This window comes from Rhodococcus sp. MPR-R1B (assembly GCF_058793255.1).
On sequence record NZ_JBXAFO010000001.1, the window covers coordinates 114,832 to 170,842 of the forward strand.

General features: G+C 62.4%; 56 protein-coding genes (2 of these 56 running past the window's edge). 21 read left to right on the forward strand and 35 right to left on the reverse strand.

The features are described from left to right. Positions 1 to 900 carry the 5' portion of an MFS transporter gene (locus AC1Q61_RS00545; protein ID WP_003940393.1) on the reverse strand. 372 nt of this gene lie to the left of the window's left edge, so 900 of the gene's 1,272 nt are visible here — the first part of the coding sequence; it begins with the start codon at positions 898 to 900; its stop codon lies beyond the left edge, outside the window. 45 nt (positions 901 to 945) lie between these two features. Beyond that, positions 946 to 1,941: an aldo/keto reductase gene (locus AC1Q61_RS00550; RefSeq protein ID WP_050656831.1), complete on the reverse strand. Its 996-nt coding sequence runs from the start codon at positions 1,939 to 1,941 to the stop codon at positions 946 to 948. 101 nt (positions 1,942 to 2,042) lie between these two features. Between AC1Q61_RS00550 and AC1Q61_RS00555 the strand changes: the two genes are divergently transcribed. Then, positions 2,043 to 2,600, forward strand: coding sequence for a TIGR03086 family metal-binding protein (locus tag AC1Q61_RS00555; RefSeq protein ID WP_020970773.1), 558 nt, complete (start codon positions 2,043 to 2,045; stop codon positions 2,598 to 2,600). On the opposite strand, the gene AC1Q61_RS00560 is transcribed toward AC1Q61_RS00555, so the two are convergent. The 3 genes from AC1Q61_RS00560 to AC1Q61_RS00570 form a co-directional block, all read right to left on the reverse strand. After that, the gene (locus AC1Q61_RS00560; protein ID WP_054187442.1) at positions 2,597 to 3,871 is read right to left on the reverse strand and encodes an alkaline phosphatase family protein; all 1,275 of its coding nucleotides are present in this window, start codon (positions 3,869 to 3,871) and stop codon (positions 2,597 to 2,599) included. The two genes, AC1Q61_RS00555 and AC1Q61_RS00560, sit on opposite strands and share 4 nt — an antisense overlap. Beyond that, the gene (locus tag AC1Q61_RS00565) at positions 3,868 to 5,556 is read right to left on the reverse strand and encodes an alkaline phosphatase D family protein (RefSeq protein ID WP_003939836.1); all 1,689 of its coding nucleotides are present in this window, start codon (positions 5,554 to 5,556) and stop codon (positions 3,868 to 3,870) included. The genes AC1Q61_RS00560 and AC1Q61_RS00565 overlap by 4 nt, the downstream gene beginning before the upstream one ends. 103 nt (positions 5,557 to 5,659) lie before the next feature. After that, the gene (locus AC1Q61_RS00570; protein WP_003940142.1) at positions 5,660 to 6,001 is read right to left on the reverse strand and encodes a hypothetical protein; all 342 of its coding nucleotides are present in this window, start codon (positions 5,999 to 6,001) and stop codon (positions 5,660 to 5,662) included. Positions 6,002 to 6,143: 142 nt separating this feature from the next. Here AC1Q61_RS00570 and ilvD point away from each other — a divergent pair, with 142 nt between their 5' ends. After that, positions 6,144 to 7,838, forward strand: a complete 1,695-nt coding sequence (gene ilvD, locus AC1Q61_RS00575) for a dihydroxy-acid dehydratase (RefSeq protein WP_003940201.1) — start codon at positions 6,144 to 6,146, stop codon at positions 7,836 to 7,838. A 13-nt stretch (positions 7,839 to 7,851) separates the two neighbouring features. Here the strand turns inward: ilvD and AC1Q61_RS00580 are convergent, their stop codons facing one another. Then, positions 7,852 to 8,508: a S1 family peptidase gene (locus AC1Q61_RS00580; RefSeq protein ID WP_007732621.1), complete on the reverse strand. Its 657-nt coding sequence runs from the start codon at positions 8,506 to 8,508 to the stop codon at positions 7,852 to 7,854. Between the two features lie 74 nt (positions 8,509 to 8,582). Next, positions 8,583 to 9,302 (reverse strand): DUF6319 family protein, encoded by a 720-nt coding sequence (locus AC1Q61_RS00585; protein ID WP_030537011.1) that lies wholly within the window; start codon positions 9,300 to 9,302, stop codon positions 8,583 to 8,585. Between the two features lie 206 nt (positions 9,303 to 9,508). Here AC1Q61_RS00585 and AC1Q61_RS00590 point away from each other — a divergent pair, with 206 nt between their 5' ends. Then, positions 9,509 to 10,609 (forward strand): adenylate/guanylate cyclase domain-containing protein, encoded by a 1,101-nt coding sequence (locus AC1Q61_RS00590; RefSeq protein ID WP_007732623.1) that lies wholly within the window; start codon positions 9,509 to 9,511, stop codon positions 10,607 to 10,609. A gap of 4 nt (positions 10,610 to 10,613) precedes the next feature. Here AC1Q61_RS00590 and AC1Q61_RS00595 read toward each other — a convergent pair whose 3' ends face one another. After that, positions 10,614 to 11,264, reverse strand: coding sequence for a TetR/AcrR family transcriptional regulator (locus tag AC1Q61_RS00595; RefSeq protein ID WP_030537009.1), 651 nt, complete (start codon positions 11,262 to 11,264; stop codon positions 10,614 to 10,616). Between the two features lie 56 nt (positions 11,265 to 11,320). Between AC1Q61_RS00595 and AC1Q61_RS00600 the strand changes: the two genes are divergently transcribed. Next, positions 11,321 to 12,865 (forward strand): MFS transporter, encoded by a 1,545-nt coding sequence (locus AC1Q61_RS00600; protein WP_492650760.1) that lies wholly within the window; start codon positions 11,321 to 11,323, stop codon positions 12,863 to 12,865. Here AC1Q61_RS00600 and AC1Q61_RS00605 read toward each other — a convergent pair. Next, positions 12,853 to 13,365 carry an Lrp/AsnC family transcriptional regulator gene (locus tag AC1Q61_RS00605; RefSeq protein ID WP_007732629.1) on the reverse strand — a complete coding sequence of 171 codons (513 nt, stop codon included), beginning with the start codon at positions 13,363 to 13,365 and terminating at the stop codon, positions 12,853 to 12,855. The genes AC1Q61_RS00600 and AC1Q61_RS00605 overlap by 13 nt on opposite strands. A gap of 195 nt (positions 13,366 to 13,560) precedes the next feature. On the opposite strand from AC1Q61_RS00605, the gene hppD reads away from it, so the two are divergent. Next, the gene (hppD, locus tag AC1Q61_RS00610) at positions 13,561 to 14,766 is read left to right on the forward strand and encodes a 4-hydroxyphenylpyruvate dioxygenase (protein WP_007732631.1); all 1,206 of its coding nucleotides are present in this window, start codon (positions 13,561 to 13,563) and stop codon (positions 14,764 to 14,766) included. 6 nt (positions 14,767 to 14,772) lie between these two features. Here the strand turns inward: hppD and AC1Q61_RS00615 are convergent, their stop codons facing one another. The 5 genes from AC1Q61_RS00615 to AC1Q61_RS00635 all read right to left on the reverse strand — a co-directional run bounded on the left by AC1Q61_RS00615 (position 14,773) and on the right by AC1Q61_RS00635 (position 19,726). Beyond that, positions 14,773 to 15,423 (reverse strand): NUDIX hydrolase, encoded by a 651-nt coding sequence (locus AC1Q61_RS00615; RefSeq protein ID WP_020909123.1) that lies wholly within the window; start codon positions 15,421 to 15,423, stop codon positions 14,773 to 14,775. Further along, a complete protein-coding gene (locus AC1Q61_RS00620) occupies positions 15,420 to 16,709 on the reverse strand; it encodes an adenylosuccinate synthetase (RefSeq protein ID WP_371698827.1) in 1,290 nt (429 codons plus the stop codon). The genes AC1Q61_RS00615 and AC1Q61_RS00620 overlap by 4 nt, the downstream gene beginning before the upstream one ends. 9 nt (positions 16,710 to 16,718) lie before the next feature. Beyond that, on the reverse strand, positions 16,719 to 17,705 hold the full coding sequence (locus tag AC1Q61_RS00625) for a hypothetical protein (protein WP_136470823.1): 987 nt from the start codon (positions 17,703 to 17,705) through the stop codon (positions 16,719 to 16,721). Between the two features lie 5 nt (positions 17,706 to 17,710). Continuing rightward, positions 17,711 to 18,742 (reverse strand): hypothetical protein, encoded by a 1,032-nt coding sequence (locus AC1Q61_RS00630; RefSeq protein ID WP_003939712.1) that lies wholly within the window; start codon positions 18,740 to 18,742, stop codon positions 17,711 to 17,713. Positions 18,743 to 18,826: 84 nt separating this feature from the next. Further along, entirely contained in the window at positions 18,827 to 19,726 is a 900-nt protein-coding gene (locus AC1Q61_RS00635) for a LysR family transcriptional regulator (RefSeq protein ID WP_064687711.1), read from the reverse strand. Between the two features lie 188 nt (positions 19,727 to 19,914). On the opposite strand from AC1Q61_RS00635, the gene AC1Q61_RS00640 reads away from it, so the two are divergent. Together AC1Q61_RS00640 and AC1Q61_RS00645 are read left to right on the forward strand one after the other, a co-directional pair. Continuing rightward, complete coding sequence (locus AC1Q61_RS00640; RefSeq protein WP_007732640.1) at positions 19,915 to 20,553, forward strand: hypothetical protein; 639 nt, start codon at positions 19,915 to 19,917, stop codon at positions 20,551 to 20,553. After that, a complete protein-coding gene (locus AC1Q61_RS00645; RefSeq protein WP_042448376.1) occupies positions 20,550 to 21,326 on the forward strand; it encodes an SDR family NAD(P)-dependent oxidoreductase in 777 nt (258 codons plus the stop codon). The genes AC1Q61_RS00640 and AC1Q61_RS00645 overlap by 4 nt, the downstream gene beginning before the upstream one ends. Before the next feature lie 15 nt (positions 21,327 to 21,341). Here AC1Q61_RS00645 and AC1Q61_RS00650 read toward each other — a convergent pair whose 3' ends face one another. Continuing rightward, positions 21,342 to 22,103 carry an SDR family NAD(P)-dependent oxidoreductase gene (locus AC1Q61_RS00650; RefSeq protein ID WP_058226566.1) on the reverse strand — a complete coding sequence of 254 codons (762 nt, stop codon included), beginning with the start codon at positions 22,101 to 22,103 and terminating at the stop codon, positions 21,342 to 21,344. A gap of 199 nt (positions 22,104 to 22,302) precedes the next feature. On the opposite strand from AC1Q61_RS00650, the gene AC1Q61_RS00655 reads away from it, so the two are divergent. Then, positions 22,303 to 23,079: an SDR family oxidoreductase gene (locus AC1Q61_RS00655; RefSeq protein WP_003940546.1), complete on the forward strand. Its 777-nt coding sequence runs from the start codon at positions 22,303 to 22,305 to the stop codon at positions 23,077 to 23,079. Between the two features lie 110 nt (positions 23,080 to 23,189). On the opposite strand, the gene AC1Q61_RS00660 is transcribed toward AC1Q61_RS00655, so the two are convergent. Genes AC1Q61_RS00660 through AC1Q61_RS00685 form a run of 6 tightly spaced genes read right to left on the reverse strand, consistent with a single transcriptional unit; the run spans position 23,190 to position 28,854 of the window. Beyond that, positions 23,190 to 24,011 (reverse strand): MaoC/PaaZ C-terminal domain-containing protein, encoded by an 822-nt coding sequence (locus tag AC1Q61_RS00660; RefSeq protein WP_058226567.1) that lies wholly within the window; start codon positions 24,009 to 24,011, stop codon positions 23,190 to 23,192. Between the two features lie 14 nt (positions 24,012 to 24,025). Next, a complete protein-coding gene (locus tag AC1Q61_RS00665; protein ID WP_118606652.1) occupies positions 24,026 to 25,204 on the reverse strand; it encodes a lipid-transfer protein in 1,179 nt (392 codons plus the stop codon). Then, positions 25,204 to 25,632 (reverse strand): MaoC family dehydratase, encoded by a 429-nt coding sequence (locus AC1Q61_RS00670; protein WP_003940399.1) that lies wholly within the window; start codon positions 25,630 to 25,632, stop codon positions 25,204 to 25,206. The genes AC1Q61_RS00665 and AC1Q61_RS00670 overlap by 1 nt, the downstream gene beginning before the upstream one ends. Beyond that, complete coding sequence (locus tag AC1Q61_RS00675) at positions 25,629 to 26,744, reverse strand: acyl-CoA dehydrogenase family protein (protein ID WP_030537002.1); 1,116 nt, start codon at positions 26,742 to 26,744, stop codon at positions 25,629 to 25,631. Before AC1Q61_RS00675 ends, AC1Q61_RS00670 begins: the two co-directional genes overlap by 4 nt. Then, positions 26,744 to 27,691: a bifunctional MaoC family dehydratase N-terminal/OB-fold nucleic acid binding domain-containing protein gene (locus AC1Q61_RS00680; RefSeq protein ID WP_118606655.1), complete on the reverse strand. Its 948-nt coding sequence runs from the start codon at positions 27,689 to 27,691 to the stop codon at positions 26,744 to 26,746. Before AC1Q61_RS00680 ends, AC1Q61_RS00675 begins: the two co-directional genes overlap by 1 nt. Beyond that, on the reverse strand, positions 27,688 to 28,854 hold the full coding sequence (locus AC1Q61_RS00685; RefSeq protein ID WP_003940442.1) for an acyl-CoA dehydrogenase family protein: 1,167 nt from the start codon (positions 28,852 to 28,854) through the stop codon (positions 27,688 to 27,690). Before AC1Q61_RS00685 ends, AC1Q61_RS00680 begins: the two co-directional genes overlap by 4 nt. Positions 28,855 to 28,984: 130 nt before the next feature. Between AC1Q61_RS00685 and AC1Q61_RS00690 the strand changes: the two genes are divergently transcribed. From AC1Q61_RS00690 to AC1Q61_RS00705, 4 genes are all read left to right on the forward strand, one after another. Beyond that, positions 28,985 to 29,443 carry a nuclear transport factor 2 family protein gene (locus tag AC1Q61_RS00690; RefSeq protein ID WP_030537000.1) on the forward strand — a complete coding sequence of 153 codons (459 nt, stop codon included), beginning with the start codon at positions 28,985 to 28,987 and terminating at the stop codon, positions 29,441 to 29,443. A gap of 114 nt (positions 29,444 to 29,557) precedes the next feature. Then, the gene (locus AC1Q61_RS00695; RefSeq protein WP_003940478.1) at positions 29,558 to 30,415 is read left to right on the forward strand and encodes a MetQ/NlpA family ABC transporter substrate-binding protein; all 858 of its coding nucleotides are present in this window, start codon (positions 29,558 to 29,560) and stop codon (positions 30,413 to 30,415) included. Positions 30,416 to 30,427: 12 nt separating this feature from the next. Continuing rightward, entirely contained in the window at positions 30,428 to 31,429 is a 1,002-nt protein-coding gene (locus tag AC1Q61_RS00700) for a methionine ABC transporter ATP-binding protein (RefSeq protein WP_007732648.1), read from the forward strand. Beyond that, positions 31,426 to 32,094: a methionine ABC transporter permease gene (locus AC1Q61_RS00705; RefSeq protein WP_007732650.1), complete on the forward strand. Its 669-nt coding sequence runs from the start codon at positions 31,426 to 31,428 to the stop codon at positions 32,092 to 32,094. The genes AC1Q61_RS00700 and AC1Q61_RS00705 overlap by 4 nt, the downstream gene beginning before the upstream one ends. A 4-nt stretch (positions 32,095 to 32,098) precedes the next feature. Here the strand turns inward: AC1Q61_RS00705 and AC1Q61_RS00710 are convergent, their stop codons facing one another. After that, on the reverse strand, positions 32,099 to 33,319 hold the full coding sequence (locus tag AC1Q61_RS00710; RefSeq protein ID WP_007732653.1) for a fatty acid desaturase family protein: 1,221 nt from the start codon (positions 33,317 to 33,319) through the stop codon (positions 32,099 to 32,101). Between the two features lie 133 nt (positions 33,320 to 33,452). Here AC1Q61_RS00710 and AC1Q61_RS00715 point away from each other — a divergent pair, with 133 nt between their 5' ends. Further along, positions 33,453 to 34,658: an enhanced intracellular survival protein Eis gene (locus AC1Q61_RS00715; RefSeq protein ID WP_042924862.1), complete on the forward strand. Its 1,206-nt coding sequence runs from the start codon at positions 33,453 to 33,455 to the stop codon at positions 34,656 to 34,658. Between the two features lie 65 nt (positions 34,659 to 34,723). Beyond that, on the forward strand, positions 34,724 to 35,287 hold the full coding sequence (locus tag AC1Q61_RS00720) for a GtrA family protein (protein ID WP_003939753.1): 564 nt from the start codon (positions 34,724 to 34,726) through the stop codon (positions 35,285 to 35,287). Between the two features lie 36 nt (positions 35,288 to 35,323). Here the strand turns inward: AC1Q61_RS00720 and AC1Q61_RS00725 are convergent, their stop codons facing one another. Next, positions 35,324 to 35,563 carry a LuxR C-terminal-related transcriptional regulator gene (locus tag AC1Q61_RS00725; RefSeq protein ID WP_037128651.1) on the reverse strand — a complete coding sequence of 80 codons (240 nt, stop codon included), beginning with the start codon at positions 35,561 to 35,563 and terminating at the stop codon, positions 35,324 to 35,326. A gap of 212 nt (positions 35,564 to 35,775) precedes the next feature. On the opposite strand from AC1Q61_RS00725, the gene AC1Q61_RS00730 reads away from it, so the two are divergent. After that, the gene (locus tag AC1Q61_RS00730) at positions 35,776 to 37,038 is read left to right on the forward strand and encodes a TetR/AcrR family transcriptional regulator (protein WP_042924864.1); all 1,263 of its coding nucleotides are present in this window, start codon (positions 35,776 to 35,778) and stop codon (positions 37,036 to 37,038) included. 12 nt (positions 37,039 to 37,050) lie between these two features. Here AC1Q61_RS00730 and AC1Q61_RS00735 read toward each other — a convergent pair whose 3' ends face one another. From AC1Q61_RS00735 to casI, 3 genes are read right to left on the reverse strand one after another with little or no spacing between them, the layout of a single operon-like run. Then, positions 37,051 to 37,932, reverse strand: a complete 882-nt coding sequence (locus tag AC1Q61_RS00735) for an LLM class F420-dependent oxidoreductase (protein ID WP_042924814.1) — start codon at positions 37,930 to 37,932, stop codon at positions 37,051 to 37,053. After that, positions 37,929 to 38,759, reverse strand: coding sequence for an SDR family NAD(P)-dependent oxidoreductase (locus AC1Q61_RS00740; RefSeq protein WP_042924818.1), 831 nt, complete (start codon positions 38,757 to 38,759; stop codon positions 37,929 to 37,931). Before AC1Q61_RS00740 ends, AC1Q61_RS00735 begins: the two co-directional genes overlap by 4 nt. Beyond that, the gene (gene casI / locus AC1Q61_RS00745; protein ID WP_037128859.1) at positions 38,756 to 40,387 is read right to left on the reverse strand and encodes a steroid-22-oyl-CoA synthetase; all 1,632 of its coding nucleotides are present in this window, start codon (positions 40,385 to 40,387) and stop codon (positions 38,756 to 38,758) included. Before casI ends, AC1Q61_RS00740 begins: the two co-directional genes overlap by 4 nt. Before the next feature lie 254 nt (positions 40,388 to 40,641). Between casI and casG the strand changes: the two genes are divergently transcribed. The 4 genes from casG to AC1Q61_RS00765 are packed head-to-tail and all read left to right on the forward strand — an operon-like array spanning position 40,642 to position 44,191. Continuing rightward, complete coding sequence (gene casG / locus AC1Q61_RS00750) at positions 40,642 to 42,303, forward strand: steroid-24-oyl-CoA synthetase (RefSeq protein WP_073512541.1); 1,662 nt, start codon at positions 40,642 to 40,644, stop codon at positions 42,301 to 42,303. Next, positions 42,300 to 42,770 carry a nuclear transport factor 2 family protein gene (locus AC1Q61_RS00755; protein WP_042448401.1) on the forward strand — a complete coding sequence of 157 codons (471 nt, stop codon included), beginning with the start codon at positions 42,300 to 42,302 and terminating at the stop codon, positions 42,768 to 42,770. Before casG ends, AC1Q61_RS00755 begins: the two co-directional genes overlap by 4 nt. 13 nt (positions 42,771 to 42,783) lie before the next feature. Next, on the forward strand, positions 42,784 to 43,680 hold the full coding sequence (locus AC1Q61_RS00760) for a TIGR03619 family F420-dependent LLM class oxidoreductase (protein ID WP_042924820.1): 897 nt from the start codon (positions 42,784 to 42,786) through the stop codon (positions 43,678 to 43,680). A gap of 1 nt (position 43,681) precedes the next feature. Then, entirely contained in the window at positions 43,682 to 44,191 is a 510-nt protein-coding gene (locus AC1Q61_RS00765; RefSeq protein ID WP_042924821.1) for a nuclear transport factor 2 family protein, read from the forward strand. Positions 44,192 to 44,199: 8 nt separating this feature from the next. On the opposite strand, the gene AC1Q61_RS00770 is transcribed toward AC1Q61_RS00765, so the two are convergent. Further along, positions 44,200 to 44,715 carry a hypothetical protein gene (locus AC1Q61_RS00770; protein ID WP_232329918.1) on the reverse strand — a complete coding sequence of 172 codons (516 nt, stop codon included), beginning with the start codon at positions 44,713 to 44,715 and terminating at the stop codon, positions 44,200 to 44,202. Positions 44,716 to 45,547: 832 nt separating this feature from the next. Here AC1Q61_RS00770 and AC1Q61_RS00775 point away from each other — a divergent pair. After that, positions 45,548 to 47,044, forward strand: a complete 1,497-nt coding sequence (locus AC1Q61_RS00775; protein ID WP_215516085.1) for a DUF222 domain-containing protein — start codon at positions 45,548 to 45,550, stop codon at positions 47,042 to 47,044. A 40-nt stretch (positions 47,045 to 47,084) separates the two neighbouring features. Here AC1Q61_RS00775 and AC1Q61_RS00780 read toward each other — a convergent pair whose 3' ends face one another. Continuing rightward, positions 47,085 to 47,240 carry a hypothetical protein gene (locus AC1Q61_RS00780; protein WP_003940615.1) on the reverse strand — a complete coding sequence of 52 codons (156 nt, stop codon included), beginning with the start codon at positions 47,238 to 47,240 and terminating at the stop codon, positions 47,085 to 47,087. Between the two features lie 135 nt (positions 47,241 to 47,375). Between AC1Q61_RS00780 and AC1Q61_RS00785 the strand changes: the two genes are divergently transcribed. After that, on the forward strand, positions 47,376 to 48,200 hold the full coding sequence (locus AC1Q61_RS00785) for a mycofactocin-coupled SDR family oxidoreductase (RefSeq protein WP_042924826.1): 825 nt from the start codon (positions 47,376 to 47,378) through the stop codon (positions 48,198 to 48,200). A gap of 31 nt (positions 48,201 to 48,231) precedes the next feature. Here AC1Q61_RS00785 and AC1Q61_RS00790 read toward each other — a convergent pair whose 3' ends face one another. From AC1Q61_RS00790 to AC1Q61_RS00820, 7 genes are all read right to left on the reverse strand, one after another. Next, complete coding sequence (locus AC1Q61_RS00790) at positions 48,232 to 49,020, reverse strand: SDR family NAD(P)-dependent oxidoreductase (protein WP_042924829.1); 789 nt, start codon at positions 49,018 to 49,020, stop codon at positions 48,232 to 48,234. A 78-nt stretch (positions 49,021 to 49,098) separates the two neighbouring features. Continuing rightward, positions 49,099 to 49,749 (reverse strand): PaaI family thioesterase, encoded by a 651-nt coding sequence (locus tag AC1Q61_RS00795; protein WP_003940283.1) that lies wholly within the window; start codon positions 49,747 to 49,749, stop codon positions 49,099 to 49,101. Further along, positions 49,749 to 50,618 carry a MaoC/PaaZ C-terminal domain-containing protein gene (locus AC1Q61_RS00800; RefSeq protein ID WP_118606676.1) on the reverse strand — a complete coding sequence of 290 codons (870 nt, stop codon included), beginning with the start codon at positions 50,616 to 50,618 and terminating at the stop codon, positions 49,749 to 49,751. Before AC1Q61_RS00800 ends, AC1Q61_RS00795 begins: the two co-directional genes overlap by 1 nt. Then, on the reverse strand, positions 50,618 to 51,820 hold the full coding sequence (locus tag AC1Q61_RS00805) for a lipid-transfer protein (RefSeq protein WP_003940027.1): 1,203 nt from the start codon (positions 51,818 to 51,820) through the stop codon (positions 50,618 to 50,620). Before AC1Q61_RS00805 ends, AC1Q61_RS00800 begins: the two co-directional genes overlap by 1 nt. A 7-nt stretch (positions 51,821 to 51,827) precedes the next feature. After that, complete coding sequence (locus AC1Q61_RS00810; RefSeq protein ID WP_047270713.1) at positions 51,828 to 54,008, reverse strand: acyl-CoA dehydrogenase family protein; 2,181 nt, start codon at positions 54,006 to 54,008, stop codon at positions 51,828 to 51,830. A 34-nt stretch (positions 54,009 to 54,042) separates the two neighbouring features. Beyond that, positions 54,043 to 55,206, reverse strand: a complete 1,164-nt coding sequence (locus AC1Q61_RS00815; RefSeq protein ID WP_118606731.1) for a steroid 3-ketoacyl-CoA thiolase — start codon at positions 55,204 to 55,206, stop codon at positions 54,043 to 54,045. Positions 55,207 to 55,398: 192 nt separating this feature from the next. Further along, positions 55,399 to 56,011, reverse strand: partial view of a TetR/AcrR family transcriptional regulator gene (locus AC1Q61_RS00820; protein WP_030536987.1) — the 3' portion only. It continues 14 nt past the right edge of the window; only the last 613 of its 627 coding nucleotides appear in the window; its start codon lies off the right edge, out of view — the gene reads right to left on this strand; the stop codon is at positions 55,399 to 55,401.

A 56,011-nucleotide genomic window follows, 5' to 3' on the forward strand; every position in this document is an offset into this window, starting at 1 on the left:
TCGTGAAAGCACGATCGTCCACATGAGCGCGCTGGCCACCATGATGGTGAGAACCAACCACGATCGACGCATGGGATAGCGACCGGTGAGAATACCGAGGATCGGGCCGGCCACGATTGCCGAGATGACTGACAGCGTCAGCAGCGAGCCGACCGTCGTGGAGTCGAGGCCTTGAGCCGATTTCAGGTACGGCACACCCCACAGCAGCGCGAACGTCGTGATCGAGAACTGAGTCCCCATGTGGCTGAAGAACCCGAGTCGGGTGCCGGGCCGCATCCACACCGTCTTGATCTGTCGCCCGATCTCCTTGGCGCCCGCCGGCACGGCGACCAGGTCGGCACCGGGAGGCGCGTCGCGGATGACACTCAACGCCAGCGCAAACGCCAACAGTCCGACAGCGGCAGCGCTGCCGTAGGCAAAAGTCCAGCCCGGTCCGGACAACAGCAACATGAACGGAAGCGCAGACATCACCTGGCCCAGCTGACCGAGGATGCCCGTGAACTGCGAGACCAACGGCACCTGCCGGGGCGGGAACCACTGCGGTACCAACCGCAACACCGAGATGAAGGTGAGTGCATCCCCGGCACCGACGGCAATACGTGCACCGATCGCGACGGGCAGCGATTCGGTGAAGGCGAGAGCCAACTGCGCGGACATCATGATGAACGCACCGACTGCGATCATGATCCGCGAACCGTAGCGGTCGAGGAGGACTCCCGCCGGAATCTGCATGCCGGCGTACACAACGATCTGCAGCACGACGAAGCTCGACAGAACGCTGGGCGAGATCGAGAACCGATCAGCAGCAGACAGACCCGAGACACCGAACGAAGTGCGGTGAAGCACGGCGATCACGTAGGCAAAAACACCGACACCCCAGACCAACCACACTTTTTTCATCGGGTCTGTATGTTACTCCTGTCTTTCGCAAGGCTCAGGACATGATTATTCGCGGCCCTGAGAGACCCAATTCAAATCAGCCGAACGGAAGCCTTCGGTAATCGCGGCGAGGGAGTCGAGGCGAGCGATCTGGTCTTCGCTCAGAACGATGTCCAACGCTCCGGCGTTTTCCGTGACTCGTGCAGCGAACCGAGTGCCGGGAATCGAAACGGAAGGCAACCCGTGCTGACGGCCCTTGGCATCGAGCCATGCCAGGGAAACCTGTGCAGGCGTCGCGCCGAGCTCCTCACCGACGGCGCGGACCACGTCGAGAACCTTCTGATTAGCAGGGAGCGCGGAGTCCGAGAAGCGTGGGAAGCGTCGGCGCAGGTCGTTGTCACCGAGCGTCTCCGCATCGAACGATCCTGCCAGGAAGCCTCGGCCCACAGGTGAGAAGGGCACGAATCCGACTCCGAGTTCCGCGGCGGTGGGTACTACCTTGTTCTCGACGTCCCGACTCCAGATGCTCCATTCCGACTGGATCGCCGCGATCGGATGCACCCCGTACGCACGACGCAGTTCATCGCCGGTCGCCTCGGACAGGCCGATGTTGCGGACCTTGCCCGCCTTCACCTGCTCCGCGATCGCGCCGACGGTGTCTTCGATCGGCACGTTCGGGTCGACCCGGTGCAAGTAGTAGAGGTCGACATGATCGACGCCGAGTCGTCCCAGAGACTCGTCGAGTGCCCGCGGCACGTAAGCCGGGTCTCCGTTGATCCCGCGCTGACCGTTGGCGATGTTGCCGACCAGACCGAACTTGGTCGCCAACTGCACTTCGTCCCGGCGGTCTTTGAGAAGCTCTCCCACCGCACGCTCGCTCGAGCCCTCGCCGTACACGTTGGCGGTGTCGATGAACGTGATCCCGATGTCCACCGCATGGTGCAGCGTGGCGAGCGCCTCGGCCGGATCCACCGGGCCGTAGACCGGGGCGACGGACATCGCGCCGTATCCCTGGGCGCTGACAGTGAGACCTTCGGCCAGAGTGACGGTGGGGACGGTCATGAAAACTCCTCGATTCGACTGAGCGACAACCCCGACAGTCTTCACCGAATCGAAGCCTCACGCACCGATTAACGTCACGCTGATCGGGTTACCCTCGAGTGATGGCATTCGATTGGCTCGAACTCGTACTCACCGCCCACCGCGAATTCGGTTCACGACTCGCTGCGGTCGAGGACTGGAACGCACCCACGCCCGACTCCGACTGGCACGTCGAACACCTCGTCCGCCACGTCATCGAGGAGCAGCAGTGGGTACCGCCGCTCCTGGCCGGACTGACGGTCGGCGAGGCGACACCGGACATCGTTCCCGTCGGGGACGACCTGTGGACCGAATGGCAGAAGTACTCCGATGCCGCCATCAAGGCGTGGAAATCGACGGACCTCAGTGCCCACGTTCACCTCTCGTACGGCACGGTGAAGGTGGAACCCTATCTGCGCCAGCAGACCTCGGACGTCACCATCCACACCTGGGACCTTGCGCGAGCGGTCGGAGCAGACGAGCGACTCGATCCAGACCTCGTCGAGGCCGTCTGGTCCGACCTCGACGGGCAGCGCGACATGCTCGCCGAGAGCGGTCTGTTTTCCGCTCCCGTCGATCTTCCTGACGATGCGTCGTTGCAGGACAAGCTGATTGCCCTGACCGGTCGCGATCCTCGTTAGACGTTCAGCGACACACCCGTCGTGCGAGCGACGCCGTCCCAGCCGCCGGCAGGTGCACCGAGGCCGAGCAGAGCCGCAACCGTCGGTGCGACGTCGATCGTGCGAGCCTGCGTGTCGATCTTCCGTCCACCGTCGAGAGCGGGATGCCCGCCGCTGAGGAAGAACGGGATGGGCAGTGTCACGAAATGACCGTGGTTGCCGGGAATCGGGTTGGACAGTGGAGTCGGATCACTGAACCGCCAGCCCTGAGCGCAAAACGCAACGACGTCACCGGCATTGGTGCCGAGATCGAATTCGGCGGGGAGGTGGCTGGATTCGACGCCGTCCACACCATCCACGATCTGCTGAATCCGGCTGACGGCTTCCGCCCGTTCGCCATCGGGTCCGACGAAGTAGATCAGGTCTGCGCCACCGTTCTGGGCGATTCGAATCTTGCCTGCCAGCAACGGGTCCGCGTTCAGCGGTCGATCCAAGCCGATGAGCCGCGCGGGCTCCGACCAGTCCATCGAGTGGTCGGCCAACACGATCAGAATGCTCCGATTCCAGCGCCCCGTGTCATGAAGGAAGTCGACGAAGCGGCGAACCTGGTTGTCGGTGTTCTGAAGTGCAGCCGTGCGAGCGATCCGGACGGACGGACCGGACAGATCCAGGTGCCCGACCCGATCGACGTCACCGAGGTTGGTGAACGAGAGCCGCGGCGAGTTCCCGCCGACGATACGGATCAAGGCGTCGATCGTGAAGTTGTCCGGCGCATGCTCGGTACCGGGAACGAGCGGCTGCGGATCCCACACCAGTGAGGCGCGGTCACCGAACAACCCGTGCAGGTAGCGCTTCGACAGCACACTCGCAGTGGTCAATCCGAGTTCGGTGCGCACCCGATCCAGAACCGTCGATGCCTGCAGGTCGGAAGGCCGATCGAGGTCACGCTTCTTGTCGATGGCCGGATCGTAGACGGAGTTGGCGGGTACACCCGAACGCGCCGGCAGCACTCCCGTCATCATCGCCGTGTGGTTCGGCAGCGTCTCTGCGATCGTGATGGCACTGGCGTCCGGGTAGTGGATACCGCCGGCCGCAAGCCCGGTCAGCGTCGGGGTGAGCTCCGATCGCAGCTCGTCCGGCCGCATGCCGTCTACGACTATGACATGCACGTCCAGGTCTGGGATTCCGGCGCTGGTGGGAACACTCGCGCGAGCGGGCGTTCCGAGCAATGCCGTTCCGGCGACAACACTTCCACCGATCAGAACGCTACGACGCGAAACTTCGATACTCACTGGTCGACTCCTGGTCGGTACGAGGCCTGATCGAGGGCGGCCGAGGTGGGTGAGACTCTACTGCCCGCGCCTGCCGGAAGACGGTAGCTCACGGCGTAGTGCGCATTGCTCTGCGGATTGGTGAGATCGTCGACGTAGTACCAGTCCATCTGAGTACCTTCGCGGGCGATTTCGAATACGCCGTAGCCGTGCGAATCCAGTTCGACGTACCGCACGTGTCGGTTCACGGCCTTGAATGCTTCTTCTGCCGCAACGGTTACCGTGCGCGGTGGCACTTTCAGCATGTCGTCGATATTGGGCGACGTCACCGACGGGACGACGAACTCGGCGCCGACGGTCGGCCCACCCGGATAGTTGGCGGCGTTGGTCGGTAGGTCGCAGGCCCACGACGTGTGGATGTCACCGGTGATGAAGACGGTGTTGTCCACACCGTTCGAGGTGATCGCGTCGAAAAGCCTGGTGCGGTCGGCGGTGTACCCGTCCCACTGATCCGTGTTGTACGGGACACCGGCCTGCGGCACACCCACCAGTTCGGTCAACGCCGCGGTGGTCGCCGGTTCCAGCGGCGGGAACACGCAGGGCGTGATCATGACCGGATTGCCGACGACCTTCCACTGCGTCGGGGAGGTGACGATTCCGTTGGTCAACCAATCCATCTGTGCGCGTCCGGTAATGGTGCGCGACGGATCGTCGACCTGCTTCATGGTCGGTTGCTCGTCGCGGTAAGTACGCAGATCGAGCATCGAGATCTCGGCCAGATTCCCGAAGCGGAACCGACGATACAGCTGAACGCTCGAACCACTACCCGACGGGCGGACGGGCATCCACTCGAAATATGCCTTGGCCGAGTTGGCCTTTCGATCTGCCCAGTCACCTTCGACACCGGGAGTGTGGTTTTCGGCGCCGTCCCGGTACGCGTTGTCGGCCGATTCGTGATCGTCCCACGTGGTGATGAACGGGAGCTTCAGGTGCAGAGCTGCCAGATCCGGGTCTGTCTTGTACTGCGCGTGCCGAATTCGGTAGTCGGCCAGCGAAATGATCTCGTGGGCCGGCTCGTGAAGGCGAACGGATCCGTTTCTCGCGCCGTACTCCCCCTGCCCGTACTCGTAGATGTAGTCACCGAGGTGGATGATCGCGTCGAGGTCTTCGCGGAATGCCAGGTGACGATAGGCACCGAAATACCCCGCCTCCCAATTGGAGCAGGACACCACGCCGAAGCGGAGACGATCGAGATCTGCCGAGTTCGACGGAGCCGTGCGGGTGCGGCCCACCGGAGAAACAGCCGAACCCGCAGTGAATCGGTACCAGTACGTCGTCGACGAATCGAGTCCGGTGACGTCGACCTTCGCGGTGTGATCGGAATCCGCCGAAGCAGCAACACTTCCGGACGCAACGACGCTCGCGAACCCCTCATCGGTCGCGACCTGCCAGTTGAGAGTCACCGCCGGCCCGACGCCGGAACCGGGCGTCGCGTCTGCCGTCGGGGTGATGCGGGTCCAGATGATCACCGCATCCGGCAACGGGTCACCGGATGCCACGCCGTGCGCGAAGCCCGGGCTGCCACCCGGAACCTCGGCACCGGCGTGGCTCGCCGAAGCGACACCGAGACCTACTGCGCCGGCAAGGGCCGCCGATCCCTGCAGCAGGCCACGTCTGGATATTCGATCGAAGGCATTCGTGTGCACGCTAGGAGTGAACCCGCACCTGAACGGGCGTTCAAGAGAGCTTCGGGATGTTCACCCAGGCTTCGCCTGCGCTTCTCTGGAAGTTTGATCGAGTCGATCCCGATCACAACCGGTAATCGAGGGCCGAGCCTCGAACCACACCGACCTTGACTCCGATGTAACCGCCGAGTGCACCCCCGGCCGCGATCAGGATCCAGAACGCCGGCGGAAGCAGAGCCTCGGACCCGTCGACCTCGGAGAACGCGGAATAGCCTGCGATCAACGCGCCGAACAGGATGGGCAGTATCAGCAGAGCGGCAAAGAAAGTCACCCACACCGATACGAAGCGGCCCTTCCACCGGGCAATCTCGTGCAGAACCGTCAGAACGACCAGGAAGACACCACTACCGGTCAAGAAGGCGGCCAGAACTGCAAATCCGAAAGCCGAAGTCAGTTCCGACTCCACGTGAATCCCCCTGTACGTCAATCACCTGCACACTCAGCCCCAACTGCGATGCGACGAGTCTATTCACGACGGACGGCGTTTGTCGGCAAGTCGAGTCGCTCGTCTGCCGGAAACACACCCCGCTGACGCCTATGCTTGGAAAATGACCGAACCCGACATCAAGCCCAGAAGTCGTGACGTCACCGACGGACTCGAAAAGACCGCAGCGCGCGGCATGTTGCGTGCAGTAGGAATGGGCGACGACGACTGGGTCAAGTCGCAGATCGGCGTCGCCTCGTCCTGGAACGAAATCACGCCATGCAACCTGTCCCTCGATCGCCTGGCCAAGGCCGTCAAGGAGGGCGTACGGGAAGCCGGCGGGTTCCCTCTCGAATTCGGCACTATCTCCGTCTCCGACGGCATTTCGATGGGGCACGAGGGCATGCACTTCTCCCTCGTCTCCCGTGAAGTGATCGCGGACAGCGTCGAGACCGTCATGCAGGCCGAGCGTCTCGACGGATCGGTCCTTCTCGCCGGCTGCGACAAGTCGTTGCCCGGCATGATGATGGCGGCGGCCCGCCTCGACCTCGCCAGCGTGTTCCTCTACGCCGGCTCCACCCTCCCCGGCGTCGCCAAACTTTCCGACGGCAGTGAGCGGGAAGTCACCGTCATCGACGCGTTCGAGGCGGTTGGCGCCTGCTCGCGTGGGCTGATGAGCCGCGCCGACGTCGACACCATCGAACGGGCGATCTGCCCGGGCGAAGGCGCGTGCGGCGGCATGTACACGGCAAACACGATGGCCAGCGCCGCCGAGGCCATGGGAATGTCGCTGCCCGGCAGCGCTTCACCGCCCGCACCGGATCGTCGCCGCGACGGCTTCGCCCGCGAGAGCGGCAAAGCCGTTGTCGAACTCCTGCGTCGAGGTATCACCGCGAGGGACATCCTCACCAAGGAAGCGTTCGAGAACGCCATTGCAGTAGTCATGGCATTCGGCGGATCCACCAATGCGGTGCTCCATCTCCTCGCGATCGCGCACGAAGCGTACGTCCCGCTGACGCTCGACGACTTCGCTCGCGTCGGCGCGAAGGTCCCGCACCTCGCCGACGTCAAGCCTTTCGGAAAGCACGTCATGACGGACGTCGACCGTATCGGCGGCGTCCCCGTGATCATGAAGGCACTACTCGACGCGGGACTCATGCACGGAGATTGCCTGACCGTCACCGGTAAGACCGTGGCGGAGAATCTCGCGCACATCACCCCGCCCGATCCGGACGGCAAGGTCCTGCGGGCGATGAACAAGCCCATTCACCCGACCGGAGGCATCACGATCTTGAAGGGGTCACTCGCGCCCGGCGGCGCGGTGGTCAAGTCGGCAGGATTCGAGTCTGATGTATTCGTCGGCACTGCACGGGTTTTCGAACGCGAGCGCGCCGCGATGGATGCTCTCGAGGACGGCACCATCACCGGCGGTGACGTTGTCGTCATCCGCTACGAAGGCCCGAAGGGTGGTCCCGGCATGCGCGAGATGCTGGCCATCACGGGCGCGATCAAGGGCGCGGGTCTCGGCAAGGACGTCCTGTTGCTGACGGACGGACGATTCTCGGGCGGCACCACCGGCCTGTGTGTCGGACACGTTGCGCCCGAGGCCGTCGACGGCGGTCCCATCGCGTTCGTTCGCGACGGCGATCAGATCCGGCTCGACGTGGGTACCGGACAACTCGAATTGTTGGTCGACGACTCCGAATTGGAAGCCCGCAAGAAGGGCTGGGAGCCGTTGCCGCCTCGCTACACACGTGGTGTGTTGGCCAAGTACTCCAAGCTCGTGGGATCAGCCTCGGGTGGAGCAGTGTGCGGCTGATCCCAGCCCGCCGCTAGATCGGCCGGTACCCGGCGCCGACACCTCCGTGGGCATTGATCGTGTCCACGATGGAGGTCATGTTGGTGCCGAGTTCCGGCCCCAGGCACGGCACCCAGAGGTAGGCGTTGACCATCGCGACCAGCGTCGTCCCGACCGTGACCGGGGCTCCCGAATCACCGTGGTCGACGCAGATCTGAGTCCAGGTGGATGCGTCGGCGCTCAGGTCTCCCCAGACGACGCCGCAGGTCGTGCCCGTCGTACGGCCTTCCTTGCAGGCTGTAGCCGGGAAGCTGGCCGGAGCGCCGATCGAGGTGATGGTTGCCGCGCCCACCGTTCGAACTGGTGTGACCTTGCCCGGATCGAACTGGATGACCCCGTAGTCCAGGTCCGGATTCGACTCGACGAACGTGCCGACCACGCCTGCGTCCTCGTTGCTTTCCGGGATCACGAACGATCCAGGACCACCGCAGTGACCTGCGGTGATACCCACGAGTCTGCCGCCGTTGTCGTGACCGATAGTGGTCAACGTACAGACCAGCTGATTGTCGATGATGATGCCCGAACCACCACCCATGGGCGTGGGTGCAGCAACGGCGTTGCTGCTGACGATGAACCCGAGTCCGAGTGCCAAGACCAACGCTGCCAGAGCCGAAACAATTCGCTGCAACATCACAATCTCTCCGCCGGTAATCTCCCCGCTGCAAAAAACGCATACCCCGGAAAGTGCGGACCTACGCAGCGTTTCTAGTCGGTAGCTCCGAGCGCTTCGAGCATCTTGCGTGCCTCCTCGAGCTGACGACTCAACTCGTCGACTCGCGCTGCAGCCATGTCCCGTGCAGCGACGATGATGGACTCGACAGCCTCGATTGCGGTGGGCTCACCCAACTCGCGGACAGCTCGCTCGACCGCATCGGGTGCGACCGGAACTGCTTTGCCCGGACGCTTGGCGCCCTGTGTGACCGTCACGCTCCAGTCGTTGTCCGCGCCGGCATGGATGGTGACGCTGATACCGGCCGGCAGTTTCTTCGCACGCTTGACGGCCGGACGAGGTGTCGCGGCAGGGGCAGCAGTGGCAGTCGGTACCGGAGCGGGTGCAGGCTGCGCACGCGGCTTCGGTCGAACAGGCTCTACGAGTGGCTCCATCAGGGGCTCGGACTCCACAACTGGTTTGGGCCGTGGCGCCGGTTTGGCCGGTGCCGCGGAGACGCGGTTTATGCGCAATTCCTCTGCCTCGAAAGGCAATTCGTCGTTGACGCCTTTGGGGCGGATCATCACGGTGTTGCCGTCCACCGACACGACTTTCGCCGAGGTACCGGCTTCGATCCCCAAGCTGGGGGTCGCCTCGCGCAGATAGACGGTGGCGCGCTTGCCTTCGGCGACAGCCGTGGCGAGCGCTGCCAGATTGTCCGCAGTGAGGTGATCCGGCGTTGATGCGGCAGCGCCGGAACGTCTACGGGGTGGCATGCGCAGGTCCTTTCAGAAGTATCTCGTGCGTTTCGGTATCGACAGTGCTTTTCTCGGGGCAACTCTTGCACAAGCCACCGACGTGTTGACTCTCACCGCCCGCCTGAGCCCGAGGATCCGTAGACGGTTCGGCCAATTCAGTACTGTTCTCGGGGCACCGCGTGGAAGATGGTGGACAGAAATTCGTTGCGGCAATAAGGAGCACGGTGAGCAGTTCGGAGTCAGAGTGGATCGACGAGGTCACCGAACCCGCCCCTGCTGAATCTCACGTTGCCGAACCTCACACTGCTGATCCGGTCGACGTCGATGCTCATCTGCTCAGCCGGATTCAAGCCGACATCGAGGAGTCCCTCCTCGGCGGACCGCGCTGCTTCACGCAATCGCAGATCGCGGAATTCGCCGGTGTGACACGCGAGCGTGCCGATCGTTTGTGGGTCGCGATGGGCTTTGCCGTCGACGAGGATCCCGACGCCGTCATGTTCACCCAGCAAGACGCCAACGCCCTCAAGACGATCATCGACATGGTCAATCGAGGAGTCATCTCGCAGAGCAGTGAGGTGGCTGCCGCCCGTTCACTGGGGCAGTCGATGTCGAGGTTGGCTGAGTGGCAGGTCTCGCTGATCAGCACACACATCATCGACCAGCTCGCCGACTCGGCAGATCACGAGCCCGAAGCGATCCGGAAGATCGTTCTGCGCCTCGGCGCCGAGATCATTCCCGCTGTCGAATCTCTGCAGACGTACGTATGGAAGCGTCACGTCGCGTCGTCGACGGGCCGCAACGTGGGAAACCCGGGCGAAGAAGTAGCGAGTCGTGTTCTGGTCGTGGGTTTCGCCGACATCGTCGGGTACACCTCGCTGACCCGCGGCCTCGACTCCGCCGAACTCAACGATCTGCTCGAGCGGTTCGAGTCCGCGTCCACCGAAATCATCGGTCGCAACTACGGCTGGGTGGTCAAGACCGTCGGTGACGAGGTCATGTTTGCCGCCGAGAGTCCTCATCACGCAGCCGAGATCGCTTTGCAGATCCAGCAGGCGGTCCTCGCCGATCACGACGATCCGCAGCTTCGGGTGGGCCTGGCCATGGGGCCGACGTTGGTTCGCTTCGGAGATCTCTACGGTTCGGTGGTCAACAAGGCCGCGCGTCTCACCAGCTCTGCTCGTCCCGGCACCGTGCTGATCGACTCCGAGTTGGCCACCCAACTCGGCTCGGACGCCAATTTCAAACTGCGGCACCTTCGTCCGCGACGAGTGCGCGGCATCGACAGGCTCGAGCAGTACGTGCTACGCCGCAATCTGGAGCCGTGAGCTCTCAGCTCGACACTCCGCGTGCAGCCAGAAAGTCGTCCACGATCTGCTCACACGCAGCCTCCCCGAGAGGCGTCAGCGTGGCCAGCTTGGTGAGCACCAACGGTCCGACCAACTGAGCAAGTGCGACGTCGTAGTCGTACTCCCCCAACGCGTCGATCGCGTCCGGCGAGCGCAGGATCCGATCGAACGCGTGTCGGTACTGCTCGAAAACCGTCTGGCGCAGCGATCGCAATTCGGGCTTGTCCGTGGACAGGGCATCGACGCTCGAATAACCCTTCAGTTCCGGCCCCAAGCCGAGCCAGCACATCGCCGTCACCTGGATCGGTGCGCTTTCGATGGCTTTGGCCTGACTGGTCAACAACTCGAGCAACTGCGCGCGGAGGTCACCCTCCCCGGACATCTCGGGCACCGGCGGTAAGAGGCGAGCAAATGCCGCGGCGAGTAGCTCCGTGCCGCTGTCGAAATGGCGATACAGCGTCGCACGCGCGACGTTGGCCAACTTGGTGACGGCATCGATCGTCACGGCGTCGACGCCGCCTTCTGCCAGCAGCGTGGTCGCTGCGTCGAGCAACCTGGATCTGGAACGCTGTTTGCGCGGGTCCTCGTCGTTTCCCTGCTGTTCGATTCCCTGCTTGTCGATTCCCACCGTCACAACTTCAGTTATACCCACTTGGGGGTTGTGGAACTGCTGTTCTTGTAACGATACTGATGGTCTTGTTTCTATCGGGAGGTTTCGTGAGTAGCGATACGACGCTCGAACAGTCCACGTGGACCATCCGACAGATCTGGATGCTGACGGTCGCGTGCTGCGCCGTCGCGCTGGTCGTCGCAGCGATGGCCGCGCTCAACACGGCCCTTCCCGACTTGGCCCGCGATACCGGTGCAACACAGAGCCAGCTCACGTGGATCGTGGACGGGTATACGCTCACGCTGGCTTGTCTCTTGTTGCCGGCGGGCGCACTCGGCGATCGATACGGTCGACGAGAACTGCTCATGTTCGGACTGCTCGTTTTTGCTGCCGGCTCGTCGATTCCGGTCTTCGCGGACGAACCGTCGTGGATCATCGTCTCCCGCGTGATCTCCGGCGTCGGCGCCGCGTTTGTCATGCCGGCGACGCTGTCTCTACTCACTGCAGGTTTCCCGCCGGCGCAGCGTGCCCGCGCCGTCGGAGTCTGGTCCGGCGTCGCAGGGTCCGGTGCAATCGCCGGACTTGTCGTCTCCGGGTTGCTCCTCGAAAAATGGTCCTGGCATTCGATTTTCGTCAGCCTGGCCGTCGTCTCGGTCCTCATCCTCGTGGTGTCGTTCACGATCGTGACGTCGAAGGACACGGAGGCAACTCCACTCGATCTACCTGGTACAGCGCTGATCGCCGGCTCGATCGGACTGTTCGTCCTGGGCATGATCGAGGCACCCGCCCGCGGTTGGCTCGATCCGGTGGTTCTCGCGTTGCTGATCGGCGGAATTGCCATGACGGCAGTCTTCAGCTGGGTCGAATTACGCACTCGCCATCCACTTCTGGACGTCAGACTGTTTGCCAATCGCGCATTCGGCAGCGGCGCGGCGTCACTGACCCTGCAATTTCTGGCGACCTTCGGCCTGTTCTTCCTGATCGTGCAGTATCTCCAACTGGTGCTCGACTACTCCCCCCTGCAATCGACACTCGCCCTCATGCCGATCGCTGTGCCGGTGATGGCCCTGTCCGTGGTTGCGCCCCTACTGATTCCGCGTATCGGCCTTCGCGCCCTCACCGCAACCGGTGTCGCCTTCCTCGGAACCGGAATTGCGCTCTTGACGCGCTTGGACGCCAGTTCGACCTATGCCGAAGTCTGTGTTCCCTTGGTAGTGGCCGCTATTGGATTGGGTTTGTCGACAACCCCCGCCACTGCTGCCATCGTCTCCAACGCACCGGACTCCAAACAGGGTGTTGCATCAGCAGTCAACGACGCAACCCGTGAGATCGGCTCCGCCATCGGCGTTGCACTGGCGGGAAGTATCCTCGCCGCCGGCTACGGAAATCACGTCCAGCCCGCGGTCGACTTGCTACCCGAACCGGCCAAGGAGCCGGTATCCGGTTCTCTGGCCGCCGCTCTCCACGTCGCCGAAGCAGCCGGGCCGCAGGGTGCCCAGTTGGCCGAATTCGCCCGTGAAGCCTTCATCAAAGGCATGGATCAAGGAGCACTCACGCTCGCCGCGATCATGTGGGTATCCGCGATCGTTCTGGGATTCTGGGCTCCGGGTCGTCAGCGAGACTGATCGTCGTGTCTATACGCGGGAGCTTTTGTCGTCTGCTTCGACTGCAGAGTCTGCAGGAGGGGCATCGACCGGAGCGGCACCACAACCGAGAGAACCATGACGCTGGTCGACCGGGTGGCTATCCCCGACCGATTCAGTTCGAGCAGCGTCGCTTGCAAATCCTCGTGCGACGCAGCGGCAATCCGGCACAGCACGTCGCCGGAGCCGGTGGTGGCAAAGGCTTCGAGCACACCGGGGATTGCCTCGAGTTCCGCGGTGACGGTGTCGAGCGCCCCCTGGGCGATCTGCAAAGTCACGAATGCTTGTACTCCGAAACCCGCTGCAGCCAAATTGATGTGCGGCGCGTATCCGGCGATGACGCCCGCATCTTCCATCCTTTTCAATCTCGCCTGCACTGTCGCCCGCGCAACCTTGACCTGACGCGACAGCTCCAACGCACCGGCTCTCGGGTGCTTGTTCATCGCGTCCAACAGAGCCAGATCCACTGCGTCGAGATTCACGTCCGCTCCACTCGTCGTTCAACTATGCAAATTGCCTACAAAACAGTGCCACCATCTTCGCATTCCGGCGCTGTGTCTACTTTCAACTACCTCCGTTGACTACCCAACCTCTGAAGGACTTATCTGTTTGTACTGGCAGTGCCGAACATGACTCGCGCACCGCGCTGTGTACATCGCACTCAGAGGGGACTCATCATGACCGTCGAACAGACTCTCACCGACGACGAACAGCTGGCCGGCCTGGATCTGGAGCAATTGCGCCAGTTGGTCGGCTTGGTCGAGTACGACAGCGATCACGATCCCTTCCCCGTGAGCGGTTGGGACGGCCTCGAATGGATCGTCGGAAATGCCACGCAGACTTCACATTTCTTCCAGTCCGCATTCGGCATGGAATTGGTGGCCTATTCAGGCCCGTCGACGGGAAACCGCGACCACCACGCGTTTGTACTCAAAAGCGGGGCCGTGCGGTTTGTCGTCAAGGGCGCTGTGGATCCGGCAAGTCCGCTGATCGAACATCACAGCCGTCACGGCGACGGTATCCGCGACATCGCGCTCAGCGTCCCCGACGTGGACAAGTGCATCGCACACGCCATCACCCAAGGCGCGACAGTGTTGAGCGAACCGCACGACGTCACCGACGAGCACGGCACCGTTCGCCTGGCCAGCATCGCGACGTACGGCGAGACTCGGCACACCCTCGTCGACCGTTCCCGCTACACCGGCCCTTACCTTCCCGGATACGTCGAACGGACGTCGTCGTACCGCAAGCGTGACGGCGCGCCCAAGCGAATCTTCCAGGCCCTCGACCACGTCGTCGGCAATGTCGAACTCGGCAAGATGGACCAGTGGGTCGACTTCTACAACCGGGTCATGGGATTCACCAACATGGCCGAGTTCGTGGGCGGCGACATAGCCACCGACTACTCCGCGCTGATGAGCAAGGTCGTCTCGAGCGGCAATCACCGAGTCAAGTTCCCACTCAACGAACCTGCCATCGCGAAGAAGCGGTCACAGATCGACGAGTACCTCGAGTTCTACCAAGGTCCCGGCGCTCAGCATCTCGCACTTGCGACCAACGACATCCTCGGAGCAGTCGATGCTCTGGTCGACGAAGGAATCGAGTTTCTCTCTACTCCTGCTTCGTATTACGAGGATCCCGAATTGCGCGCGCGTATCGGAGAGGTTCGAGTTCCGATCGAGGAATTGCAGAAGCGAGGCATCCTCGTCGACCGCGACGAGGACGGCTATCTTCTTCAGATCTTCACCAAGCCGATCGGAGATCGTCCCACCGTGTTCTTCGAGATCATCGAACGCCACGGCTCACTGGGATTCGGACTGGGAAACTTCAAAGCCCTGTTCGAAGCGATCGAGCGTGAGCAGGCCGCGCGGGGCAACTTCTGAGGTAGGTCAGCTGTTTTCGGTCCACGCCCAGACCACCGCGGGTCGCCCGGTGGCACTGACCCGGACTCGTTCGTCCGTACGTTCCAGCCCTGGCAACGCTTTGAGCGTCCGGTTCAAATTGCCCGGGTCCGGACGCACACCGGAAAGCTCCTCCGCCACGGCCAGCGCGTACGACGCCGGAAACGACGGACCCAGTAATGCCCGCGTGAATGCCTGATCTCGCCACAACAGGGTGTCAGCAAGGATCGGGCGGGTATCGGCGACTATCCGATTGTGGTCGAACGCAAGGTCCCCCGGGTTGTCCCAGCTCACCCATTCGGCCGAACCCGGCACCTCGTCCGACGAGATCACTGCCCACATGGTCACCGAGAGCGTCGGACCGCGGGGGTCTCGATTGGGTTCGTCGAACACGGTCAATTGACCGCTGACGAGGATCTTCTCGTCGGGAATTCCGAGCTTGGTGGTCACGGCTCGCCTGGCGGCGTCCTGCAACCGCTCACCGGCGCCCAGCAGTACACCGGGCAGCGCCAACTGCCCGGTGTACGGCTCCGCTTGCCGCGGAGTGACGGCAAATCGCAACATCCCGGGTTCCGGATTGCCGAACCGGAGCGCGATGACATCGATCGAGACAAGTGACTGGTCCACACCGTCCATCATGCAGGCACTGGGCAGCGCACCTGACGATCGACCCGGTCCGCACCGTTCGCGGTCAGCACTACCGGCGCACCCATTTCCTCGCTCAGATACCGGGCGAAATCCTCCGGGTCGGCCGGAAGTTCCTTCGGCACGACCCCTACGGCTTTCAGGGAATCTGTCAGCGCCTGCTGGTGATCGAGATCCTTCCACTCTCCGACGGGAACGAACGGCAATCCTTCGTACGCGTGCACCCCGTGGATCGGGACGCCTGCAGCCCGCGCGCGATCCATCGCATCGAGATGAGTAAGCGCCAAACCGTCGACGCCACCGCTCACCTCGATTGCGTAGTGCAACAACAACTCGTCGAGGTGGCCCATCCGGAATCCGCCTTGATACTCACCCGTCCCGTTGTGCAGCTCGGGCAACACCTTCGCCAGCTCCGGATCCTCCGTCGGGAAGGGCCCAGCTCCGTGTCGTGTCATGTACGTGCGAGTGACGCCGAGTACGTAACTGTCCCGGCCCAACTCGTCGATCATCGCTCGCGCGTTGGACGGCTCGACCGTCGACCATGTGGTGTGTGGGTGAAACCCCCGCCACTCGTCGAGAAGGACACCTTGTGCCCCCTCGAATACCAGACGACCACCGGCGCCCAACGCGCCCAGCGCATCCGGGTCGGCGATGTCCACGACGGCACCGAATTCCGCGTACATGTCGACCATGTCGTCGATCGGCGGAAAACCGTGGCGACTCTCCGCGATCAACGGTCCGTAGAATGTGGCCAACGCCGACAACTTACGACGCAAGGAGTCAGGTCGCCGGCAGTCTCCCACCGTAGGCGCATTCGCAACTTCGAGCGCATACGCCGCGGTCTCACCGATCCCCTTGCCACACGAGCCGTGTCGGTTACCGCCGCGAGCATCCTCACGAGCCCTGTTGGCGGCCACGTGAATCGGCGTCGTCAACAATGCGCGCGCGTCGATCCGTATCAAATCGAACGGATTTCGAACTCCGAGCGCTTCCAGAGCACGCGCCTCCCGGGCGAGCGCGATGGGCTCGAACAACACGAATCTCGAGAGAAACGTCGGGACGCCGGAGAGCGTTCCCGAACCGAACTGCGAAAACGTGTGGTGGCGCTCGCCGACCGTCACGTTGTGCGCTGCCTGTGCCCCACCGTTGAACCGGACCACTGCGGCCACACCCAAATCGGCTTGGTCGGAGCAAAGCCAATCGACGGTTGCTCCCTTCCCCGCATCTCCGAACCCGAGGTCTACGACGATGATATCGCGGTCTTCGAACGGCTCCATCATGCTCTCCTTCTATGCGAAATCAACATCGTCCGTATCGGTTCCGAGATCGTGGGGCAACCCGGCCACCGTCGCGGTGCTGCGCCCTGGAATTAGAGCGAGAGCCTTGCCGACGGTCTCGGCTTCAGCTCTTGAACCGATGTCGCGGAGATCCGCCAGTCCGTCACGCAGGTCGATGCGGTCCTCGCCGATTCCGACCGTCAGCGCGATCAGTTCGCACACCGCAGCGGGGTCGTCGAGTTTGACGAAGCGTTCACCGAGCAACTTCTTCCAGTGATCCGCGATTTCCGGATCGTTGAAGTACGACGACTGATCTGGCAGAACGAAGTAGACATTCCATCTTTCTTCGAGTTCACGGTAGATCGACGGGACCGATACGTCCTGACGTACCTTGTCGCCGATCACCGAACGGATGTGACGAGCCGAGAGTCGCGGCTTGTTCAGCTCGTCGCCGATGATGAAGAGGTAGCCTTTCCTTCCACGCTTCTCCCAGGCATCCGTACTGGTGTGGCGCGCCATGAAATATGCTGCCAATTCATAGCTTTCCGACTTCTGTCCACCACCGTTGCCCTCGAGGAAGATGGTCCGAAGCTGCTCGTCCATCGCGTTACCCGACTCGAACTGGCCGACTTGTAGTGGCACCTGATCGGAATCGGCGTCGCCGATACCACCGAACAGAATCTGCGGATCATCCGCGTATCCCTTGCGTTGCAGCAGCCCGTGCAGCTTTCCGAGCTTGTCCTGCATGATTCGAGGAACAGCGCCCATCGAGCCGGTGACATCGAAAAGCACTGCTATCGGGAGAGAATCGGGGTGCCCGGCCGAGTCTCGGCATTCACGCTTGTCGACGCCGAAGGGGTCGAGGGTCGGGTCCGCTTTCCAACTGCTTCGCGGACGCGACCGAAGCGAATCGGTGTAACCGAAATCGTCGACACCGCGTGCGGCACGAAAAGTCTTGCCCGCCAAATAGGTGTTGTCGTCCCAGTATCCGTAGCCCATGACAATCACTGTCCTTTCGTGGATGGAACGGCGAACGGACGAAATGTCCGCTGGCCATAGAGAAGATCGAGGAGTTCGTCGAACTCACCCAGTAGGTCGACCGCGTCGGGACGCAATCTCGGGTTGTCCTGCATGCAGCCGTCGGCAAACACCTTCATCCGTTCGTGGGTCTGCTCGCCCAGCATTCGGAGCATCAAATGATGAGCCATGTAGACGTCCCAGGCCGGAGACGCTCCTTCGCCGAGTTCCGGTGGGTACGAATCACGATCGGAACCGATCGTCGCCACCGGGCGGCTGCCCGTACGGGTGCCAAAGGACCAGCCGACCAGCACCACCCCGTGCCGATCAGGCTCGATAAGCACGTTCTCCGCGGTAATCGCGGTGTGCACCCAACCAGTCGCATGCGCTGCTGCCAGAGCCCGAAGTAGCCGTCGGTGCATCCACGCCCAGTCCCGTGGATCGAGGCCACCTGGATACGCCTCACGGACGTCGGCGAGACTCACAAAACCTTCGGTCAGATCGTCCAACACATCGATCTGACGTCTCGTGCCGCTGCCCACATGGGTGATTTGATCGATCAATCGCGGGAAGTACGAGACTGCCCAACCGGCTTCGCACGAATTCTCGATGTCCGTCAACACATTCCGTTCGGCCTCGATCATCGAGTTCGCCCGAGGGTCTCGCGGAATCTTCAGTACGACACCGGCATCGGACCGGTACAGGTTAGCGACCGAGCCGCGCGCTACCAGTCCACCCAACGTGTACTCGCCCCGCTCGCCGACATAAACGGGCCGAGAATCTGCCGGCTCGAACTCCGCTGTCCAACTGCGGTATAGCTCGTTCAACCGAGATGTTGCGGCCGAGTATCGCACCCGATCTTCGGGCTTCGCCCGGTCCGGATGAATGGCTGAGGCGAGCCGATGAAAACGACGCTTTGCAGCGCGACGGGTGTCGAGATCGCTGGAGTCTCCCCCGAACACATCGGCCGAAACTCGTGCTGCCTCGACGATTTCAAGTGCCGTGCTGATCGTTTTCATGGTTTTAGTCTAACCGACTAAAACGAAGACGGCAAGAATGCATATTCCATCCGAGTACATGCGCATCACATCAGGACACGGCAATCACCTGTCGGCACCGAGGGCTGAAACAGCTTTGCGTAGCTCGATCACCGCCGGACTGCTGTCGCCCTCACGGGTACACAGATCGATCGAACACTGCTCGATATCGGAAATGCGCACGAAACTGATATCCGAGCGGGTGTAGTACTCGGCAATGGTTGCTGCCGTTATCACCACCGCCCGACCGTTGGCGACAACCTCGAGCGCTTCGTCCATCGTGCGGACAGAGGGACCGTACCGGACGGGTACACCACTGGGGCGCGGGTCCACCGACCACCATTTCACCCATTCGGGTGGCGCACCGTCACTCGAAACCTGCACAGTCCCATCTATTTCAGAAATCTCGATACTCGTACGGCCCGCCAGTCGGTGTCCTCGAGGCAGGGCCACCACCCGCGGTTCGACGCCGATCCGTTCGAGCACCACACCGTCGAGCACCGGCAGTGGAGGGCGCACGAAGGCGGCATCGACGGTCGCGCTCGCCACCGCGGAAACCTGTTGGGACCAGTCCAATTGGACCAGCTCCACCTCCGCATGCAACGAATCGATCACCGCACGTCCCAAACTTCCGGCCGCCCCGTTGATGAATCCGATCCGCAACCGCCTGGCCCGCCGACGCTCGAGTGCGTCGAGCCCGTTCATCGCGCGGACGGCGAACTCGAGAGCGGGCCGTGCATCCGCGACGAACACCTCACCCGCGGCGGTGAGCACCACCGGGTGCGAACTGCGATCGATCAACTCGGTTCCCACCTGCTCCTCGAGTCGACGAATCTGCTGACTGAGAGCAGGCGCCGTGACGAACAACCGGTCTGCCGCTCGTCCGAAGTGCCCTTCCGCCACGACGACGAGCAACGAGGACACCAACCGCAGATTCAGATCTTCACCTCTTCTCGCCTTTTTCATTACCGTCCATTCGGTTGTCTTAGGCCGCCGTTCGCCAGCAAAGTGATGACCATCACGGTATCTGAACAGCGGAGTTAAGCAAACCGGCAATTGTCGAACGAAGTTCTACATGTACAGCGAATGCCACGTCAGGTCACAGTTGTCGCAGATCCGGACAGCCCGCCGAATCCGCGAAACCAGGAGATGTGATGAGCAAGTACGAGCACGAATTCGTCCACATGATGGATGGCGTCGAAAAGCAATTGGAAACCATCGACAATCCGCGGCACCAGAAGATCCTCCGAAACTACCGGCGCCACGCATTGCTCGAGGTCTCCGGTCGTTACAAGGAAATCCTCTCGCCCGACATGACCGTCGAAGAACCCGTCTACCGGTTGTTCGAAGACGGACAGTCGATTGTTCTGGACGGCATGGACGCCGTCACCAACTTCTACCAGTCACTCGCCGAGACGGACACCCTTGTCATGTGGACCGGACAGTCCGACTTCGCGGTCTCCGACAGCGGATTCTCGGGTGAGACTCTCTTCAGTCAATTCGTCCCAGGATCGATTCTGGGAGACGGGGTGTTCGGCGCGGTGCACGAATCGGGTGGATCCACCCCCGCAGCCCCCGAACAGTCGTCGGACATCGACCCCGACGGTTGGTATCTCGTGCGTCGGACCTTGGCATTTGTCTGGCCGTACGACGAGCAGGGGCGACTCATCGGTGAGCATGTCTACGAAGATTCTGCTTCGAAAGTCGTGACCAAGGTGGACCCGAGCGAAGTCATCACGGCGGCGCGCGCAGCCGAACTGCTTGCCCCACTGCTCGAAACGCACCTGCCGTGAGCGCGCCCGTAGCCATTGTCACCGGCGCAGCTGCCGGGTTGGGCGCCGCTATTGCCGAGCGCCTTGCGGAGGACTTCGGCACCCTGCTTCTCCTCGACATCGAAGAGGCCGCACTCGCCGACACCGCAGCACGCCTGGAAAGCCTTGGCGTAGCAGTCCACACGGCACGATGCGATGTTCGACGTGAAGGTGACGTCAAGAACGCCTTCGACGTGGCTGCGTCGGCCGGAAGCCCGACTGCACTCGTCAACGGCGCCGGAATCGGCGTCTTCACTCCGTTCCTCGAGATCACCGAAGACCAGTGGGACAACACCTTTGCGGTGAACACCAAGGGCAGCTTCCTGATGTGCCGCGAATTCGTGAGCAGAACCGAGGGTCCGGCAGCGATCGTCAACATCGCGTCGATCGGTGCCCGCTTGGGCGGTGACATGCTCGCGCACTACGGACCGTCGAAGGCCGCCGTGATCGAGATGAGTCACAGCGTCGCCCGGATCGGTGCGACTCGAGGACTCCGTTCGAATACGGTCATGCCCGGCCTGATCCTCACCGACATGTGGCTTCGAACCATCAAGGAACTGCGTCGACGCGATCCTGCGCTGGCAGACGTTTCCGATGCTGACGTCTTCGATTCTTTTGTGGCCCAGATGGTTCCGATGGGTCGAGCTCAGACGCCCGGAGACATCGCCGAGATGGTCGCCTTCTTGCTCAGTGACAAGGCTCGCAACGTCACCGGCCAGACGATTGCCGTCGACGGCGGCGCCGTGATGACCTGATCGGGTCGATGGCGGTCAGCCCCAGCGCGACTGGCCGCCGTCGAGCGGGATCGTGGCACCCGTGAGGTACCCGGCGTCTTCGCTGACGAGGAAGACGACGGCACGACCGATGTCGGTCTCGGGGTCTCCGACGCGTCCCAGCGGAATACCTGCGACAAATGCCGCTGCCTCTTCGGGATTCTTGTCCATCCACCACTGCAACGCGGGAGTCTTGGCGTGCGGGGCAACATTGAGAACGCGAATGTTGTCCTTGCCCCATTCACAGGCCGCAGCGCGGGTCAACGAGCGCATGCCTTCTTTGATGGAACCGTAAGCGCCGTAGTTACTGGCATCCCAGCGCACCGCCGCCGAGGTGACCATGTTGATGATGACGCCACCGCCACGACTGTTCATGTGGGGGTACGACGCCTGCATCATGCGCAGGGTGGCGAGCGGCCCCGTCGCGAAGGAACGCTCGAAGTCTTCGTCGAGCACGCTCGAGAGTGGGCCGGGCTTGCAGTCGTTGGCGTTGTTGACCAGGATGTCGATTCCGCCGAACAGTTCGACGGTACGGTCCACGGCGTCGGTGATGTCGTCCTTCTTGCTGACGTCGCAGACCACCGCCTCACCGCGCGCACCGATGTCAGCCAGTAGTCCGCACGTGGTGTGCAACTTGGATTCGGTGCGGCCGGCAACGGCGATCACGGCGCCCTCTTTGGCCAAGGCCAGGGCAATCCCCTGCCCGATTCCCTGACCCGCACCGGTGATGAGTGCGACTTTGCCTTCGAGCTTGCCCATGTGACTACTCCAATGTCCGTCGACGCAGAGGTCCCTTTTGCGGGAGGGACCGGTCGATTCTGGTGACTGCCGCTGTTTGTCGTCTACACTCGACCTACAAAACAACCAAGCACTTGCTTGACCCTAAGGTGTGCGACCACGTCGCGTCAATCACATTGGGCGGCAATTCAGCTCGGCACCGCACCAGGAAGGCTCCACCGTGACACTGCCCAACCCCGTCGATTTCAGCGGACGCTCGGTGATCGTCACCGGCGGCACCAAAGGCATCGGCTACGTCATCGCCGAAACCTTCCTCGCCGCGGGTGCGAACGTGCTGGTCTGTGGCCGTAACGAGCCCGAAAACCTACCCACCGCCGACGGTCGTAGCGCAGCCTTTCGCGCCACGGACGTCCGCGATCCCGCCGACGCCGCAGCCCTCGTCCAGGATGCCGTCGAGCGCTTCGGCCGTCTGGACGTCCTGGTCAACAACGCCGGCGGCTCCCCCGACGCCGACGCTGCGACGGTGTCACCCCGCTTCGTCGAGAAGATCGTGGCCCTGAACCTGTTGGCACCCTTCAACGTTGCCCAGGCCGCAAATGCAGTGATGCAGACTCAGGACGACGGCGGCGCCATCATCAACATCGGCAGTGTCTCGGCGATCGACCCGCAGCCCGGAACCGCGGCGTACAGCGCAGCCAAGGCAGGCCTCCTCGTTCTGACCAAGGCATTGGCCCTCGAATGGGCGCCGAAGGTCCGGATCAACCACATCACCACCGGCCTGATCCGTACCGAGGCTGCCGCCGAGGTCTACGGCGCCGACGGCGGCGCTGCGGTCACCAGGACCATTCCGATGGAGCGCATGGCCGTGCCGGCCGATATCGCCAACTCCTGCCTGTTCCTGGCGAGCCCGCTCTCCTCGTACGTGAACGGCGCCGACATCGCCGTTCACGGCGGCGGTGAGTACCCGGCTCGCTACATGGCGACCCACCAGGATTGAAACAAATACGAAGCAGCCCCTGAGCGGATTCGCTCGGGGGCTGCTTCTTCGTGTGAACAACTGCGGGGCGCGACGAGGGGTCAAGCACCCCGCAGTTGAGTCTGGAGGGACTAGCGAGCGGAGAAGCTCACTCGTGCACCGGAAATCGCTACCTGATCACCCTTGGTGACCTGGAAGGCCAGGTCGTCGGGAGTTCCCCACGCAACGATGGACGGCGCTTCACCCGGATGGATTGCCGCAGCGAATCGACCCTCGAGGCTCACAAGGTCCGCCGGATGCACTCCGGCGACCCGGGCAAGCTCGAGCGTGCTCGCGGCCAACGTGCACAGGCCGTGCATGATCGGACGCGGCTGGTTGATCCGCGCCGCAGCCTCGGGATCGATGTGGATGTGGTGCTTGTCGCCCAGGAGCCGGTACATCGCCGTCTGGTTCTCCGCTGTGGTCAACACACCGGTCAACAAAGGCTCGCCGGTCGGCTCCGCCGGACGTGAGGGTCCACGTTCTCCGCCGAATCCACCGGCACCGGGGGCAAAAAGTGACCAGGTCGCGACGAAGTATTCGCACTCCACCTTCACTTCGAACACGGCCGCTGCGCCCTTGTCCCACACCTCGCCGACCGAAGCCTTCAAGGTCACGTCACCGCTACGCGGAAGCGGAGCAAGCACTTTCAGCTCTTGCGAGCCGTGCAGTGCCGTCGAGGTGTCGAAGGCGCCCGCCGAACCCAGAGCGTCGGGAGCCCACTGCGCCAGCGTCAGCGCAAAGGTCGGCAGTACCCGAAGCTGATCCTCGAAGACGAGGTCCAGCTCGGTCGCCTTGGCGCCCACGGCAAGTGCGTACAGGATCGCGTCGCGCTCGGTGTACGACACGGTGCGGGTCCCGAGATCGGCTCCACGCCAATCGCCGGCGGTCTTCGCAGCTTCCGAAGTTGTCACTGTCTTTTCCTCTCTCAAACAGCGCCGAGAACGAGACCGCTGGTGGGTACTGCTGTTCCGGCTGTGACCAATACGTTTTCGACGCCCTCGGGCTGGTTGGTCGACGTGCCTCGCACCAGTCGCACACCTTCGGCAATTCCGTTGACACCGTGCAGGTACGCCTCGCCGACCTGACCACCGTGAGTGTTGGACGGCAGGCGTCCACCGATCTCGAGGTTGCCTTCGCGGATGAAGTCCTTGGCTTCGCCTGGCTTGCAGAAGCCCAGTTCTTCGAGCTGCGGAAGCACCAACGGGGTGAAGTGGTCGTACAGGATCGCGGCGTTGATGTCATCAGGGGTCAGGCCGCTCTGGCCGTACAACTGACGAGCAACCAGGCCCATCTCCGGGATACCCGAGATGTCAGGACGGTAGTAGCTGGTCATCATGTGCTGATCCTTGCTACTGCCCTGAGCGGCGCCCTTGATGACGACGGGCTTGTTGGCCAGATCCTTTGCGCGCTCGGCAGAGACGATGACCAATGCCTGGCCACCGTCGGTTTCCTGGCAGCAGTCGAGCAGGTGCAGCGGCTCGGCGATCCAGCGCGAGTTCTGATGGTCCTCGAGCGTGATCGGACGCTCGTAGAACCAAGCAGCCGGGTTGTTGGCGGCATGCTTGCGCGCCACCACTGCAACTCGTCCGAAGTCCTCACTCGTCGCACCGTACTGGTGCATGTAGCGGCGGGCGAACATGGCGACCCACTGAGCGGGAGTCGACAATCCCTGCGGAGTCATCCACGCATATGCCGCGCGATCCGCGGTGCTGTCCATGGGGCGATCGTGCTGCCCTAGGCCGTAGCGCACACCGGAGCGCTCGTTGAAGGCGCGGTAACAAACCACGACGTCGGCAACACTCGTCGCAACTGCCATGGCCGCCTGCTGCACGGTGGCACACGCAGCGCCGCCTCCGTAGTGAATGCGCGAGAAGAACTTGAGCTCACCGAGGCCGCAGTTGCGAGCCACGATCGCTTCGCCGTTCGTCTCCGACGTGTAGGTGGACAGACCGTCGACCTCGGACGGATCGATACCGGCGTCAGCGAGTGCCGCGACGATGGCCTCACACGCCAACTGCAGTTCGGTGCGGCCGGAGTTCTTGGAGAACTCGGTGGATCCGATGCCGACGATGGCGGCGGCTCCCGAGAGTGGGCTGATCGCCATCAGGGCCTCTCCTCTTCCTTGAAAGCGACTGCGACGGTGCCGGATGCATGATTGCCGAGGCTGTTTGCACCCTGCACCTTGACCACGACCACTCCGTCTTCCTTGGACACGACCTCACCGGTCATCGTCATGGTGTCACCCGGGTAGTTGGGCGCCCCGAGACGAATGGCGATGCGGCGCAGGGTCGATGCAGATCCGGCCCAGTCCGTGACGTATCGACCGACAAGACCGTTGCTCGTGAGGATGTTCATGAAGACATCCTTCGAGCCACGCTCCTGGGCCAGGCTCGGATCGTGGTGCACGTCCTGAAAATCGCGAGTGGCGATTGCCGTGGCGACGATCAACGTGCGGGTCAGCGGGATCGCCAACTCGGGCAATGCCTCTCCGACAACGACGTCTGCGTAGCTACGACCGGCAAGAACGGTCATGCGAGCACCTCCACACCGGATGCGAGCTGCGCACCCAGACGCGCGAGATCGGAGCTGGAACCGCCGAGGGTGGCAGCAATCTGCTTGCCCCACAAGAGGTGACGGTGAACCGGGTAGTCGGTGTCGACGCCCATGCCGCCGTGAACATGCGTGGTGCGATGCACGACGCGCTGTCCGCCGTCGGTAGCCCACCACTTGGCGACCAGTACCGAGGTGCCGAGATCCAGTCCCTCGGAGATGCGCCAGGCAGCCTGCCACAGTGTCACGCGCATCGCTTCGAGATCGATGTAGCAGTCAGCGAGTTGATGATTGACGGCCTGGAAGGTCGCCAGCGGACGGCCGAACTGCTTGCGGCCGTTCAGGTACGTGACGGCCTGCGCGACTGCACCCGACCCGACGCCCCATTGGATTGCGGCCAATGCCAGCTGAACGCGGTCGATCAGCCACGGAACCGTGGTGCCGTCAGCCGCACCGATCAGCTGCGCGGGGGCACCGGCAAAGGTGACGTTGGCACAGATCTCCCAACTGGTGGACTGCGTCTGTTCGAGCGTCACTCCCTCGGCACTCAGGTCGACCAGCAGCAGTGCCGTACCGGTGGAAGCGGTTGCCGAAACGAGAGCAAGGTTCGCGACGTGAGTCATCGGCACTACTGCCTTCTCACCCGTCAGAGTCCAGTTGCCGTCGGCGTCCTGCTCAGCCGTGGTCAGTGGGTCGCCGCCAGTGTACGGACCGAACTCTTCGAGACCGACGGTCAGGAATCGACTGCCGTCGGCAACTCCCGGAAGGAGTTCGGCGCGAAGGGAATCGGAGCCGAATTCGTTGACAGCCAATGCTGCAAGGGTCGTTTCCCAGATCGGCACGGCCGCAACGTGACGTCCCTGCTGTTCGAGCAGTGCGTACAGCTCGGACAAGCCGAGGCCACCGCCGCCGAACTCCTCCGGCAGGGCGATACCGAGCAACCCGGTGCTCGCGAGTTCGCGCCACAGTTCACGGTCGACGCGCTCGGCGGAGAGTTCGATTTCCTTGGTGCGCTCGATCGTTGCCTTGCTGGTGAAGACCTCGTCGGCCAGTGCGCGAATTGCTTCCTGCTCTTCGCTGAAATTGAAGTCCATCAGTGCTCCTCGCGTACGGCCGGCCGGAACGCGGGAAGCGTCAGATCCGGGTCGGCGTCGATCCAGTCAAGTTCCACGGGCATGTCGACCACGACTTCTTCGGGCGCGATACCCACCATGTTGGCGATCAATCGGGTTCCCTCTTCGAGTTCGATTACCGCAACGATGAGCGGGTAGTCGAACGCGTCGATCTTGGGGTGGTGATTGACCACGAAGCTGTACACCGTGCCACGACCCGACGCGTCGATCGTGTCCCACTCGAGTGACCGGCACTCCCCGCACATCGGGCCGGTGGGATGACGCAGCGTCTTGCAGGACGTGCAGCGCTGGATCACCAGACGGCGCTCCTTGGCTGCTTCGAACCAGAAAGCGTTGTCCGCGTTGAGAGCCGGACGCGGACGCAGTGCACGAGGAGCTTCGGGCGCAGCAGATTCCTGAGGTTTGAACCGCAGCGTCCGCCACCGCTGGGTGCCGACAACCTGATCGTCACCGTTGCGGTAGGTCTTGAGCGTCGTGACGAAGTGTCCGACACCGAGGCCGGTCTTCTTCTCCGGCGAAATCGACTCGATGACCTCGGTGTAGTTAACGCGATCGCCTGGGCGCAGTTCGGCGAAGAACTCCTGATCGGAATCGGTGGCCACGACAGAGCTGTAGCCGGCTGCGTCGAGGGTGGCGATCAGATCGGTCCACACCTGCGACGGGTCGTTGCCCGCCATCTTGTCGGTAAAGGTCCGCATGATCCAGACCTGAAGCATCTGAGCGGGAGCGACGACGCCGTCACGGCCGGTGGCGCGGGCAGCGTCGTCGTCGAGGTAGACGGGGTTGGTATCGCCCATGGTCTCGGCCCAATGCCGGATCATGGGGATGTTGACCTCGTCTGGCCCCCAGGTGGTGGCAACAAGCGTCTGGCCTACAAAAGCGTCGAGTTGCGCCGAAATGTCGCTCACTTGACCCTCTTTTCGCGAACGAGTCCCAAGCCGATGGTGCCGACCATGTCCCGCAGAACTTCGTTGACGCCGCCGCCGAAGGTGTTCACGACACCCTGACGCGAGATCTGCTCGATCTGACCGGCAAGCAGAGCGCCCGGAGACTCGGGGCGGATGCGACCGGCGGAGCCGAGAATTCCGAGCAGGGTGCGGTAGACGTCGACGTGAGTCTCGGTCCCGTACGTCTTGGTGGCACCGGCGTCGGCTCCGGAGAGCGTGTCCTGTGCGACGGCTGCCGTCATCTTCCAATTCAGCAGTCGCATGGCCTCGAGCTTGGCGTGTGTGCGAGCGAAGTCCTGTTGCACCCACGGGATGTCGATGGCGCCGTTTTCCTTGGCCCAGTCCAGGACCAGGTTCCACAGACCGTACGTGCGACCACCGATGGCCGCCAGGCCGATTCGCTCGTGGTTGAGCTGAGCCGTGATGAGCTGCCAGCCGCCGTTGACCTCGCCCACAACGTCCTTCGACGGAACTCGAATGCCGGAGTAGTACGTGGACGTCACCATCAAGCCGCCGACGGTGTTGATCGGTGACCACTCGAAGCCTGCATCCTCGGTGGGGACGATCAGGATCGAGATTCCCTTGTGCTTGGGGGCATCCGCGTCGGTGCGGCAGGCCAGCCACACGTAGTCGGCAGTGTTGGCGCCACTGGTGAAGATCTTGTTGCCGTCGACGATCCACTCGTCACCGTCGAGAACCGCACGAGTCTTGAGTGACGCAAGGTCGGTGCCGGCCTCGGGCTCGGTGTACCCGATTGCGAAGACGATGTCGCCGGCCAGGATGCCGGGCAGGAAACGTTCCTTCTGTTCTTCGGTGCCGTACTTCATCAACGTCGGTCCGACGGTATTGACCGTCACGAAGGGAAACGGCAGACCTGCGCGCTGAACCTCGTCGAAGAACACGAACTGCTCTTCGATGGAGCGTCCCTGTCCACCGAATTCCTTGGGCCAGCCGATACCGAGCCAACCGTCCTTGCCCAGCAACTTCACGATCTCGCGGAAGTACTCGCCACCCACACCTTGCTCGCCGGCCGCGCGACGCTTCTCTTCCGGCAGCAGCGCCGCGAAGTACGCGCGCAACTCCTTGCGGAGCTCCTGCTGCTCGGGCGATTCCCTCAGATCCATCGCTGTTTCTCCTATGGCATTCATGGCTGGCAACTCTTGGCCTGGACGCTAACCAGATGCCCAGGTGGGCGCTGTGAGTGTCTCGATGAGCGGGAAGCCGAAACATGAGCGGCGTCACATAGGGTGAGATATGCGCATGGACTCCTCGGATCGCGTCGCTCTCACCGACTTGGCCGCCAGGTACGCACAGGCCGTCGACCGCCGAAACACCACTGCACTTGCGGCTCTCTTCACTGACGACGTGGCATTCGTCTTGCCGCCGGCACTGAACGGAACGGGTGCGCCGACGGAGATACGTGGGAATTCCGTCGTCAGCAGTTCGGTGGTCGATGCCGTCTCACATCTGCACTCGACCCGGCACATCGTCGAGCAGCAGATCCTCGACCTCGACGGCCCCACCACTGCGCACGGTGAGGCCTACTGCTCCGCCCACCACATCTATCCGCGGGGCGAGGGCCACCGGGACAACCGGATCGAGATTCGTTACCAGGACAGCTTCGAAAAGATCGACGGCACCTGGCTGTTCTCGCGTCGCGAACTGGTAGTCGATTTTGCCGAGGACGTTCCGGTCATCCTGCTCGGACAATAGGTACATGAAAAAATCGCGGTGATTCTGTATCTCCTCACGGGAGGTTTACCGGGCTAGCGTTCAGCAACTGTCACGCCATCTCGGCGTGCGTTCGGCTATGTCTTGGAGATTCACATGTCACGCTCGCGCACCAGAAGATTCCTCGCTGCCTTCGCAGTGGCCGCCGTCGCAGTCGGAACCGTAGCCGCGTGCTCGAGCGACAACTCCTCCGACGAGAACGCACCTCTTCGCATCGTCGCTTCTTCGGTTCCGCACGCCGAGATCCTGAAGTTCGTCGAAGAAAAGGGCCTGCTCGGTGACACCAAGATCGAGGTCAGCGAGATCACCGGCGATCTCGACGCCAACGAGGTGCTCGAAGCCGGAGACACCGACGCCAACTTCTTCCAGCACGTGCCGTACCAGGAATCGTGGTCGAAGGAGAAGGGCGTCGACGACCTGGTCGCCGTGGCGAAAGTCCACGTCGAGCCGCTCGGTGCATATTCCAAGAAGGTCACCAACGTGGCCGACCTGCGCCAGGGCGCAACGGTCGCTTTGTCCAACAACGTGACGAACTTCGCCCGTGGGCTGTACCTGCTGCAGCAGGCCGGTTTGATCAAGCTCGATCAGCAGTTGGGCGCCCCCGGCACCGACATCACGCAGATCAGCGAGAAGAACATCATCGACAACCCCAAGGGACTCACGTTCACCCAGGTCGATCCCCCGCAGCTGCCGCGCACGCTCGACGACGGAAATGTCGATCTCGCAATCATCAACGGCAACTACGCAATCGAAGGTGGCCTCAACCCGGCCAAGGACGCCCTGGTGCTCGAGAAGGCCGAGGGCAACCCGTACGCCAATGTCCTGACCGTACGCACCTCGCTCGAAAACGATGCGCGAGTACAGAAGTTGGCCGAGGCATTGACGTCCGCCGACGTCGCGACGTTCATCGAGCAGACCTATCAGGGCTCGGTCATTCCGGCCAGCGCTACCTGATCGAGACCCGTCATGGTCTTCTCGATCGAATCGGTCTCCAAGGAATACCGCAGCGGCACACAAGTTCTGCATGCACTCGATTCCGTATCCCTGAAAATCGAAGACGGCGAAATCTTCGGCATCATCGGCAAGAGCGGCGCCGGCAAGTCGACTTTGCTGCGCTGCCTCAACCTGCTCGAACGCCCGACCAGTGGCCGGATTCTGTTGGGCGACACCGATCTGACCGCGTTGAGCCCAGCGCAACTGCGCGACACACGCAAGCGGATCGGTGTCGTGTTCCAGCATTTCAACCTGCTGCATTCCCGTTCGGTCGCCGCCAACATCGCCTTCCCTCTCGAAGTGGCGGGATACTCGCGGGCAGATCGACGTGCCCGCGTCGACGAGCTGATCGAGTTGGTGGGCTTGGAAGACCGACGTGACGCCTTCCCCTCGCAACTGTCCGGCGGCCAGAAACAACGCGTCGGCATCGCGAGAGCCTTGGCGGCTTCACCCGACGTCCTCCTGTGCGACGAGGCCACCAGCGCCCTCGACTCGGACACAACCGATTCGATCCTCGACCTGCTCGCCGATCTCAATCGACGACTCGGTGTGACCATTGTTCTGATCACCCACGAGCTCAACGTGGTTCGACGGATCTGCCATCGCGCTGCGCTGATCGATCAGGGCCGCATCGTCGACGAGGGAACGCTCACCGAACTGGTCGCAGACCCGGACTCACCCCTCGGAGAGGCGCTACTGCCGACCGGAACGGTACGAACGTCCACGACCGGAATTCCGGCGCTCCTCACCTTTGTCGATTCACTGTCCACCTCACCCGTGATTTCCCAACTCTCACGAGATCTCGACGTCGACGTCACCGTGATCTCCGGCGGTATCGAGGACATCGGATCCCATCAGGTCGGTCGCCTTCGCGTGGAGTTCGCCTCACACACGGGACTCGTCAGCAACGAAGAGACAAGAAAGTCTGTCGAAGAACATCTTTCGCAGCGCGGAGTGAAGGTGACGTTCTCATGAACAAGACGTCCTGGCAGGATTCCCTGGGCGAAGCATGGGAAGCCCTACTCGACACGCTCTACATGGTCGGTGTCTCGTTCGTGCTCACCGTGATCATCGGAATCGCTCTCGGTGTTCTGTTGCACGCGAGCGCGCCCGACGGAATCCGTCCCAACCGCGTCCTCAATTCGGTTCTGGGCACCGTGGTGAACATCGGCCGTTCGCTGCCGTTCGTCATCTTGTTGGTGCTCCTCATCCCGGCAACGAGGGCGATCGTCGGAACAGCGCTCGGCGCCACGGCAGCGATCGTCCCGCTGACCATCGGTTCGGTGCCCTTCTTTGCGCGCGTCGTCGAGAACGCCTTGCGTGAAGTCGATTCCGGACGCGTCGAGGCAGCGCGGTCCATGGGCGCCACCGACAAAGACATCATCACCAAGGTGCTACTGCCCGAATCCGTTCCGGGATTGGTAGCAGGAGCAACCCTGACGGCGGTGATGCTGATCGGCTTCTCGGCCATGGCAGGTGCCATCGGCGCCGGTGGACTCGGCGACTTCGCAATCAAGTACGGCTACCAACGATTCAACACACCGGTGCTGTTCGTCGCAGTCGTGATCTTGATCGTGCTGGTGCAGGCAATCCAGTCGACCGGCGATCTCGTGGTTCGTTCAATGGCGCACAAGCGGTAACTGATCAGCTCGAGACCATCGCGATCGCTGTTCGCAGTCCGCGCCGCTTACCCGTCTGCGGATCGACGCCGAACACTTCCTTGATTCCGCCTCGGATGCGGAACTTCAACTCCGAGTGCGTCTCCGGAGCGTCGTCCTGGGAAGCCGAGAGAAACCTGTTGGGCAGCGACAACTTCCAGATGGTGCGCAGAGTCAATCCGTACTGCTTCCACAGCGGCCCGGTCGTGTACGGGAGGTCGTACTTGTCACACAAGTCCCGCAGCGGCACCGCGATTTCCGAGTACCGATTGCTCGGCAGATCCGGGAAGCAGTGATGCTCGATCTGGTAGCAGAGGTTGCCGCTCATGAAGGCCATGACGGGACCGGCATGAAAGTTGGCAGAGCCCAGCATCTGTCGTAGGTACCACTGAGCGCGCGATTCGTTCTCGAATTCCTCGAGCGTGAACTTCTCGGCACCGTCGGGAAAGTGCCCGCAGAAGATGACGGCGTAACTCCAGTAGTTTCGGATGAGGTTCGCAACGACGTTCGCCGTCAACGTGGTCTTCCACGCGGGGCCGGTCAGGGCGGGGAACAGGATGTAATCTTTCGCCACCTGACGCGCGATCTTCTTACCGACGTCCTTGGCCATCTCCGATTTCTCGGACCACTTCACCTCACCCTTGCGGAGTTTGTCCGTTTCGAGGTGATGCAGTGCCACTCCCCACTCGAAGAGGGTCGCGAGCACAAAATTCGTGATCGGTTGAAAGAGGTAGTCGGCGTGCCACTTTTGATCGCGCGTGACGCGCATGATTCCGTAGCCCACGTCGTTGTCCAGTCCGACGATGTTGGTGAACTTGTGATGGGTGAAGTTGTGCGAGTGCTTCCATCCCGAGGACGGGCAGGTGTTGTCCCACTCCCAGTTGCTCGAGTGAATCTCGGGATCGTTCATCCAGTCCCACTGGCCGTGGATGATGTTGTGGCCGAGTTCCATGTTCTCGATGATCTTGCCGACCCCCAGGAGCGCAGTCCCCAGAATCCAGGCAGGCTTCTTCTTGCTGGCGAACAAGACGATGCGGCCGGCCACCATCAGAGAGCGCTGAAACGCGATCGTCCGCTGGATGTATCGAGCGTCGTGCGCGCCGCGCTTCTCCTCGATGTCGAGCCGAATGGCGTCCAACTCGCGCCCGAGCGCTTCGACGTCTTCCTCGGTGAGATGGGCATATTCCTTGATGTCGGTGATCGCCACAGTGTTTCTCCGTATCGGTTTTCTCCGTGCCGCAGGACTGGTCCGTCGGGCGGTACCCCTGGGAGCCGGTGCGGAAACGTCAGCCCCGATATTCATGTGCGTCTTCACGCAATCTATGCCAAAGTCGATATACGTGAGCCCCGAAAACAAGATCACCATCCGCACCGCTACCGAGAGCGACTGGCCGGCTCTCCAACTACTCGACTCGGTGGGGTTCGGTTTTCACCCGTCTCCCGCGGTCAGCGAACTGACGAAGGCGCTCTACAAGCCCGAGGACATCATCCTCGCCGTCGACGGTGACCTACCAGTCGGCGTGGCCATTGAAATCGACATGGAATTCACCGTGCCCGGCGGACGCCAACTCCCCACGCGCGGAATCACCTGGGTATCCGTCGCCCCGACTCACCGTCGACGTGGTGTCCTACGCTCGATGTTCACTGCACTTCACGCCCACATCGAGTCGACCGGAGCACCACTTGCGGCCCTGACGGCCAGCGAGGCCGGCATCTACAACCGCTTCGGATACGGCCCGGCCACCTTCAGCGAAGGCATCACCCTCGATCGCCGCTTCGCACGATTCCGCCCCGAGGTGCCCGACAATGGTGGCGTGTCCATCGTCGACATCAAAGCTGCCTCGACGCTTCTTCCCGAGATCTACGACCGCTGGCGGCTGCAGACACCCGGCGCTCAGGTCCGTCCGCAACCGCTCTGGGACCATATGTTCGCCGACCCGTCCGAGGATCGTGACGGCGCCTCCGGACTGTTCTTTCTGACACACGCGGACGGATACATCGCTTACCGGCACACGAGCGAGGGCCGCGACAGCATCGCCCGGATCGACGAGTTCGTGACGATCACCGAAGATGCGCACGCGGCGCTGTGGCGCACGATCTGCGGCCTCGACCTCGTCACCCGGATCGAGACACGCCAGCATCCTGCCGATCCACTCCGGCTGATGCTCACGGACTACCGCCTTGCCCGGACGACGACGCGCTCCGATCGACTGTGGCTGCGCATCATGGACGTTCCCGCGGCTCTCGAGGCTCGTGAATATGCTGCTGACCTGGACACAGTCATCAAGGTCGAAGATCCGTTCCTGAAGGCCGGCGGAACCTTCGCACTTCAGGTCAAGGACGGCAAGGCCACCTGTACGGCCACTGACGCGGTGCCTGCGATCACGATGCCCTCTGATGTCCTGAGCAGCTTGTACCTGGGCGAGCACCAGGCCAAGACCTTCGCGGCGGCGCACCGACTCCACGCGTCCGATCCGCAGGAGATCCTGAATTTCGACTTCGCTTTCAACGCGCAGAAGCCCGCAATTCTCGGGTACGGATTCTGATGATCTTGCCGACACGGGCATCGACGATTTGTGCCCTCGGTCGTATTCAGGGTTAGCCTCGAACAATGGCGTTTGTCGAAAAGATGGTCAATAGGCTTCCTGAGCGGGTTCTCGTGCGCGTCCTGCCGCACGCAGAAATGCTCAAGTTCCTGGTGGTCGGCGGCATCGCCTTCATCGTCACCACGGTGCTGTTCTTCGGCATCAAGTGGACGGTTCTGCCTCAGCACCCGGTGACGGCCAACATCCTTGCGGTCCTGATCGCGACGGTTCTGTCCTACGTCCTCAACCGCGAATGGTCGTTTGCGCAGCGCGGTGGTCGACAGCGCCATCACGAGGCCGCTCTGTTCTTCATCGTCGCGGGTATCGGTTTGGCCATCAACCAGGTACCACTCTGGACCTCCCGGTACGTGTTCCATCTGCGTCAACCCGAGGTGTCGGTGTTGATGGAAAACTTCGCGGACTTCATCAGCGGATCGATCATCGGGACCCTGCTGGCGACGGCCTTCCGCTGGTGGGCCATGCGTCGGTACGTCTTCCCCGAAGAAGCCACCGACAGCCAGGTCGTTCTCGACATCGAAGCGACTCCCGGCACCAAGACGCCGACAACCGACGCCACCGCCCTAGACTGACTCCCGGATCGACGCACCCGATCGCTCGCGCTTCGATCAGAGTTCGTCGATTGCGATCAACCCGTCCTGCAGCGCCCGCGCAAGCAGTGCCATCTTTGTCGGGGCTGTCCGGCCCACTCCGTCGTACTTCCCTCGAATACGAGCGAGGTGCGTATTCACCGTTCCCTCCGCGATGTACAACTCACGCGAGACTTCAGCTTTCGAGTCGCATCGAATCCAGGTCAACAGCACCTGCACCTCACGCCTACTGAGGCTCGGTGATTCAGTAGTCTTCATCGCTCGTGTCCTTTACTTCCAGGCCTTGTTTGGCGCGGTCGAATTCCATGAAAACGGAGCGAGGTCGCCGGGTCACTCCATTTGTTGACTGGGGAAACTCTCGCGCGAGAGCAAACACTCTCAGAACAGCACCCACGCAGGCCTTGACCTCGATAAAGTCTTGTTTGCCCGTTATGTGCGGGCGAGACTGCCGATCGACCGAAGGACTGACGATGACTGATCGCGACGCCACCACCGTGCTGCTCATCGATGCCGGCGTGACGTCGCTCGTCGAGGCCCCTCAGGACATTCTCGAACGCGGACTTCGGAGCGAACAGGTCGTCAACCAAGCCGGAGCGTCGCAGGCTACGTTCTTCCGCAAGTTCCGCACCAAATCCGAGTTCGTCGAGGCCGTGATCGCCAGCCTCACCGAATCGACCTTGCACAGCGCAGACACGGTGAAGCAGACCGTGCGCGCACAGCTGGCCGCAAACGACGACGCGCTTCGTCCGACGGTCACCACTCTCGTCAAAGAGGCATTCGACGCAATCGTCAACGACGCGTCGACTACAAGAAGCCTTCTCTCGCACATTTTTGCGGGCTCACACCGGCGAACCTCCACCGCTCTGGAAAACGAATATCGTCGACGCGACGAGCTCGTGTCCGCTGCCTACGAGGCCCTTTTCGAGAAAACCGACGCAACACTCCGAAGGCCGTTCACCACCAAGACCTTCGCTGTCACCGTCAACGCGGTGATCGACGGTTTCCGCATTCGTAGCCGCATCGATTCCCGCTCCGTCTCACCCGACATGATGTCCGACGCGCTGCTCGCCATGTTGGGCGCCGTCGTCGATATGTCTGGCCTTCACCAACACCTCGATGACGTTGTCGGTCCCATCGACCAGCCCGCTGAGCCACGTCCGCTGCCGCGTGATCCGCGAGCGGCGTTTCTCGCCGCGGCCCGTAGCGAATTCGGCAAGCGCGGATACTTCATGACGCAGATCAACGACATCGCCGACACTGCAGCAGTTCCCCGCACCGCCGCGAACAAACTGTTTCCCACCAAGCCCCACATCCTGGTGGCAGCCCTTCAGAGTCGAGTGGACTCGCTGCGAGAAACCGTTGCCGACGACATCCTGATCGGTCTCGGTGACGTCGCGATCATCGAGAACTTCCTACTCCGCTGCGCTCAACTAGCCTCAGACGAAACAGAGTTCATGGATGCACTGCTGGTTGCCGTCGCCCACGACACCTACGGCGAGCCCGAGAGCCTGCTGTCACTCAAAGAGAAACTCAACATTCCCTCGATCATCGCGCCGGTTGTGCAGCGGGGCCAGGACAACGGAGTCTTGTCGACCATCAGTGCTCCGATGGACATCGCCGCAGGCATCACCAACACCCTCCTACTGAGGTGCTTCACCCGCCGATCGGACAGCCCCGCCGACAACGCTGCCTTCGTCGGCGCGATGGTGCTGAACGGGCTGGCCCATCCCTGATCAGAGAAAGGACTACGCTCCGAGCCCCAGCCGCTTCGAGCATTCGGCCATTTCGTCGATGATCAGTTCCAGCGACGTGCCACGACGACTGGCGGACAGCACGATTCGATCGGCTCCCAACCCGCGTGCCCACTCGAGTTTCGCTTCGTCGAGCCTGGGCAGTGTCGCACCGAGTACCAGCGAGACGTCGGCAGGATCTCGATCTGCCTTCACCGCAGCAGCTTTCATCGCTGCTACAGCCTTGTCGAGATCTTCACCGGCCAGTCCCAGCGGCTGGAAACCGTCACCCAATCGGCCTGCTCGCCTCGCGGCCGCGAGACTGTGTCCACCGATGTAGAGCGGAACTCCCGACTCGCGGTGCGGCTTCGGCCAGCTGTACGCACCCTTGAACGAGAAGTAATCGCCGTCGAAATCGACTGCTTCCTTGCCCGCCCAGAGTGAACGCATCACCGCGATGGCCTCATCGGCTACCTTGCCGCGGCGCTCGAAGTCACCGCCGCACGCCTCGATCTCTTCCTTCATCCACCCCAGGCCGAGGCAGATGCGCAATCGCCCACCGGAAAGGCGATCGAGCGTCGCCAATCGTTTGGCGAGCACTACCGGATTGTGATTGGGCAGTACCAGAACTCCAGTGGACAAGCCCAAAGTGGTTGTGGCACCCGCCACGAACGAAAGCAGTTCGAGCGGATCCGGGATGTCGCAGTCATCGGGAAGATGCGATTTGCCGGTCGGAGAATAGGGGTACTCGCTCTCGGTGGCGGCGATGACCACCGAGTGCTCCACTGCCGAGATCTCGTCGAAACCCAGCGACTCGGCCGCACGGGCGAATTGCAGAATCCAATCAGGGTCTCCGCTTCGACCCAGTTCGACCGGAACGACCACGCCGAGCTTCATACCGTTTCCTCCAGTGTCGCCATCAATTTCGGACCATCCACGACTCGACCGAGGTACCGGTCCGCATCGGGATCTGTTGCAAGCCACACCGCCGCTGCAGCGGGTACGGATGCCGGTGTGGCCGCAAATCCGGCGTCCACGATTGCGTCCGCGCCACCACGGGCTTTCCCTGATTCCGTGATGACAAATCCCGGACTCAGGTTGAACGCTTTGATTCCGGCGTCTCGGTACTCGGAGTTGATCGCTCCGGCGATACGTCCGAACGACGCCTTTGACGCGGCGTACGACAGACCCCAACCACCCTCGCCGGGAGGCGCAGGCGGATCCATGGTCGCCGAGCCCGATGCCAGATTGACCACTACGCCGTTGCCGCTCTTGATCATCGACGGGAGTATCACCTGGACCAGAGCGAGTTGGTGCAGATAATTCCCGATCGCCATCGCCTGAGCGTCGTCGATCTCGATGTCGAGCACCCGGTCCATGTTTCCGACCGTCTGCGCGTAGGCGTTGTTCACCAACACGTCGACATGTCCCCACTCCGCCAGCACCCGTTCACCGGCGCCGCGGACGGAGGCCAGATCGAGCAGGTTCATCGGAACGGCCAATGCGCGCACACCGAAGGACTCGATCTCGGCAACCGTCGTCTCCAGGCTGCCGGGCACCGGAATCACTTGCTCGCCTTGCCTCGTTCGCGGGGCTGCCCGTCCCTCTCCTTCACGAACGGTGCGAGCAGTGATTGCAACGTCGAATCCGGCGCGCGCGAATGCAAGCGCGCACTCTCGGCCGATCCCCCGGGAAGCGCCGGTCACCAGCGCAACTCCACTCACAGGAACCGCGTGCGGCCGTGCGTCTCGAACTCCTTCTCCAGGTTCACCACGTCAGCTTCGGTCATCAACGTGTATTCGGGAGTGCCTCGGCCCACCCAGTGGAACACTGGTTCGTCGGTCCGCCAGCGATCGGCTTGAAGTTCACGTTTGAGTACCTTGTTGGAGCCCGTGACGGGCAGGTCGGTCGAAACGCGAACAAATCGTGGCGCTGCCTTGGTACCCAGATCCGCCTGCGCGGCAAGGTAGTCGGCGAACTCGACCGGATCGAAATCGGCGAGATCGGCGACCTCGATCGCAGCCATGACCTGATCACCCGAACGCGGATCCGGCACCGCGAAGACACCCGTGGCGATCACCTTGGGGTGCCGACGCAGGATGTGCTCGATCATCAAAGCCGAGGTGTTCTCACCGTCGACCCGGATCCAGTCGCCCTTGCGTCCCGCGAAGTAGATGAAGCCGGCCTCGTCGACGTAGCCGAGATCGCCTGTCCAGTACCAACCGTGGCGAATCTTCTCGGCGATCGCGTCTTCGTTCTTGTAGTACCCCTCGAACTTCTTCGATCCGGCCTTGTCGACCATCTCGCCGATGGATTCGTCGGGGTTCAGCACGTGACCGTGCTCGTCGAGAATTGCGCGGGGTCGCTCTTCGCGCGTATCGGGATCGACGATGACGATGTTCTCGCTCGCGGGACGGCCCAGCGCTCCGGCAGGTTGGTTCGGATCGAGCACTACTGAACCGGCACCTTCACTCGAACCGTATCCCTCGAAAAGTTGTGCACCGAAACGACGGATGAACTCTGCCTTGTCCCCCGGCGACGCCTCGGTCCCGAAGCCGTGGGTGAGGGTGTTCTCGATGTCGTCGGGCAGTTCCGGCGTCGCCATGAGATACCCCAAGGCCTTACCGACGTAGGTGAAATATGTTGCGCCGTAGAACCGAACGTCCGGCATGAATCCCGAGGCCGTGAACTTACGAACGAGGCAGACCGTAGCTCCCTGCGAAAGGGCCGGCGCCCACAGAGCCATCAACGCGTTGCCGTGGAAGAGCGGCATGCAGCAGTAGCAGACGTCGTCGCGGTCGATGTCGTACTTGGCGCAGTTCGCGTAGGCCAACCGCGTCAGACGCCCCTGGCTGCACCGCACTGCCTTGGACATTCCGGTGGTGCCCGAGGTGAAGAGAAGCAAGAACAGCGTCGACGCGTCGACACCGAGGTCGATCTGAGGCGACTCGACGTGATGTGCTGCAATCCTGTCCGGGTACGACGCGTCGTCGACCAGGACGAAACGATCTTCGGTCAGCCCGAGGTCCAGGCCGGCAAGCTTCTCGTAGCCTGCTTTGTCGGTGACGATCAGCTGGCAGTCGACGTACCGGACCTCAGCCTCGAGTTCAGCTCCACGCCTGGTCGGATTGATGCCGACGATCGTGGCCCCGGTCAGGGCCGCGCCGCCGAGCCAGAACAGGAACTCCGGATCGTTCTCGAGAAGAACTCCGATGTGAAACGGTCCGGGCGCGCGAAGCGACTTCGCCAGCGAGCCGCGCGCTGCGCTCTCGCGCACCACCTCGTCCCAGCTCCAGTCCTGCGTCCGCGTCCGCAGACCCAGGTGCTGATCACCGAGACGGTCGATCAACATCTGCGCGACGTCCTCGCGCTGAGGAGCTGCAAGAGCTGCATTCGAAGATGCTTCGGTGGCGGTGTTCGTCATCGTGTCCTGTGTCCTAGTCGATATCGGAATGTCGATTACTCCAACTGCGATACGACTCGAACGTATCGACGCCTCAGAGCCGGAACCGTCCCAGTCTCGCTCAGTGGTAACCGCCGCCACAGATATGATTTTCTCGTGAGATTTTGTGACGTGAAAAGCGCCACAATACGAAAGGCCATTCCATGACTGCCCCCGCAGATCCGCAGTTGCTTCTGGACCAGGCGGTCTCACGCCTCACCGGTCCAGGTGGGCCATTCGAGATCGTCGAAGAAGAGGTTCTCGGCACCGTCATGCCTGTGATGAAGAACCGCGGTCACGCCATCGGTGAACTCATCTCGGCATCTCGCGCCTGGGGCGACGGCGACTATCTCGTCACCAGCGATCGTCGAATCTCGTTCACCGAGCATGCCGATTCCGTTGCCGCGCTGGCAACTGCTCTGCGGGACAAGTACGGAGTCCGCAAGGGCGACCGTGTGGGCATCCTCGCAGCCAACACTCCCGAATGGGTCATGACGTTCTTCGCGACGCAGGCGCTCGGCGCGATCGCAGTCGGTCTCAACGGTTGGTGGGTTCCGCGCGAGGTCACTCACGGGATCGAGCTCTCACGTCCGAAGGTTCTGGTCGTGGACGCCAAGCGCGGCGCCGCCCTCCCCGAACTGCCGGCAGACATCACGGTCCTCACCATGGAAGAGGATCTGCCCGCGCTCATCGCGGAGTATGCAGGCTCCGACGTGCCGAGCACCGACATCGACGAGGACGACCCCGCCGTCATCCTGTTCACCAGTGGTACCAGCGGCCGCCCCAAGGGCGCACTCCATTCGCACCGCAACGTGATGGCCGTCGTCGACTACCACAAGTACAGCGACGCGATCGGCGCCGCATTCACCGGCCGTGAGTACGACGCTTCCAAGCCGAGCCCACTGCGTTATCTACTCACCTCCCCGCTCTTCCACATCGCCAGCCTTCACAATCTGGTGGTCCCCCGTCTCGCGACGGGCAGTGCAGTCATCCTGACCGAGGGCGGCTTCGACGTCGACAAGGTGCTCGGGTTGGTCGAACGCGAGCGCGTCACCAACTGGGGTGCTGTCCCCACGATGGCATCGCGGCTACTCGACCACGGCAACATCGCCAAGTACGACGTCTCTTCGTTGACTGCATTCTCGCTGGCATCCGCGCCGTCGTCACCCGCGTTCAAAGAACGCCTCAAGGAGCAGGTGCCGTTCGCACGCAATGCTCTGGTCGACAGCTACGGCCTCACCGAATGCAGCACCGCCATTGCGGTCGCTGTCGGCGCCGAACTCGAAGAGTTCCCAGGCACTCTCGGGCGCCCGATCATCACCGTCTCGATGGAGATTCGCGATCCCTTCGGCGAATGGCTGCCGGACGGCATCGAAGGTGAAGTGTGCGTGCGCAGCCCCTTCGTCATGCTCGGATACTGGGAGAACGACGAGGCGACCGAGTCGGCAATTGCCCCCGGACGCTGGCTCCGCACCGGCGATTTCGGCGTCATCGAAAACGGGCGTCTCCGTCTCACCGGTCGCCGTTCCGACCTGATCCTGCGCGGCGGCGAGAACGTCTACCCCACCGAGATCGAGCAGACGCTCGACGAACACCCCGACGTGATCGAGTGCGCTGTCATCGGCATGCCGCACCCCGACCTCGGCCAGGAAGTGTCCGCCGTGGTTGTCCTGCGTCCCGGAGCCGCCACAACGGAGGCGGAGCTGCGTGATTACGCCGCCGAGCGACTGTCCTACTTCAAGGTGCCGTCGAAGTGGCGCATCACCAGCGATCTGTTGCCTCGCAATGCAACCGGCAAGATGGTTCGGCGCGAGATCACCGTATGACCACGGAGCTGTCACGGATCGTCGCCGAGTCGGCGATCCGTGACCTGCTCTGCGAGTACACGCATCTGATCGATCAGGGCCGATTGCGTGAAGTCGCTGCATTGTTCGCCTCGTCCGACTACGGGCAGTGCGGGCCGGACGGGGTTGCCATCACGCTCATTTCGTCCGACGCCGACGCAGTGTTCGCAGCCTGCAGCGGCTTCATTCGAATGTACGGTGATCCGCCGGTTCCACGAACCAAACATCTGCTGACCAACACGCGAATCGCGGTCGACGGTGAATCAGCGACGGCACTCTCGTACGTCACGGTCATCCAAGGTACCGAAAATCTTGCCCTGCAACCTATTCTGGCGGGGCGCTACTTCGATCGCTTCACCTGCGTCGACGGGTCGTGGCAGTTCAGCTCGAGACTCTTCTGTCTGGACAACATGGGCGAGATGTCCGCGCATGCCAAGCGGGCACTGTAGAGGAACGACGACTGTGGAAATCGGCGTCAACATCTTGGGCCTCGAGGCCCTGTTCGACGGCAAGATTCGCCCGGTTCTGGACTTCGCCGCGCGTGCTGACCGTGCCGGGATCGATCTGATCTGCACCGGCGATCATCTCGGGTTCAATGCCGAAGCACACGCTCAGCGGGTAGCCGAACACAACTTCTTGTTCCCGTTGGATCACCCTTGGTACGAACCGATTTCACTTCTTTCCTCGATCGCCGCAGTGACCGAACGCGCTCGCCTCGGAGTATCGGTTCTGATCGCCACTGTTCGCCCAGCCGCCCTGCTTGCCAAACAGGTTGCAACTCTCGACTCATTGTCCGAAGGTCGAGCCGTCATGGGTTTCGGCGTCGGTTGGCAAGAAGCCGAATACACCGCTACCAACATGCCTTTCGACGCGCGTTTCGGGCGCATGGAGGAGGCTGTCGCAGCGTGTCGCGAACTGTGGACCAATGCTCCGGCCACCTTCAAGGGACGCGACTTCGCCTTCGAGAACTACCACAGCCTCCCGCTGCCGATCCAAAATCGCGTACCGGTGCTCTTCGGTTTCGGACCAAGCCGGCGGAACTTCGACCGCATAGCACGCGTCGCCGACGGTTGGACCGTGAACCCGACCGACCTGGGAACGTTCACCGACAGTGTCACATTGCTGCGCAACACATTCGAAGCCCACGACCGCGAGCCGGATACCGCACGTGTGCAAGTGTCTGCGGCGCCGGTTCGGCGCGACAATCGGTCCGTCGACCTCTCGGCAACCGCTGACAAGGTCCTGGACTGGTCCGACCGCGGCGCGTCTGCCGTGGTGCTTCGGCCTGCCGTATTCGATTGCGCTGCCGAAGAACTACCGGAATTACTCGACTGGATGACCAGCATCAAGGAGGCGTGACATGGACCAGGCACTGCAGGATCTCATCGACAAGCAGGCAATTCGTGAGGTGGTTCTGACGTACTGCCGCGGCATCGATCGCCTCGACTTCGATCTCGTCCGCAGCGCCTACCACCCGGACGCGATCGACCATCACACCGGATTCGACGGCACCATCGACGAGTACATCGCCTGGGCCACAACAAAACTCTCCGCGATCGGCGGCACGATGCACCACATCGGCAACCACCTGGTCGAACTGCACGGCGACCACGCGATCAGCGAGGCATATTCGATGTCCACACACTGGGGCGGGCCCGAAGACATCGGAATGATCAACTTCACCAGTGGTGCGCGGTTCATCGACCACATGGAGCGGCGCGACGGCCGTTGGGCGATCAAGGAGAGATGGGCCGTACGCGAGTGGACTCGCTCGGACGAGGGCCGCTTCGTCAACCCCGAAGGGCCTGGTCCGCGTGGGCGTCGAGATGCCTCGGATCCGCTCACCGCACTACGAAGGTCCCTTGAATAATTTGGGGTTCAGTCTGCGAGGTCGAATTCAACTCGCGCTCTCGCGAACAACATGCGGATATCCTTCCCGAACGTGACTGCTGCCGTTCCCAATGCATTGACCGCTGCGGTCAACGGGTCCGATTCGATCGCGTCGAAAATCGCATTGAGAGCGTAGGACGGGACATGAATATTCCCGTGATCGAACGGATTGGACTCCGGTTGCGACGAATGGTCCACTATCTCGATCTTGACTTCCAACTCCACATTGTCGGTCCCCGCACCGAATTCCTCCTCGTGTAGGTGCTCGAATGCCGTTGTGCGATTTCCGAAGGGTTCCGGAAGTTGTTGTCCCACATGCATAGCGTTGAGGGCCGGACGAACCCAATCCCTGTCGGCTAATCCCGCATGCTCATACGCCTGCACAGCGGCCCAAAACGCGAGTCGACGAAGAGTCGCGACGTTCATGCGGACGACCGCTTCGGCAAGTGGTCGGTCCATACGAGCTAGTTCTTTGCCGGACTGGAATCGTTCGAGTTCAGGCATCGGATCTCCTCCCCACTCCTGCCGCTCTCGTTCAGCAGCTTCGGCGCGGAGGTCACTGATTTGCACAACCCTGGACGGCTCGCCGTTCTCGCCGTAAATCGTTATCCATTTCGACTCGATGTCCCGTTGTGGACGAGGAATCGGTTCAGGTATCGGTTCGTCCACAGGAACGCCATATCCCGGCATGTCCCACTGCAGCGATGGCCGCACCTCGTCACCACCTGCAGGCCACATACGCACCCGCCAAACATCTCCGGGTTCCGTCGATCCGGGCCAGCCGTAGTTTACAAAACCGCGGCCGGCAATCTCGACCAGATATGACCCCTCGGGTACATCACAGACAATGAACTCCCCACCCGGAGGTGAATCAAAGCTGATTGACCCCTGCGGACCAACCGTCAGAAACGACTCACTGACCTGCTGCCATTTCTCGCGATCGGATGTGGGTCGGGAGGACCAGACTTCGACCGTTGTATGCATGTTGAAGTTGTTCTGGTGCGGGCTCAGGACAATCACAACTGTGCCGTCACTGTACGCAGGGCGCGAAGCCATCGCGAGTTCGAGCAGGTCCGTTTCCCTCCCGAAACCGTCATCGTCGCCGTATAAGTAAAACTGTCCATAGTCCATGAAGAGCACAAGCGACTGTTCACTGAGTTTCACCGCGTTGTCTGCCACAAGCCGATACTTACACAGTGGCACGACAATCACGTTCGAGTTTCGAATGAACAGGATCCAAAACGCAAGCACAATAAGCATTTCGGCCGATTCGGACTATTCCGACTGATTTGAGAATTCGGTTCGCATCGAACACACATTCGAATAGAATGGATGCATGGTCAACCCCACAACAGAGCTCTTCGGTATCTCAGCACAGCTGACCGGTACCGAAACTGATTGTGCGCTGGTTGATCTCATGACCGATCTGCATGCATGCGAGGCGATGCTGGTCGAACGCAAGCTCGCTGTGATTGCCGAGTTCTTTTCGCGGCGAAGCTCGGAGCACGTCGCCAGTGGTGCGTGGTCGTCGACCGCACACGAGTTGGCTGAATCGGAAGTCGGTGCGTCACTGACGATGGGTCGCGCGGCTGCCGGCAAGCTGATCGGGTTGGGGTTCTCGTTAAAGACTCGTCTGCATCGCACTCGAGCGGCGATGGCGCGTGGCGAGTTGGATCTGTACCGAGTTGGTTTGATCGATTCCGCGACCGCGAACGTGAAAGACGAATTGATCGACGAGGTGGAACGACTACTGCTCGAGCAGGTTCTCGCCCCACCAGTAGCAGGCGGAACGGGCTTGACGGGAAGACGACTGACAGCGGCGATCGATCGGATCGTGGCGATGGTGGACCCGGAAGGTATGCGAGAACGCCGACGCCGTGCTCTCACCGATCGCTTCGTCGGGGTCAGCGCTGCCGAGGACGGGATGGCAAAGATCTTGGGAAGCGTTCCGGCAGAGCAGGCTCGGGCATTCGACGGCCGACTACGCGAGTTGGCAGTGTCGGTATGCCGAAACGACTCACGAACGTACGAGCAGCGACGAGCCGACGCGCTCTTCGAGTTGACCAACGGATCACAATTCTTGCCGTGCAACTGTGGCCGAGATGATTGCCCGCAGGATCGTAGCGGTGGTGTTGTCGTTCGTCGGCCCGTGGTTCACGTCGTGATGACTGATTCCACTCTGCACGGTGGCGGTGAGCCCGCCCACCTCGACGGGTACGGGGTGATCAGCGCTGAGCATGCTCGCGATATCGCCCGTGACGCCGTAATTCGAAACGTCCGAGCACCTGCTGATGACGTCGTAGAGCCGGTGCCTGCTTCGGCGCGCGTCTACCGGCCGGGCGCCGTTCTCGATACCTGGTTACGGATCATCGCGGGCAGCTGCCAATGGCTGCATTGTGATGTCCCGGCCTGGAATTCCGATCTGGACCACAATGAACCGTTCCATCACGGCGACCCCGAATGCGGCGGTAAAACGATCGCGTCGAATATGAGTGCGTTCTGCCGCAACCATCATCGCCTCAAGCATTCCGACCGGTGGCGGTTCGCGTCGAACGAGGATCGGACCATGTCGCTGACGTCGCCGACCGGGCATTGTTACCGAACGCGACCCGCAGGACTGATGGCTGGATCGCACGAACCGACACCGCCCCAGGGCGGTCGAAATCGGCGGACCCAGGCGGAGAACAAAGCTGCCCGTATCCAGAGTGAACGCAATCGCCAGCGCCGACGGATACAGAAACGAGCAGAGAAATACGTTCAATGTAGGCAGTGGAAATCACCGCCGGCTCACCGAGAACCCATCGATTTCGGAGACGACCCGCCACCGTTCTGAGATACCGAGCGGTGTCGAGGCGCGCCGACGTGTCGCAGGGTCAGTCTGACGTCGGCTTGGTGCCGTCTTCTGGTGCCGGATCGTCGTCGGCAAGCGGATCTATGGTGTCGACACCTTCGAGGACGGTCAGCTCTTCTTCCGCCTCGGCGAGGAGCCCTTTGGCTTCAGCTTCGACCTTCTTCACCCAATCGGACATCCCGAGCCTCTTCTCTTCCGAAGCGAGTTCCCGCTGTAACTGAACTCAGACTACGTGGCCGGCGACGAATTTCGCCGTCCCCTCGGGTCAGTACTCATGACCGAGTAGTCATGATTCACGACGGACGGAGCACGCATGCCCGGACAGTTGGAAGGCAAAACCGCACTGATCACCGGGGCCGCCCGAGGTCAGGGCAGGAGCCACGCCGTGCGATTGGCGCAGGAGGGCGCGAACATCATTGCGCTCGACATCTGCCGTCAGATCGAATCGGTGGCCTACCCGATGGGAACCGCCGACGATTTGCGGCAGACAACAGCAGCGGTCGAGAACCTGGGACGAAGTATCGTCGCGCGAGAAGTGGATGTTCGCGATCTGTCCGCACTGCGAACTGCGGTATACGAAGGAATTGCGGAGCTGGGCAGCGTCGACATCGTCCTGGCCAACGCCGGTATCGGCATGATGTCCCCGGATATCGACGATGCTCGCGCCTTCCGCGACCAGATGGAGGTCAACCTATTCGGCGTCTGGAATACCGTCCAGGCCGCAGCGCCCGCGATGATCGAACAAGGTACAGGTGGCGCAATAGTCCTTACCGGATCAACTCTGGGACTTGTCGGTCGTGGAGGTGACGGCACCGGCGGATCCGACGGCTACTGCGCGAGTAAACACGCCATCGTGGGGCTTGGGCGCACGTGGTCGCACTGGCTTGCTCCCCACAATATTCGTGTCAACTCCGTGCACCCGACTGGCGCGAATACACCGATGGTCGTCAACGACGCGGTCGCGAAGCTGTTTGCGGACTCCCCGACATCGAGCGGAGCCGACGTGGGCAACCTCTTGAACGTCGAGTTGATCGAAGCTGCCGACGTCAGCAACGCGATAGCCTGGCTGGTTTCGGATCAGGCTCGATACGTCACAGGTATCGCGTTGCCGGTCGACGCCGGGTTCACGGCCAAATAGACGCCGGATACACCGGCTGCGTCGCCGTCGATCAGTCGACGGTCGGCGCCCACTGCACGCCGTTGATGTGCCCACCACCGTCGACGAAGAGGGTGTTGCCGGTGACGTAACGGCTGTCGTCACTTGCCAGGAAGGCCGCAACGGGGCCGATGTCGTCGAGGGGATCGCCGATCCGCCCCATCGGGTTCTGTGCGGCCATCACTGCCACGTTCTCCGGATTGGCTTCGGCGACACGCTTGTACGCCGCACTCTGCGCACCGGGACAGATGACGTTGCAGTTCACCTGCTTGGGAGCCCACTCGCGGGCAGCAGTGCGAGTCAGGGTTCGCAATGCTTCCTTCGCCGCGTTGTACTGCACCGAGTACATGTGAGCATTCACGCCGTTGAGGCTGCACATGTTGATCACGCGGCCCGTGCCGTGACGCTCCAGTTCCGGCAGGGCAGCCTGCATCGCCCAGAATGCCGCCATCACTGCCATGTCGAAACCGCCGCGCAATTGCTCGTCGGTCATCTTCTCGAGCCGAGCGAAACCGAAAGTCCGCCAAGCATTGTTGACCAGGATGTCGAGGCGTCCGAACCGCTCGACGGACTTGTCGACCATGGCAACAACCTGAGCTTTGTCAGTGACGTCGGTCCGGACGAATTCCGCCCCCGCGCCCCATTCGTCCCGCAACCACTGGGTGGTTTCGAGGCCCGCTGCCTCGTCGATCTCGGCAACCAACACCGACGCGCCTTCACGCGCGAACGCGCCCGCCACTCCGCGCCCGATGCCCATACCGGCACCGGTGACCACTGCTACACGTCCGTCGAGCTTGCCCACTGGGCCCTCCTTCGTCAGAACCCCTGTGCGCCTTTTTGGTAGTTCCCACTACCAAAAAGGCGCACGGGGGCGAAGCCCCTACCTGGGGCGCGGCACGGTCTTGTCGATGAACAGTCCCTCTACCGACACACACAATTCGCCGTCCGCAGTTTTGATCTCACCGACGGTGTGAATCTTGCGGCCGTCCTTGGACAGGAATTTGCCGCTGATCGTGAGTGGCTCGAACAGCGGAGTCGGGCGATGGTACCGAGTGCTCAATTGTGCTGTCATGCCGGAAGTTCCACCCCAGGCGTTCGCGACGCCGAGAACGTGATCGAGCAGCAGCGCCGAAACACCGCCGTGCACATGGCCGGGAGGGCCCTGGTACGGCAGCGTCAACGTGACCACTCCCTGCACCGACCCGTCAGCGAGCCCTTCCAGAACGAGCGGCGGCGCAATGGCGTTCTCGGGGCCGGTCACGGGGTCGTGACGAGTCACGCCCTCACCGTTCCACATGTCGATCAAGCGCTCGGCCACCTCGGGTGAGTGCTGCTCGAGGTGCTCGGCAATGCTGTTGAGCTCCTCCGCAACCCGGTCCAGATTGGCGTTTCCGCGGTCGGTGCGCAGCATCGCGTCGACAACGCGACGCGCTGCTGCCGTGGCCCGGTCGACCGGGGCGTCCTGCGGCGGCGACGTCAGAATCGTGCCGCCCGGATGTGTCGCTGCTGTGGGGTGCGAACCGAGGTCCATCAGTTGATCTCCATTGTTGCGTGCGTGAGAACCGGGGAGTTCTCGCGTTCGGGGCACGTCGCCGCCAACGTCAGTGTGTTGCCGTCCTGCCATACCGAGGTGGTGATGGATTCGCCGGGGAAGAGCGAACCTGCAAACCGCACCGAGTAGTTCTTCACCCGCGTCGGATCTCCGTCGAGAATCCCGTCTACCACGGCCTTGCAGACGATGCCGTACGACGCGAGGCCGTGCAGAATCGGTGCATCGAAGCCCGCCATCTTCGCGAAGGAGGGATCAGCGTGCAGCGGGTTCATGTCTCCACTGAGTCGGTACACCAGCGCCTGTGAGGGACTCGTGCTCGACGTCAGTACCTTGTCGGGCGCTCGATCAGGCACCCCGGCAACAACTTCGGGCCCGGCGTTGCCGCCGAATCCACCTTCGCCGCGCGCCCAGATCTGCATTCCGTTGGTCCACAACGGATTCCCGTCCAGGTCCTCGGCCGCCGTCTCGAGAACGATCACAGCTGCCTTTCCCTTGTCCCAGACATCGGCGACCCGAGAGGAAATACGGGCAGCACCCGTCGACGGGATGGGCGCGTGAAGTGCCAGCGACTGCCCACCGTGCAGGATCTTTCGCAGATCGATGTCGATTCCCGGCATACTCATCGACGGTGCGGGCAGTACACCCGCCGAAACTCCCTGGCCTGCAACCATTGCAAACGTCGGGAGTACCTTCAGCCCCTTTTCGTACACCCAGGTCAGTTCGGCGGGATCGAGAGCATTCACCCCTGCCCCGAGTCCCAATTGGTAGAGCATGACGTCGCGATCGGTCCACGACGCTTCGCGCACAGTCGGTTCGGCGGCCAACGCCACCTCGAGATCGATAGCCATCAGTTCTCCAAAGTTCCGGCTCGGTAGACCGTCACGACGCACGCGCCGCCCAGTCCGAGGTTGTGTTGCAAGCCAATACGAGCGCCTTCGACCTGCCGCGCATCCGCGGTCCCGCGGAGCTGCCACGTGAGTTCGGCGCACTGCGCCAAGCCCGTCGCGCCCAGCGGGTGTCCCTTCGAGATCAAACCACCCGACGGGTTGACGACCCACTGGCCGCCGTACGTGGTCGCGCCGGATTCGACGAGCTTTCCGCCTTCTCCGACCGCGCACATCCCCAGGCCCTCGTAGGTGATGATCTCGTTGATCGCGAAGCAGTCGTGCAGTTCGATGACGTCGACGTCATCGATGGTGATCCCGGCCTGCGCAAAGACCTGCTCTGCCGCAGCTGCCGTCATCGGCGCGCCGACCACGTCGATCATCGACTTCTCGGCGAACGCTGCCTCGGTGTCAGTGGTCAACGCCTGTGCAACGATTTCGATCGCCCGGTCTTCGAGGCCGTGCTCACGCACGAACTTCTCGCTCACGACGATCGCGGCTCCGGCGCCGTCCGAGGTCGGCGAGCACTGCGAGCGTGTCAGCGGCTCGTGAATCATCTTGTCGCCGAGTACCTGTTCGAGGGTGTACTCGTCACGGAACTGTGCGTACGGATTGTTCACCGAATGCTTGTGATTCTTGACCGCCACCGCTGCGATCTGCTCGACCGTGGTGCCGTACTTCTTCATGTGCTCGACGGCAGCGTTACCGAACAGCTGAGCTGTCATCGGCGATCGGGCGAACCCGTAATCCTCGACCATGATCTTCAGCTGAGAGTCCAAGGTCGTGACCTTGGGCATCTCACCGTTACCGGTCAACGCCGTTTTGGTCATCTTCTCGAAGCCGACGGCCAAGGCGCACTCGGCTTGTCCGGCCTGGACCCACTCGCGCGCCATCATCAGCGCCGTCGAGCCGGTCGCGCAGTTGTTGTTGACGTTGAAGATCGGAATGCCGGTCAGACCGGTCTCGTAGAGAGCTCGCTGTCCTGCTGTCGACGCGTTGAACACGTAACCGACCGCAGCACGCTGAATCTGGCCGTAGCCGATCCCGGCATCGGTCAGGGCATTCGAGACGGCTTCGGTCACCATGTCCGGGTATTCCCAGTCGCGGGTCTCGATCTTCTCGAACTTGGTCATGCCGACGCCGATGACGAAGGTGCGATTGCTCATGTGCAGGTCACTTTCCCGGTTCAGGGTCGCGAGGCAGACCCAGGATTCGCTCACCGATGATGTTGAGCTGAACATTGGTTGTACCACCCGCGATGGACATGCACTGCGAGTTCAAGAACATCTGGGTTGCAGACATCCGATGCTGTTCGCCCAGAAGTGAACTCGGTCCGGCCCACTCCATTGCCACGTCCCAGACCTGCTGGATGTGCTCGACACCGATCAGCTTCGCCACCGAGGATTCGGCACCCGGCTGCGCGCCGGTGAGCGAGCGCAGCGTGGTGCGCAGACCGAGCAGACCACCGGATTGCGCGTCGCACAGCACCTTTCCGAGCACGGTCAGCTGCTCGTCGTCGATGCCACCGGGCAGTCCGTCGACCAGGCTCAGAAGAGCCTCGCCACCCGATCCGAGCGACGAGTCGTTGGACAGCGAGACACGCTCGTTGGCCAGCGTGGTGCGAGCGAGCTTCCAGCCGTCGCCTGGCTCGCCGACCAGGCACTCGTCGGGAACGAAGACGTCGTCGAAGAAGACTTCGTTGAACAGTGCTTCACCGGTGATCTCGCGCAGCGGACGAATGTCGAGGCCACTGTTCTTGATGTCGATGAGGAAGTAGGACAGGCCCTTGTGCTTGGGTGCGTCGGCGTCGGTGCGCGCGAGGCAGATTCCCCAGTGCGCGTCGCGTGCCATCGACGTCCACACCTTCTGGCCCTGCAACTTCCAGCCACCATCAACCTTGGTGGCCTTGGTGCTCAGCGCCGCGAGGTCGGAACCTGCGCCGGGCTCGGAGAAGAGCTGGCACCAGACGATGTCGCCGCGCAGTGACGGCGGGACGAACTTGGCAAGTTGCTCTTCGTTGCCGTGCGCGATGAGCGTCGGGATGACCCAGTTGCCGATGATCATGTCGTGCGGCTTGATCTTCGCAGCGCGCAGCTCTTCGGCGATGACCAGCTGGCTGACGGCGTCGGCGGACTTGCCCCACGGAGCCGTGAAGTGCGGTGCGGTGTAGCCCTTTTCCGCGAGGTACGTCTTCTGCGCGGCACCTTCGAGTTCGAGCGCAGGACCGAGCTCGGCGCGAACGTCGGCGCGGACCGCCTCGGCCTCGGGCGGCAACTCGATGCTGAGCACGCGACGGGTGCCGGCAATGGTCAGCTCGGCAACGCGACGACGCCAGGATGCCGTGGAACCCAGCAGAATTCGCAGGGACTGCGCGCGGCGCAGGTACAGGTGCGCGTCGTGCTCCCACGTGTAGCCGATTCCGCCGAGCACCTGGATGCAGTCACGCGTGACGGAGAAGCCAGCCTCGAGGGCCGTGGCTCCGGCGACGGCTGCTGCGAGAGAAGCCTCTTCGGCACCGACGCCGTTGGCGGGAGTCAGCGCGCGCGCAGCGTCCCAAGCGCAGACGCGTGCCTGCTCGGAAAGCGCGAGCATACGTGCAGCCTTGTGCTTGACACCCTGGAACTGGCCGATCGGGCGACCGAACTGCTGACGCACCTTCGCGTAGTCGGCCGACGTCGTAACTGCCCAGTCGGCCAAGCCTGATGCCTCGGCCGCGAACAGTGTTGCGGCAATGTCCAGTACACGCTGGGTATCGATGGTGAGGATCTCGGAATCGGTGAGCACCAAACCGTCGACGGTGACCTCGGAGTTACGACGCACGACGTCGTAGCTGGCCAAGTCCGTGACCTCGAGGCGGTCACGTCCGAGCAGAACGAATCCGCTGTCCGTCGCGAGGAGGAACAGGTCAGCGACATGGCCGCCGAGAATAAGGCTGGACGTTCCGCTGAGGGTGGTGTTGTCGCCGTCGCGGGTGATCTTCAGCGAACCCGGCTGTAGTGCAACAGCTCCGAGCGTGCTGCCATCCACGAGCGTCGGCAGTCTGTCCGTTTCTCCGGCATCACTGAGAACAGCGCTGACCACTACCGTCGGCAGGAACGGTCCGGGAACCATCGAGCGTCCAAGTTCCTCGACGACGATGGCGAGTTCGACCAATCCGTATCCTGCGCCGCCGAATTCCTCGGCTACGTGTAGTCCGAGAAGCCCCTGCTCGGCAAGCCCGTTCCAGAGTTGGGGGCGAGTTTCGACCTTCGCCTCGACGGCTTCACGGACGACGGTGGGTGTTGCGTGACGCGCCGCCCAGCCCCGTACGGAGTCGCGGAGGTCACGATCTTCTTCACTCAATCCAATAGTCATGTCTACCTCGTCAATTCGACAGTGTCAGTACGGGTCAGATGCGTTCGATAATGGTGGCGGTCGAGAGAGCGCCACCGGCGCACATCGTGACCAGAGCCGTCGACTTGTTCGAGCGCTCGAGTTCGTGCAGCGCAGTGGTGATCAGACGAGCGCCCGTGGAACCGACGGGATGTCCGAGCGCGATCGCACCACCGTTGACGTTGACCTTGGACAGGTCTGCGCCGTGAACCTGCGCCCAGGAGAGCACGACCGAGGCAAAGGCTTCGTTGATTTCGACGAGATCGATGTCGTCCAAGGTCATTTTGGCCCTGTCGAGCACCATCTGGGTGGACTCGATCGGTCCGTCCAGGTGATAGAAGGGATCGGATCCGACCATGCCGGACGCGACGATCCGCGCGCGGGGCTTCAATCCCAGTTCCTGTGCGCGCTCTTCGCTCATCAGCAGTACCGCAGCCGCGCCATCACTGATCTGCGACGAGTTGCCGGCGGTGTGGATATGGCCTTCGATGACCGGCTTGAGCCCAGCCAGCGCTTCTGCCGTCGTCTCACGCAGTCCCCCGTCGCGAGTGACAGTGGCGATCTCACCGGTAGGCACGCCTTCCTTGTCCACCACGGGAGCCTTGACGGGCACGATCTCGCGGTCGAAGCGTCCTTCTGCCCAAGCCTGAGCTGCGCGGCGCTGCGATTCCAGACCGAACGCGTCGACGTCGGCGCGCGTGATCCCACGCTTCTCGGCAATTCGCTGCGCGGAGGTGAACTGGTCACCCATGTCGATGGTCCAGTCGTCCGGGTACGGGTTTCCCGTTCCCGGTGCGTTTGCCTGACCCAGGAACACACGGCTCATAGCCTCGACGCCGCAGCCGATACCGGCCGAGATCTGACCAGACGAAATCAGGCCGGAAATCAAATGCACTGCCTGCTGGGCGGATCCACAGGCGCAGTCGATAGTGGTTGCCGCGGTGCTGTACGGCAATCCGGCGTGCAGCCACGCCTGCCGCGTGACGTTGTTGGACTGCTCACCTGCCTGGGTGACACAGCCGCCGATGATCTGTCCGATGTCTTCCGGTGCGACGCCTGCCCGTTCGAGAACGCCGAGCTGCGCTGCTCCCAGAATCTCGGCGGGGTGCAGTCCCGCCAGGGCGCCGCGACGACGGCCGATCGGTGTCCGAGCGGCCTCGACGATGACTGCATGACCCATGATGTTCGCTCCTTCGTGGAGTTTTCGGTCGGTGAGCTGGCTCACCGTCTAATTTTCTGTAATTTATTCTATTAATGATGTCAGGGCAATGTCCGGATTGACATCAACTCTCAACTGATGCGGATTCAAAAATAGAATTGATTTCAATTTTGCGAACATGACGAACCCTCCCCAGAGAGGGGCGAAGTCACGTCAGTGCCGTGAGAGATTCACCAGAAGCAGGTCGCATCCCTTGCGGATGTCGTACTCCGCATCGGGGATGGAGATTCGACCGTTGAGGCACGATTGGATGACCCCGAACCACAGCTGCATCAGCAGACGCAACCCGGTGTTGTCTTCCTCGGTGGGGTTCTCGATCCCGGCCGCATCGAGAATGATCTGCCGGAAGCCGCGATCGATCTTTCCCACGTCCGGCACCGTCGCGACGTTGGCGGTACTGGACGACTGCAGCATCGCAGTCGAGAGAGCCGGCCGACGCAGTAACCCGCGAGTCGCGCGAACCAATACCTCGTACACCGCATCCTGCGGATTGTCCGACTGAACCTGATGCCTGACAAAGCTGGCACCGATCTGGTCGATCTGCTCGACCATCACAGCGACGAAGAGGTGCGTCTTCGAGGGGAAATAGCGATAAAGAGTGCCGATGGCCACGCCCGCCCGCTTGGCGACCTCGTGCATCTGTACCCGTGAGAGTTCCTTCTCGGTCCCCAATTCGGCTGCCGCTTCCAGCATCCGCACATGGCGCGCCCGCTGCTCGTCCGAACTGGGCTCTGCAGCGTCCCTGACCTCGGCAATTCTCGGCAAC

Excerpts from the sequence above, each read along its gene's own strand:
- AC1Q61_RS00550 (WP_050656831.1), bottom strand. The coding sequence starts at position 1,941 with ATGACCGTCCCCACCGTCACTCTGGCCGAAGGTCTCACTGTCAGCGCC.
- AC1Q61_RS00555 (WP_020970773.1), top strand. The coding sequence starts at position 2,043 with ATGGCATTCGATTGGCTCGAACTCGTACTCACCGCCCACCGCGAATTC.
- ilvD (WP_003940201.1), top strand. The coding sequence starts at position 6,144 with ATGACCGAACCCGACATCAAGCCCAGAAGTCGTGACGTCACCGACGGA.
- AC1Q61_RS00580 (WP_007732621.1), bottom strand. The coding sequence starts at position 8,508 with ATGTTGCAGCGAATTGTTTCGGCTCTGGCAGCGTTGGTCTTGGCACTC.
- AC1Q61_RS00585 (WP_030537011.1), bottom strand. The coding sequence starts at position 9,302 with ATGCCACCCCGTAGACGTTCCGGCGCTGCCGCATCAACGCCGGATCAC.
- AC1Q61_RS00600 (WP_492650760.1), top strand. The coding sequence starts at position 11,321 with ATGGTCTTGTTTCTATCGGGAGGTTTCGTGAGTAGCGATACGACGCTC.
- hppD (WP_007732631.1), top strand. The coding sequence starts at position 13,561 with ATGACCGTCGAACAGACTCTCACCGACGACGAACAGCTGGCCGGCCTG.
- AC1Q61_RS00615 (WP_020909123.1), bottom strand. The coding sequence starts at position 15,423 with ATGATGGACGGTGTGGACCAGTCACTTGTCTCGATCGATGTCATCGCG.
- AC1Q61_RS00620 (WP_371698827.1), bottom strand. The coding sequence starts at position 16,709 with ATGATGGAGCCGTTCGAAGACCGCGATATCATCGTCGTAGACCTCGGG.
- AC1Q61_RS00625 (WP_136470823.1), bottom strand. The coding sequence starts at position 17,705 with ATGGGCTACGGATACTGGGACGACAACACCTATTTGGCGGGCAAGACT.
- AC1Q61_RS00630 (WP_003939712.1), bottom strand. The coding sequence starts at position 18,742 with ATGAAAACGATCAGCACGGCACTTGAAATCGTCGAGGCAGCACGAGTT.
- AC1Q61_RS00635 (WP_064687711.1), bottom strand. The coding sequence starts at position 19,726 with ATGAAAAAGGCGAGAAGAGGTGAAGATCTGAATCTGCGGTTGGTGTCC.
- AC1Q61_RS00640 (WP_007732640.1), top strand. The coding sequence starts at position 19,915 with ATGAGCAAGTACGAGCACGAATTCGTCCACATGATGGATGGCGTCGAA.
- AC1Q61_RS00650 (WP_058226566.1), bottom strand. The coding sequence starts at position 22,103 with ATGGGCAAGCTCGAAGGCAAAGTCGCACTCATCACCGGTGCGGGTCAG.
- AC1Q61_RS00665 (WP_118606652.1), bottom strand. The coding sequence starts at position 25,204 with ATGGCGATCAGCCCACTCTCGGGAGCCGCCGCCATCGTCGGCATCGGA.
- AC1Q61_RS00670 (WP_003940399.1), bottom strand. The coding sequence starts at position 25,632 with ATGACCGTTCTTGCCGGTCGTAGCTACGCAGACGTCGTTGTCGGAGAG.
- AC1Q61_RS00675 (WP_030537002.1), bottom strand. The coding sequence starts at position 26,744 with ATGGACTTCAATTTCAGCGAAGAGCAGGAAGCAATTCGCGCACTGGCC.
- AC1Q61_RS00685 (WP_003940442.1), bottom strand. The coding sequence starts at position 28,854 with ATGGATCTGAGGGAATCGCCCGAGCAGCAGGAGCTCCGCAAGGAGTTG.
- AC1Q61_RS00690 (WP_030537000.1), top strand. The coding sequence starts at position 28,985 with ATGCGCATGGACTCCTCGGATCGCGTCGCTCTCACCGACTTGGCCGCC.
- AC1Q61_RS00695 (WP_003940478.1), top strand. The coding sequence starts at position 29,558 with ATGTCACGCTCGCGCACCAGAAGATTCCTCGCTGCCTTCGCAGTGGCC.
- AC1Q61_RS00700 (WP_007732648.1), top strand. The coding sequence starts at position 30,428 with ATGGTCTTCTCGATCGAATCGGTCTCCAAGGAATACCGCAGCGGCACA.
- AC1Q61_RS00705 (WP_007732650.1), top strand. The coding sequence starts at position 31,426 with ATGAACAAGACGTCCTGGCAGGATTCCCTGGGCGAAGCATGGGAAGCC.
- AC1Q61_RS00720 (WP_003939753.1), top strand. The coding sequence starts at position 34,724 with ATGGCGTTTGTCGAAAAGATGGTCAATAGGCTTCCTGAGCGGGTTCTC.
- AC1Q61_RS00725 (WP_037128651.1), bottom strand. The coding sequence starts at position 35,563 with ATGAAGACTACTGAATCACCGAGCCTCAGTAGGCGTGAGGTGCAGGTG.
- AC1Q61_RS00730 (WP_042924864.1), top strand. The coding sequence starts at position 35,776 with ATGACTGATCGCGACGCCACCACCGTGCTGCTCATCGATGCCGGCGTG.
- AC1Q61_RS00735 (WP_042924814.1), bottom strand. The coding sequence starts at position 37,932 with ATGAAGCTCGGCGTGGTCGTTCCGGTCGAACTGGGTCGAAGCGGAGAC.
- casI (WP_037128859.1), bottom strand. The coding sequence starts at position 40,387 with ATGTTGATCGACCGTCTCGGTGATCAGCACCTGGGTCTGCGGACGCGG.
- casG (WP_073512541.1), top strand. The coding sequence starts at position 40,642 with ATGACTGCCCCCGCAGATCCGCAGTTGCTTCTGGACCAGGCGGTCTCA.
- AC1Q61_RS00755 (WP_042448401.1), top strand. The coding sequence starts at position 42,300 with ATGACCACGGAGCTGTCACGGATCGTCGCCGAGTCGGCGATCCGTGAC.
- AC1Q61_RS00765 (WP_042924821.1), top strand. The coding sequence starts at position 43,682 with ATGGACCAGGCACTGCAGGATCTCATCGACAAGCAGGCAATTCGTGAG.
- AC1Q61_RS00770 (WP_232329918.1), bottom strand. The coding sequence starts at position 44,715 with ATGCCTGAACTCGAACGATTCCAGTCCGGCAAAGAACTAGCTCGTATG.
- AC1Q61_RS00775 (WP_215516085.1), top strand. The coding sequence starts at position 45,548 with ATGGTCAACCCCACAACAGAGCTCTTCGGTATCTCAGCACAGCTGACC.
- AC1Q61_RS00780 (WP_003940615.1), bottom strand. The coding sequence starts at position 47,240 with ATGTCCGATTGGGTGAAGAAGGTCGAAGCTGAAGCCAAAGGGCTCCTC.
- AC1Q61_RS00785 (WP_042924826.1), top strand. The coding sequence starts at position 47,376 with ATGCCCGGACAGTTGGAAGGCAAAACCGCACTGATCACCGGGGCCGCC.
- AC1Q61_RS00795 (WP_003940283.1), bottom strand. The coding sequence starts at position 49,749 with ATGGACCTCGGTTCGCACCCCACAGCAGCGACACATCCGGGCGGCACG.
- AC1Q61_RS00800 (WP_118606676.1), bottom strand. The coding sequence starts at position 50,618 with ATGGCTATCGATCTCGAGGTGGCGTTGGCCGCCGAACCGACTGTGCGC.
- AC1Q61_RS00805 (WP_003940027.1), bottom strand. The coding sequence starts at position 51,820 with ATGAGCAATCGCACCTTCGTCATCGGCGTCGGCATGACCAAGTTCGAG.
- AC1Q61_RS00810 (WP_047270713.1), bottom strand. The coding sequence starts at position 54,008 with ATGACTATTGGATTGAGTGAAGAAGATCGTGACCTCCGCGACTCCGTA.
- AC1Q61_RS00815 (WP_118606731.1), bottom strand. The coding sequence starts at position 55,206 with ATGGGTCATGCAGTCATCGTCGAGGCCGCTCGGACACCGATCGGCCGT.